Origin of the sequence: Comamonas thiooxydans, from assembly GCF_002157685.2 — a bacterium.
Classification (GTDB): Bacteria; Pseudomonadota; Gammaproteobacteria; order Burkholderiales; family Burkholderiaceae_C; genus Comamonas; species Comamonas testosteroni_H.
The window spans coordinates 5,738,349-5,793,232 of the sequence record NZ_AP026738.1 but is presented as its reverse complement, the minus strand read 5'-3'; the positions used below and the strand labels follow the sequence as shown (position 1 = coordinate 5,793,232).

Sequence of the window (54,884 nt, the reverse complement as noted above, 5' to 3'; positions counted from 1 at the left end):
GGAATCAGCTTGCCGGTCTCGATATGCGGCAGGGCCGTCGGGGGCGCGGCAAAGTAGGAGGTGACGCGTTCGCCCAGCAGATCCTGCAGGGCCGGTGCACCGCCCTTGTAGGGCACATGAACCATCTCCACGCCGGCGCGCTGGTTGAACAGCTCGCCCGCCAGGTGCGAGGCCGAGCCCGCGCCGGTGGAGGCATAGTCCACGCTGCCGGGGCTCTTCTTGGCCTTGGCCACGAACTCGGCCAGGCTCTTCACGCCGGCGCCCTTGTGTACCACCAGCACATTGGGGAAGTTCACGCCGCCCGAGATGGGCGCCAGGTCGGTGAAGGGGTTGTAGCCCACCTTCATGATGTGGGGTGCAATCGTCAACGGGCCGATGGAGCCGAACAGCAGCACCGAGCCGTCGGTCGGTGCCTTGGCCACGAACTGGTGGGCGATATTGCCGCCCGCTCCGCCCTTGTTGTCTACCACCACGGTCTGGCCGATGTTCTCGCCCAGCTTCTTGGCAATCATGCGCGCTGCCGCGTCGGCGGCTCCACCAGCGGCAAAGCCCACGACCAGCGTCACGGGCTTGTTGGGCAGCCAGTCGGGTGCGGCTTGTGCCGCCGAGCCCAGGCTCAGCAGGGAGGCGGCCACGGCCGTGGCGCGCAGGAAATGGCGTTTGTTCATCATGGGATGTCTCCTTGGTCGGAAAGGAATGCCGGTATCCCGGCTGTTTTTATGAAAGCAGGCACGGCGGGCGTGCCTGTCATGGGGCTTCGCTCAATCAGCGCCCAGGCCGATGGGGCTGGGCTCGCGCTTTTCGGTGTTGTGGCGCAGCAGCGCAGCCGTGCGGAACACGCCGTGGGCAAACTTGCCGTAGGGCAGGGTGGCAAACAGTGCAATCACGGCGCCCAGGTGCAGGCACAGCAGCAGCGCCAGCGCCGGCGTGGCGCGGCCCAGCCATAGCGCGAGGCCGCTTGCGGCCACAAGGAACAGCAGGGCGATGAAGCCGAGGTCCATGGGCTTTTGCCTGGCGTCGCCATGCAGCGGGTGACGGGCGCGGTTCAGCATCCACAGGCCGGCCGTGCCGATCATCAGGCTCACGCCGCCCAGGGCGCCCAGAATCTTGGGCAGGCTGGGCAGCTCGTAGGGGGCAGGCAGATCGAAGACATAGTGATAGACCGTGGCCAGGCCAGTGGCTGCAAAGCACAGCATGAAGCCGTAGAAGGTCAGGTGGTGGAAGCGGCGGCGCTTCAGGGTGTACTCGTCGTCCTCGTTGTGACAGCCGTCACCGTGGCCACCGTCCAGGTATTTCAGGCGCAGCACGTCATGCGTGGCTTCGGCAGCGGCGGGGCCGCTGACATCCACATTGCTGGTGGCAGGCTTCACATCCTTCCAGAAGCGGCGCACGCCCATGGACAGCGCAAACACCACGAACAGGAAGACCGGCGCAAAGATGCCGACCAGCAGGTTGTGCGGGAACAGGTTGTAGAAGTTATTGCCCAGATTGCCGTTCCACAGCTGGCCAATGCCGCCTTGCGCGGCGACGGCCAGCGCCAGGAACAGGAAGAGGCCGGCGACCAGTGCCAGGGACAGGGTCAGGCCGTTCTTCTGGTACAGCTTGCCCATGGCGGGCGGCCAGGCATAGTCGGCATAGGTCTGGCCACGCACTTCGGCCATGGCCTTGGGGATGTTGATGCCGAATTCATGCGGCGGTGCGTACTGGCAGGCGTGCAGGCAGGCGCCACAGTTGTGGCAGAGATTGGCCAGGTAATGCACATCGGCCTTGCCGAACTCCAGACGGCGCGTCATGGCCGGGAACACGGCGCAGAAGCCTTCGCAGTAGCGGCAGGCATTGCAGATCTGCATCACGCGCGCCACTTCGCTTTCGGCAGCGGTTTCCGTTGGGGCGGGGAGGATGGGAATCACCTTGCCGGTGGCCAGGGTCTGGGCTTCCTTGCCCAGTTCTTGCAGGGATTGGATGCTCATGATTCAGACCTCGTCCTTTACGGCGCCATGGATAGCGGGTTTGCCGGCAGCCGCGAGAGCAGCATTGCGTCCGGCAATGCGGCCAAAGGCCGTGCCTATCGACATGCCCACGCCAGCCGTGTAGCCCTTGCCCAGCACATTGCCGGCCATCATTTCGCCGGCCACGAACAGGTTCTGGCTGGGTTGATCCTTGAAGCGCACGGCGGAGGTGTCGTCCACCTTCAGGCCCAGATAGGTGAAAGTCACGCCGGGGCGCAGCGCATAGCCGTAGTAAGGCCCGGTATCGAGCGGGCACGCCCAGTGCGTCTTGGCTGGAGCCAGGTTTTCGGTGTGGCAGTCGTCCAGCGCGGTATGGTCGAAATGGCCGACCTTGCAGCTGCTGTTGTAGGTGTCGAGCGTGGTCATGAAGGTGTCCACGTCCAGACCCAGCTTCTGCGCCAGCTCGGGCAGGGAGTCGGCCTTCACGCCGGGGAACACCGGCGGCATGAAGCGGCCTATGGCCTTGCTGTCGATGATGGAGTAGGCAATCTGGCCGGGCTGCTGGGCCACCAGACGGCCCCAGATCGCATAGCGCTTGGGCCAGAAGTCCTCGCCCTCGTCATAAAAGCGCCTGGCATCGCGGTTCACCACCACGCCCAGCGAGACGCAGTCGATACGCGTGCAGATGCCGCCGTCGTACAGCGGAGCGCGGGCATCGATGGCCACCATGTGCGCCTGCGTGGGATCGCCCAGGCCGTCGGCCTGCTGCTCTTGCAGCATATGTTTGAGCAGCACGCCCTGGTTGAAGGCGGTGCCGCGGATGATGAAGTTGTCGGCCGGCCATTCGCCGCGCTCGTTCTGGCCCCAGGCCTCGCGCAGCCATTCGCGGTTGGACTCGAAGCCGCCCGCCGCCAGCACGCAGCTTTTGGCCGTGATGCGCTGGCTCCCATCCTTGGTCCTGACCCATGCTGCCTGGAACCGGCCGTTCTCGATGTCGAGCTTGTCCACCGGCGACTCGTAGCGGATTTCCACGCCCAGCTTTTCGGCGCTGCGGAAATAGGCGTTCACCAGCGCCTTGCCGCCGCCCATGAAGAAGGCATTGGTGCGCGCCACATGCAGTGCGCCCGACAGCGGCGGCTGGAAGTGCACGCCATGCCTGCGCATCCAGTTGCGGCAGGTCGAGGAGGCGCGGATCACCATGCGCGCCAGATGCTCGTTGGTGATGCCGCCTGTGACCTTGAGCAAGTCCTGCCAGTACTCTTCTTCGGGATAGGCCTCGGTCAGCACATCCTGCGGTGCATCGTGCATGCAGCGCAGATTGCGGGTGTGGCCGGAGTTGCCGCCGCGCCATTCGCGCGGTGCAGATTCAAGCAGCAGCACGCGGGCACCTGCTTCGCGCGCCATCAGCGCGGCGCACAGGGCGGCATTGCCACCACCGATGACGAGTACATCGGTGTCAAAGGCTTCAGTTTTCATGATGGGCTGCCACGGGGCGGTGCCTGCAGCGGTTCAACGTGGGGAAGTGTCCTTTGTCATTTCCGCTGCCGGAGCGCGGTTGACAGGGTCAGATTGGAGTTGAACGCCACTGTAGTGAGCACCGCCTCACCCGTGCAGCGGGGTGAGGGGATGGGGGTATCACCAATCGTGATGGATTGGTTGTGCCGCAGGCCCAAGGCGGCGCGGTGCGGCCTTGCGCCTCGGCTTGCAACCCCGGAGGAAGGCGCCAGGGCCGCTGCGCTGCAGCCCCGGCCGGCCTCAATGCACGGTGACGAGCGCGTTGAAGAGCAGCACCATGACCAGACCCACCACGGCCACGATGGACTGTACGACCGAGATGGTCTTGGTGGCTTCGCCCATGGTCATGCCGAAGGACTCCTTGACCATCCAGAAACCGGCGTGGTTGGCATAGTTGAAGAACAGCGAGCCGCAGCCGATGGACAGGGCCAGCAGGGGCAGGTTCAGGCTGGGGTCGGCCCCCGCTAGCGGCGCCAGCAGGCCGGCAGCGCCCACGATGCCCACAGTGGCCGAGCCCGTGGAGACGGACAGCAGCATGGCGATCAGCCAGCCCAGGATCAGCGGCGGGAAGGCGAACTGCTGGGTCAGATGGACGATGGCATCACCGACCTTGGCGCTGGTCAACATCTGCTGGAAGGCGCCGCCGCCGGCAATGATCATGATGATGGAGGCAATCGGCTTGAGGCTCTTGCCCAGCGCGTCGCGCAGCTTTTCGGTATCGCCGCCACGGGCCATCACCAGGGCCACGATGGCGAACAGCACGCCCAGCAGCATGGCGATCAGGGGATTGCCCAGGAAGCTGGCCACATGCATGGCCGCCGCATCCTTGGGCAGCAGCATCTCGGCGACGGCGTGAATCAGCATCAGAATGGCGGGCAGCAGGGCCGCCAGCACGCCCAGGGCGATGCCGGGCTGCTGGCCGGCAGTGGCTTTCTCGGTGATGGTGAACTGGTCCAGCAAGGTCTGGTCGGGCTTGGTGCTCATGCGCGGGGCGATGAAGGCGCCATACAGCGGGCCGCCGAGAACCATGGCCGGAATCGCCGCCAGAAAGCCGTACAGCATGGTCGGGCCGACCGTGGTCTTGAGGGTGGCGATGGCGGTCAGGGGGCCGGGATGGGGCGGAACCATGCCGTGCATGGCCGCCAGTGCCGAGATCACGGGCACGCCGACGTAGACATAGGCCGAGCCCTTGAAGCGGGCCTGGCCTTCCAGCTTGCGCGCCACGCTGAAGATCAGCGGCAGCATGACCACCAGGCCGACCTCGAAGAACATCGGGATGCCGACGATGAAGGCCACCAGGGTCATGGCCCAGGGGATCATGCGATCGGAGGAGTGCCTGAGAATCGCTTCGGCGATCTGCTCGGTGATGCCTGCATCGGCCAGGATCTTGCCCAGCATGGCTCCCAGCGCGATCACGACACCCACGGCCCCCAGGGTCTTGCCTGCGCCGTTGGTCAGCTCCTTGGCGATGTGGTCCGGCGCCATGCCGGTGGCAAAGCCGACGCCGACCGAGACGATGAGCAGGGCCAGCAGCGGGTGCAGCTTGATGCGTGAAACGATCAATGCGACCAGCACCAGCACGCTGACCAGGGCGGTCAGCAGCAACTGAATATCGAGAGATGTCATAAATGAACCTTGGTTTTGGCTGGCTGTCCTGAAGCGCACTTCACATCCAGCACGAGGCAAGGCTCATATTAAAAAAGCGCACTCGCACGCGCTGTAGGCTGGCGCCGTCGGCGTGGTGCAAGTTGGATGTCGGGATGCGGCCCAGGGGGCGCAACAGCAATGTTGTAATGAAGATCTAGGTTTGCCATGAGGTATGAGCTTCACATGGCAACAAAGTTGCTGTGGAAATTACGTAAACCCGCTCCCATGCCCTGCCCGGAAGCGGCGGGCTCAGTCCGTCAGCGACGCTCCCCGCCAGACTCCGGAGTGCACCAGCTGCCGCGCGCAGTCCGTCAACACCACGCGTGCCGCCAGGGCGGCAGGTGACAGCTCGTCGTCCGACAGGCTGCACAGGGCGGCCTTGCGCCGCACCGAGTCATCGGCGATTTGCGACCACTGAAAGCGCTCGGCCGCATCACGGTACATACCCACGGCCGACCAGGGCTGGACTGTGGCGCCCATGCCGGCGTCGACCGCTTCCATCAGCAGGGTCAGCGAGTCGATCTCCATGGCCATCTGCGACTGGAAGCCGGCACTGGTGAACGAGGCCATGATGGAGCTGCGCAGGCCGTGGCTGCCCGAGGGCAGGATCAGCGGCACCTGCTGCAGCTGCTCCAGGCTGATGGGCACTTCATGCTGAATCTGCGGCGCCACCGGCTGCAGGCGCGACTGGATCAGGAATAGCTGCTCTTCCAGCAGCGGCATCACGCTCCATCGCCGGGCGCTCTGAGTATCGAAAAGGATAGCCAGATCCAGCTGTCTGGCATTGAGAAGACTCGTCAGATGCCCCGAGAGGGCTGACACCATGTGCAGCCTCACCTCGGGGTAGCGCTCGCGCATGGCGCGCATCAGCGGCAGGCCCAGCACATTGGCAATCGTGGGGGACAGGCCCATGCTGACGGCGCCCGACAGCCGCGCCTGCTGGGCCGCGTGAATGGCCTGCTGGGCATGGCGCAGGGTCAGCTGGGCCTGGTGGAAAAAGGCCTGACCGGCCTCGGTAGGGATGACTCCGCGCGGTGTGCGCTGCAGCAGCCGTGTCGAGAGTTCGGACTCCAGGCGGCTGATCTGCTGGCTCAGCGCCGACTGCACCATGTCCAGATCCAGCGCTGCCCGGCTCATGGAGCCCAGTTCAACAATTCGTACAAAGTAGCGCAGCTGGCGCAGTTCCATGGCAAATCCTCACGCCCGCAGCAGTTGACGGGCGCTGGGATAATCGCATACCTATGAGCAACAAGCAGCGTGTCGTGGTGGGTTTGTCGGGCGGTGTGGATTCCGCCGTCACCGCCTATCTTCTCAAAAAGCAGGGCCACGAGGTCGTCGGCATCTTCATGAAGAACTGGGAAGATGACGACGACAGCGAGTACTGCTCGTCGAATATCGACTTTGTCGATGCGGCGGCCGTGGCCGACGTGATCGGCATCGAGATCGAGCATGTGAACTTTGCCGCGGACTACAAGGACCGCGTGTTTGCCGAGTTCCTGCGCGAGTACCAGGCCGGTCGTACGCCCAATCCGGACGTGCTGTGCAATGCGGAGATCAAGTTCAAGGCCTTTCTGGACCACGCCATGCGCCTGGGAGCCGAAAAGATAGCCACCGGCCACTATGCACGCGTGCGCCAGAACCCCTCCACCCAGCTGTTCGAGCTGCTCAAGGGCCTGGATAACAGCAAGGATCAGAGCTATTTCCTGCACCGGCTGAACCAGGCCCAGCTGTCCAAGGCGATGTTTCCCGTGGGCGAGCTGCACAAGACCGAGGTGCGCCGCATTGCCGAAGAGATCGGCCTGCCCAATGCCAGGAAGAAGGACTCGACGGGCATCTGCTTCATTGGCGAGCGCCCGTTCCGAGACTTCCTGAACCGCTACATCAGCAAGGAGCCGGGACTGATCCTCGACGACCGCAACCGCAAGCTGGGCAAGCATGTGGGTCTGTCCTTCTACACGCTGGGACAGCGTTCGGGTCTGGGCATTGGCGGCGTGAAGGAAAAGGGCGCCGCCCGTGGTGCGGGCGACCATGCGCCCTGGTTTGTGGCGCGCAAGGAGATGGACAAGAACATTCTGCGCGTGGTGCAGGGCCATGACCATCCGCTGCTTCAGTCGCATGCCTTGCTGGCCGATCAGGTCAGCTGGGTGGCCGGCCATGCCCCGGCCGAGGGCAAGGCCTACGGTTCCAAGACCCGCTACCGTCAGCCCGATTCGCCTGCGCTGATTTCCCAGGCCACGGACGCCGGCTTCCGTCTGGACTTTCCAGAAGCGCAGTGGGCTGTCACCCCTGGTCAGTCCGCCGTGCTCTATGACGGCGATGTCTGCCTGGGCGGCGGCATCATTGCGCAGGTCGACCCTGCGGCCGCTCGGTAATCGCTAGTAATCGCGGTTTTCATCAAACCACTGCTGGGCCTGCCCATCCGTCAGCTTCAGTGACAGTGCCGCAGGCAGTTGTGCCAGTTGCTGCACGGCCAGCCCCAGGTCTTCACGCTCGCTGGTTTCGATGCCCTTGACCGTGTTGAAGCGGGCGGCAAAGGCCGTCAGTGCAGCTTGCACATGACCAAGGCTGCTGGCTGTGCCGATTTCCTGCTCTGCCAGCTCATAAGCTGCATGGGCAATCCTGGCGCGGGCTGCGGGCCAGCCCGCAAATGGCCGCCCATATTCCTTGGCCCACCATTCGGGCTTGCGCAACTGGCTGACGGATGTGTAGTCAGCCCAGGGTCGTGCCTTGGCACGGTCCTTGAGTTGCTGGCGCAGGCGTTTCCCGGCCGCTTCTTCCACGTTGTAGGCGATGAAGAAGTCCAGCTCCGGCCAGGTTTGCAGCGCAGGCAGTCCCGACAGATAGCGCATAAAACGCAGTGATAGCGCCTTGAGCTGCGTACATGTAGAAAGCTGGGCCAAATCGCTGTGGTTACCCCATAGGGAAAGCGATTCCAGCTTCGAAAACTGCAGCAGATTTTGCAGCGAAATGGGTTGCTTTCCCGCTCCATTGCTCAGCTCCAGCGTGGTGACCTGTTTCAGGCTGCCCATGTCGGGCAGCTGGAAGGCTTCGTCGGCCGGGTTCCTGCTGGTGGCCGGGCTCAAACTCAGGCTTTCAGGCAGGCCTGCGGTGACGGTGATTTGCTCCAGATTGCCATGCAGATGAAGGCGCATGCCCTGCTGCGGCAGCTTCAGGTGGATGTGGCCCTGATTGCCCGCTTGCAGATGAATGCTCAGCTCGCGAATCTGTGACTGGCTGGCGTCGATATGTACATCTTGCTGCAGCTGTGGGTACCAGCTGAAGTTTTCGATTGCACGCAGCTGCGCCCATGTGAAGAAGCCGCTGTCATTGCCCGTGTAGTAGAAGCTGCGTGGCCAGGGCGAGCCGGCGGGCGTGGCAAAGGGGTCAAAGCAGGACCAGAGCACGCAGGCGTCGACAGGCAGCCACAGGTCGGCGGTTTTCAACAGATTCCTGGGGCCAAGGGTCAGGCTGCCCTGACCGGGGCTGGTTTTGAGCCTGTGCGGCGTGTCAGGCGTCAGCTGGAGGGTGAAGGCGCCGTCTTCATACGGTGTTCCGTCGATAAGCAGGGGCATGCGAAAGCTTAGCGCAGTTACCAGATGCTCTGGGGAGACGGCACGGAGCTCTGTACTTCGGTGTGACGCTGCACCTTGCCGAACAGGGGCAGGCTGGCTCGCAGCTCGGTGCGGCCGGGGCTGGACTGTATGACCAGAGTGCCTTGCAGGCGCTCCAGTCGCGCCAGCATGCTGCGCATGCCCACGCCCATGCTGTTGATCTGTGTGCTATCCAAATCAAAGCCTGTGCCGTTGTCCTCGATCTGCAGCAGCAACTCCCTGGAATCGGGAATCTCCAGCCGAACCTGGACCTGGCTGGCGCGGCTGTGTTTGATGACATTGGTCAATGCCTCTTCCAGCACGCGGGTCAGCGTCAGGCACTGAATGGGGCTGGGCGCGTGAGTCCAGTATTCGGGCAGACACCACTTCACCTGAATGTCCAGTTCCTCGAACAGCCGTGCAAAGCGGTGGCGCAGCGGAGCAAGCCACTGCATGGGTGTCTCGGGAACCTGGATGGCGGTGCTGGTGCCGGTATCAATCATCTGACGCAGGTCGTCACGCATGAGCTTGAGCATGGACAACACCTGGGCATTGGGCAAAGGGGCGCTGCTCTGCTCGACCAGCGCAATGGAACGCACCAGAGAGCCGCCCAGACCGTCGTGCAGATCCTGGGAAATGCGCAGACGTTCCTGCAGGCGGGAGTGGCTCAGAGCCAGATGGTGCTCCCTCTCCAGGGTCTGGCTCAGGTCGTCGCAGGCCTGTGTGACGGTGAGACTGAGTTCGTGGTTGAAGTGCTCGATGCGGCGCATATTCCACACGACCTGCCGCCCCAGCAACCACGCGATCACCAGCATGCTCAGCAAGGTGGTGTAGGGGGTCAGCGTCAGATTGTGATCCAGGGTCTTGGTCAGCAGCAGCAGGTCGTGCACGCCGATGGCCAGGTAGAGCACGAAGCAGAGGCTGAAAGCGATGTGGGCTGGCGTGCGTGTCTGCAGCGCGCGCAGTGGAAACAGCAGGCAGACCAGAGCGCAAAGACAGAACATCAACAGCCAGATGGCCTGGCTCAGCGCCATCTGTGCATCGGGCACAGACAGGGCGAATACAGCGCAGAGGCCGCATATGCCAGCCAGCGTACGTTCAAGGCGTATGAGGCGTAATTCCGCAAAGCGCAGCGTAAAAATGCAGAAAGTGTAGGTAAATGCAATGAAAACCAGCAAATTGCCCTTGGCAAAGGCCGGCGTGCTGCTGAAGGGCCAGGGATCAGTCATGACCATAAAGCAGAGCATCAGTGCCCAGCACATCAGATTGAGCGCGTACCAGCCATAGAGTTTTTGATTGCGGTTGTGGAGCCAGGCAAACGAAAACAGCAGACACAGCACCAGGCTGACCGTGATGCAGACCATATAAATGGTGCGCAGGTTCCAGGTGGCCTGCGCCGTCCATTGCTTGAGCTCGGCTGGATGGCCTATGCGCAGCCGCCCCAGGCCTGGCGTCTGGCTGCTGAGCCCGTGGACGCGCACCCAGATGCTGTTGCCCTGCTCCTTGAGCAGCGCCTTGGGCAGCAGCCAGTAGCGTGGCATGTTCCAGCTGCGGCTCAGCGGCTCCACCAGCGATTGATCGCGCCAGATCAGTTCTGAATTCACGAAAACCTCGCCCGCCATCACGATATTGACGACGGCCAGCGCCACGGGCTGATCGCGCCCACAGGGGCTCTCCCAATCGATGCGGTACCAGGCTGCACCGTCATAGCCGGGCCAGCGTTGACTCCAGTCATCCAGCCCCGGCACATCCACCCATTGCAGCAAGGCTGCGTCAGGTGGAGGCCCCTCGGGCAGCGCCTTGGCCGATTGGCGGGCCACAATGCGCGGTTCGCAGAGCAGATCCTGAGGCCTGAGCTCCTGTGCCCATGCCACGCCGCAACTCCAGCCCATGACGAGCGCAAATATCAGGCGGAGCATGAGAGCCGACCGCTTGAACATTCAGCTCAGCAAACCGCGTGCCCGGGCCTCGCTGACCGCCTTGGTGCGCGAAGGCACGGCCAGCTTGCGGTAGATGTTCTTCACATGGCATTCCACGGTGTAGCGCGAGAGAAAGAGCGACTCTGCGATCTCCCGGTTGGTCATGCCGTCTGCGACCAGCTTGAGGATCTGGATTTCGCGGGCGCTGAGTATGGCTTCGGGCGGCATCTCCTTGTGCGCTTCCGTGGGCTGGGAAGGCTGTAACTCGGCAATGATGCGCCGTGCAATGAAAGGGTCGATGGGGGCGCCACCGCGCAGCACACTGCGTATGGACAGGGTGACCTCCAGGTCGTCGCGCTCCTTGAGCACATAGCCGTTGGCCCCGGCACGCAGCGCCGACAGAATGGCATCCTCGGTGCTCCAGGCGGAGATGACCAGAATTCCCATGCCGGGGTCGGCGGCGCGCAACTGGCTGATCAGCTCTATGCCGCTGCCGTCGGGCAAGCCCAGATCCACCAGTGCCATGGCGACCGGATGCTCCGCCAGCCGGGCGCGTGCCTGCCCCAGGGTTGCAGCAAAGATGAGAGCATCATCCGCATATCCGAGGCCATGCAAAATGCTTTCCAGCCGATTGCGGATCAACGGCTCATCCTCCACCACGATCAAGGGGCTGGGGAGAATGGACTCTGTAGGGAGGGAAAAAGTCTCTGCCATATTGTGTGAGGTGCCGCTGGTTTTCGTATCCCACTGTTACCGAGATCAAGTCGCTTGGCTATCACTGAAAACTGGTAATTTGAGGTGCCTGTGGAGTCTGTCCCAAAACGGAAGCGAGCTCCGTGGCCTGCAATTCCCATGACGTCAGAAGCAATACGCCGATAGCGGCTCCAAGAGGCAGTTGGCTAAACTTCCCTGCATTGATCACGCCTGGCTTTGCAATGCCGGGCGTTTGTCCGTTCAAGGTGCAACGGACAGAGAACTCAGGAATATTTTCCATGGATGCCATGCTCGGTGCCGATTTCTGGATCGGCTTGTTCAAGATCGTCTGGATCAACATCATTCTCTCGGGTGACAACGCGGTGGTCATCGCTCTGGCCGCACGTGGCCTGCCCCCGGAGCAGCAGAAAAAAGCGGTGCTGCTCGGCTCCGGTGCCGCCGTGGTGTTGCGTATTGCCTTGACAGTGGTGGCAGCCAAGCTGATGCAGCTGCCATTCGTCGAGGTGATCGGTGGCCTGCTGCTGCTGTGGATTGGCGTGGGCCTGCTCAAGGGCGAAGATGAAGAAGAGGATTCCGGCAGCGTGGCCAGACAGGGCATGATGGCTGCCGTTCGCACCATTTTGCTCGCCGATCTGGTCATGAGTCTGGACAATGTGATCGCCGTGGCTGCTGCAGCGGGCGGCGATATGCTGCTGCTGATTCTGGGCCTGGCCATCAGCATTCCGCTGGTCATCTTTGGCTCCACGCTGATGATCAAACTGATGGAGCGTTTTCCGGTCATCGTCACTTTGGGCGCGGCACTGATTGGCTGGGTGGCCGGCGAAACCATCACCAGCGACCATATGCTCGAAGGTTTTGTACGGGTCAATCCCTGGGTGCATTACGCAGCGGCCGCCTGCGGCGCCGTGCTGGTGATTGCAATGGGCAAGTGGATGCAGCTCAAGGCTTCCGCTCAGGGCCGCACTGCCTGAGCCTGGGGTTCTGAAGGCAAAAATGCCCGCATTCAAGGCGGGCATTTTGTGTTGCGTGCGCCGCAGCAGCCGAACTATAGGAATGAGTAAAAGCAGCGGAAGGGAATCTTGCGCTCTGCCCAGAAGTCCGCAGTATCGCGGAACACGTCCAGCAACTGCTCGCGCACTTCCTTGTCGAACTTGGGGGTGGTCGGAATCTGGTCTAGCACCACCACAAAACCGGGTTGCGGGCCGGACTTGTTGATCGGGTCGGTCATGCAGTCATACAGCGCATCCCAGTTCTTGCCAAAGTGCGCCGGCAGGTAGAACTGGGTGGACAGCAGCTCGAAAACATCGGCCTTGGTCTGGGCATGGGCCAGATTGGCATAGAGGAAATGGGAGCCCAGCGCCTCTGCTGCTGCCTGAAGATCAGGAATGCGATAGGCGCGGATGGATTGCACGATGTTCGGGCGAACATTGCGCAACGGTGTTTCCGAGGGCTTACGAAGTGGCGTGTCCATCTCCGTGATTCTTTCTAAAAACATCAAAACTGGTGGCAGAGTCGGTACTGACAGCGCTGCAGGCTGTCTGCGCAAACCGCCGCTGCGGAATTCAAGAGGTCAAAAGCCGCTTTGTGGCGGGCCTGGAGGGCGTCTTTTAACTTCATTGGACGATTTGCTGAAAGCTGTTGTAGTGGTCGCCCGTGTAGAAACAGGCATCGGGCACCTGGGGCTGCAAGCCGCCACAGACTATGCGCCGCGCACCCCGGTTTTTCGCACCTGGCGTGCGCACGGTGTATTCGCGGTAATAGCCTCTGGTCTGGCGAGGAAGTATGCGCTCACGGTTGCCGAATACCGTGCCGTCCTTGTCGCTGGAGAACGGACCACCCTGGAGGATACGACCATAGGTGGTGCGGCCTTCGCGCGGCAGTTCGGCCAGGCTCACGGTCTCAAAGCCGGGAACGGTGGCATCGACTTCGGGCGCTTTGCGCGCCAAAGCCGCAGGGGATGCCAGCGCAAAAGCGGCACCCAGCATCAACGCTAAACCCGTCTGATATACCTTGGCTGCAGCGGCCTTGAGCATTCACTAAACCTTTCAGAATCTCAGGTAATGCCTGAAATTTCGACCCGTAAGTGTGACGGATAGGCCTCGAAAATGCAAGTTGCGCCTATTTTTTGTGCAGCCTGCCGAGCGGTTTTCGACGACAAAAAAGCCCTGGCGGCATGGCCGGGCAGGGCTTGGGCAGGGGCGTGGCAGCGTTTACTCGCCGTGGGCAGCGATTTCAGCCTCCACCTCGCGGTGCTTGGCTGCAATCGTGGCCGAAGGCGCTTTGTCCAGCAGGCTGACCACTATGATTGCGATAGCGGACAACGCAAATCCAGGAACGATCTCATAGAGCTTGAACCACTGGTAATGCTGCCAGACCAGAACCGTGACCGCCCCCACGACCATGCCGGCCAGGGCGCCGTTGCGCGTCATGCGGGCCCAGAGCAGCGATATCAGCACCAGCGGGCCGAAGGCGGCGCCGAAGCCGGCCCAGGCATTGCTGACCATGCCCAGCACCTTGGCCTGGGGATCCTGCGCAATCAGGATGGCGATCACGGCAATGGCAAACACCATGGCACGGCCGAACCAGACCAGCTGCTTCTGGCTGGCGTTTTTGTACAAAAAGGTCTTGTAGATATCTTGCGTGAGGGCGCTGGAGCAGACCAGCAGCTGGCAGGACAGGGTGCTCATCACGGCGGCCAGTACGGCGGCCAGCAGCACGCCGCTGATCCAGGGGTTGAACAGCAGCTTGGCGACTTCCAGGAACACCAGCTCGTGGTTGCCATTGACGTTCACCGCGATATCGGGGCGGCTGGCAAAGAAGGCAATGCCGAAGAAGCCCACGGCCACGGCGCCGCCCAGGCACAGCATCATCCAGCTCATGCCGATGCGGCGTGCGTTGGGAATGGTCTTGATCGACTCGGCCGCCATGAAGCGCACCAGAATGTGAGGCTGGCCGAAGTAGCCCAGACCCCAGGCCAGCAAGGAGATGATGGCAATCGCCCCTTGGCCCTGGAACATGTCGAAGGCGCCGCTGCGGGCGGTTTCGATGATGGCACTGCTGGCACCCACGCCGCCGTCGGCATAGATGACCATCAGCGGCGCGAGGATCAGCGCGGTGATCATCAGCGAGGCCTGGATGGTGTCGGTCCAGCTCACGGCCAGAAAGCCGCCGATGAACACATAGGCCATGGTGGCCACGGCGCCCACCCACAGGGCGCTCTGGTAGTCCATGCCGAACATGGACTCGAACAAGCGGGCGCCGGCGACCACGCCGGAGGCGCAGTAGACGGTGAAGAACACGAGGATCACCAGTGCCGTGACGATGCGCAGCAGGCTGCTGCCATCCTCGAAACGGTTGGTGAAGTAGTCGGGCAGGGTCAGGGCATTGCCCACCTTCTCGGTGTAGACGCGCAGGCGTGCCGCGACGAAGCGCCAGTTGAGCCAGGCACCGACGCACAGGCCGATGGCAATCCACGAGGCCGACAGGCCGGTGGCAAACACCGCGCCGGGCAAGCCCATGAGCAGCCAGCCGCTCATGTCCGATGCCCCGGCCGACAGGGCCGTGACCACCGAGCCCAGACTGCGCCCGCCCAGAATGTAGTCGGACAGATTGGAAGTGGCTTTATAGCCTGCCCAGCCTATGAGCAGCATGCCCAGCAGGTAGATGGCAAAAGTGACTATGGTTGGCGTGTTGGCAGTCAATATCGGCTCCGGGTCGGCGCAGCGCGCTATCGGCATGTGAGTCTCATGCCGCGCGAAAACAAATCCGCCAGCGGCCTCCTGGTGGGAGACCTGCTGGCGGGTGTCGGTGCGCAATTGGACCAGTTATTCGACAGCCCAGTCGGGCATGTGGCTGAAAACGGCGCTACTGGCTGTCCTGCGCCGCATTCAGCGGCGCTGCCGGCGGCAGCGGTGTGCCGATATCGCTCCAGCTTGAAGGCGCCGGGGTTCTGGCCGGGGCAGGCGCCGGCATCATCTCGCCGGGCGCTAGCCCGGGACTGCTGTCCAGGTCAGGCGGCTGGGCGCTGCTGTCGGCAGGTGCCGGTGGGACTGCGGTCGAGGGCGGTGCGGCGGGCGTGCTCTCGATGATGTCAACCTCGCTGCCGTTGCTTCTGTTGGGCGCCGGGCTGGTCGGGGCTGCTGGTGCTGCATGGTCCTCGTCTGCCGGCCCGCTCCATTCCTGCAGCCTGTCGCGCAGACGGCCCACCAGATCGCTCCACCAGTGGCTGGTGTTGGGCTCGGTGAACCGGGCCTTGGCATTGAGTAGCGGGCTGCGCATGGCGCGCGACATGAAGTCGCCCACCATGGGCAGGGCGCTGCGCGAACCCTGACCCCATTGGTCGCTTTTGAGCGTGATGCGCGCATCGTTGAAGCCTGCCCAGGCGCCGGCCACGATCTGTGGGTGCATGAGGATGAACCAGCCGTCGGCATTGCCCTGGGTGGTGCCGGTCTTGCCGGCCACATCGGCGCGAATGCCGTATTGCTTGCGAATCGCACGGCCCGTGCCCTTGTCGATCACGGCGCGCATCATTTCCAGCAGACCGTAGTTCTCTTCCTCGTCCCAGACCTGATCGGGCTTGGGTGGGGTGAATTCGGCCAGCAACTCGCCGTCGGCATTCTCGATACGGGTGACCAGCTGGGGCGGGATGTAGCGACCGGAGTTGGCGATGCTGCCGTAGGCGTTGACCATTTCCAGCAGCGTGACGGGGCTAGAGCCCAGCGCCAGCGAAGGCACAGGCTCCAGCGGGCTCTGGCGCACGCCCAGACCGCGGGCCAGCTTGATGACGCGGTCCATGCCCACTTCCTGGCCCAGCTCGGCCGTGATGGTGTTCTTGGAATAGGCCAGGGCATCACTGAGCTTCATGGGCACGCCCGTGGGCTCGACGGCGTCGCTGGGACGCCATACCTCGCCGCCGGGTAGCTGGATTTCCACGGCTTCGTCCTTGCGCGTGTCGTCAGACCTGGCGCCGCGCTGCAGGGCTGCGCCATAGACAAAAGGCTTGAAGGTGGAGCCGGGCTGGCGGCGCGCCTGGGCCACATGGTCAAACGCATCCTGGGCGTAGTCGCGGCTGCCCACCCAGGCCAGCACGGCCGAGGTACGCGGGTCTATGGCCAGAAAGCCGGCCTGCACGCGGGTCTTGTCCTCGCGCAGCTGCCTCATGAAGGTCTTGTCGGCCAGCAGCTTCTTGAGCGCTTCTTCCTCGCTGATGTCGGAAGGCCTGCCGCTTCTGGCGAGCTTGCGGAAGGCCTCCGTCTCGCGCACCAGCTGCAGCACCAGGGCATTCTCGGCGCTCCAGCCGTCGCGGTGGCTCCAGTTGTTGTTGGCAATGCCTTGCAGCGTATGCATCTGGCGGTTCACGGCCTGCTGCGCCCAGTTCTGCAGACGCGAATCCAGGGTGGTACGCACCACCAGGCCGTCGGTATAGATGTTGTAGTCGTTCTTGTCGGCCCAGGCGATCAGCCATTTGCGCAGCTGCTGGGAAAAATGCGGTGCCATGCCCGTAGGCTCTTCCTGGCGCTCGAAGTCCAGACGCATGGGGCGCTTCTTGAGGCGTTCGAACTCATCGTCCTTGAGCTCGCCGCGCTTGACCATCTGGCTCAGCACGGTGTTGCGCCGGGCAATCGCGCGGTCGGGGTTGATCACCGGGTTGTAATAGGCATTGCCCTTGAGCATGCCCACCAGCGTGGCGCTTTCCAGCACCGTGAGCCTGGCCGCAGGTTTGTCGAAATAGGTGCGCGCCGCCATCTCTATGCCATAGGCGTTGTAGAGAAAGGGCACGGTGTTCAGATAGGTTTCGAGAATCTCGTCCTTGGTGTAGAGCGCTTCGATCTTGAAGGCCGTGATCGCCTCCTTGAGCTTGCGGTTCACATTGCGGGCACGACCGATTTCCGTGGGATAGAGATTGCGCGCCAGCTGCTGGGTGATGGTGGAGCCGCCCTGGGGATTGCCTCCCAGCGTATGGATGGCCGAACCCACGGTGCGCGTGAAGTCCATGCCATGGTGTTCGTAGAAGCGGTGGTCTTCGGTGGCCACGAGGGCCTTGACCACGGCGGGCGAAATCTGCTCCAGCGGCACCCACTGGCGGTTGCTGCGCTTGAACTCGCCGATCAGCTTGCCGTCGGCGCTCAGGATTTGCGCAGGCTGCTCGAGCTTGGCCTTGCGGATGTCGCTGATGCTGGGCGTGAATGGAATCAGCAGCAGCACATAGACGACAAACAGTGCCGGCAAGGCCGCGGCAAACCACAGCCATTCACGCCGCGTCGGCCAGCGACGCCACCAGGGCAGGGCCGCAATGCGCTGGCCCGCTGTGCTGGCGCGAGCGCGCGACCACAGAGCCGTGGCCTGAGCGACCCATTTTTCTTTCAATTCGTTCAAGGACAAACGCACGTTGCAAGGCAGCCCGCCAAGGGCCGCAAGAAGGCAAGACTGCGAAGAATGCCCAAAAAACAGGCGCTCTGCTTGCGGGGATCGGTTTTTCTATGGTCGCAGCCCCGGTATTGTCTCCGTGGCGTGGCTGCGCAGGCTTGTTTCCAATGGTGAGATGTTTTGCGGACTGCCTTAAGCTTGGGGCTTTACTTTGGCGGGAGATCAGCATGGCAAACAGTGTTTATGACTTTGAAGCCACCGATATCCAGGGGCGCAGCACTCCTCTGTCGCAGTACCAGGGCAAGGTATTGCTGATCGTGAACACCGCCAGTGCCTGCGGCTTCACACCCCAGTACAAGGGTCTGCAGACCTTGCACGAGCAGTATGCGGACCAGGGCCTGGTGGTGCTGGGTTTTCCCTGCAACCAGTTCGGTGCCCAGGAAAAAGGCTCGGATGACGAGATTGCGAGCTTTTGCGAGCTGAACTTCGGCGTCAGCTTCCCGCTCATGCACAAGATCGAGGTCAACGGCGACGGTGCACATCCGCTGTACCGCTGGCTCACGTCCGAAGCACCGGGCGTGCTGGGCACCAAGTCCATCAAATGGAATTTCACCAAATTCCTCGTGGGCCGTGACGGGCAGGTGATACGCCGCTACGCGCCCCAGGACAAGCCCGAGAAGCTGGCGGACGATATCCAGGCGGCTCTGGGTTGATGCTTTCGTTATCGTTTCGATAGCTGACAGCGCTCACGCAGAAAGTGCTGGAGGCGGCTTTGATGCTCAGTCTTCCGACAAGGTCCTGAAGGACTGGGCCAGATGCTCGAGCAGTGCGCGCACGGCGGGCAGCTGACCGCGACGCGAGGCGTAGACGGCGTGGATGATTTCGGGGCGCGGCTCCCAGCCCGGCAGCACCTGCACCAGCGTGCCGCTGCGCAGGTCCTCGCGCACGAACATGCTGGGCAGCTGCACTACCCCGGCACCCAGCAGAGCCGCATCGCGCAGGGCCAGCATGGACTGCGTCACCAGCCTTGGCTGGTGCCTGACCTCGGCGCGCACGGCGCCGGGTCCGTGCAGCACCCAGCGGTGGGTTTCCTGCACGCCGCCCATGTCCAGGCTGGGCCAGGCCGACAGATCCATGGGCCCGCCGGGCTGGCCCAGGCGCTGCACCAGCTCGGGTGCGGCCACCAGGCATTGCCGGCGCTCGGCCAGCGTGCGCAACACCAGATCGCTGTCCTGCAGCGGCGGCGGGCGCACGCGCAGGGCCAGATCCAGCCCCTCGCCAATCACGTCCACGCGCCGGTTGGTCTCGTCCACCTGCAGCTCCACGCGCGGGTACTGGCGCATGAACTCGCCCAGCATGCGGCCCACGCGTGAGGCCAGCAAGGCCACGGGGCAGCTCATGCGCACCTTGCCGCAGGGCTCGGAATGCACCAGCGCCACGGACTCTTCGGCGGCCTCTGCCTCGGTCAGCATGGCGCGGCAGTGCTGGTAGTAGCGCTTGCCCACCTCGGTCACTGCAAAGCTGCGCGTGGAGCGCAGCAGCAACTGCGCGCCCAGGCGTTCCTCGAGCAGGGCCACGCGGCGGCTGAGCTTGGACTTGGGCAGGCCCAGGGCGCGGCCTGCAGGCGCGAATCCACCATGCTCGACCACTTGGGCGAAGTAGTAGAGCTCGTTGAGATCTGGCAGCTTCATCGTTTTAAAAATAGAACTCTGAGACTGAATATTGTGGACTACTCAAGTCATCGTTCTAAATTCATACTTTCTCCATGTTCAACGCCTGCGGCATCCATAGGGACTGCAGGCCAGCCGCAAGGAGAAATGTCATGCTCAAGAAAATCCTGGGTGTCTACGAAGCTCCCCGTCCCCACTGGGTGGGCAACGGTTTTCCCGTGCGCTCGCTGTTCAGCTATGGCGACCACGGCAAGGCCCTGAGCCCCTTTCTGCTGCTGGATCACGCCGGCCCCCAGAACTTCACGCCCACCACGGCACGGCGCGGCGTGGGCACGCATCCGCACCGCGGCTTCGAGACCGTGACCATCGTCTACGAGGGTGAAGTGGCCCACCGCGACTCCACGGGCGCCGGCGGCACCATCGGCCCGGGCGACGTGCAGTGGATGACGGCGGCCTCGGGCATCCTGCACGAGGAGTACCACTCCGAAGCCTTTGCCAAGAGCGGCGGCCCGCTGGAGATGGTGCAGCTGTGGGTCAACCTGCCGGCCAGGGACAAGATGTCCGCCCCCGGCTACCAGACCCTGCTGAATGCCGACATCCCGCAGGTCGCGTTGCCGGACGGCGCGGGTCATCTGCGCGTCATTGCCGGTGACTATCTTGGCAGCAAGGGGGCCGCCTATCGCGGCCCGGCGAGAACCTTCACGCCCATCGATGTCTGGGATGTGAGGCTGAACGCCGGAGCCGCCACCGAGCTGAAGGCCCGGGCCGGCCGCACGCTGGCGCTGGTAGTGCTGCACGGCACGCTGCTGGTCAACGGACAGGAGATTGCCCGCGCCGGACAACTGGTGCATATGGATCGCGCTGCGGACAGCGTGCATCTGGAAGCCAACAGCGACGTCACGCTGCTGTGGCTGTCCGGCGAACCGATTGACGAGCCCGTGGTCGGCTACGGCCCCTTCGTCATGAACAGCGACGAGGAAATCCAGCAGGCGCTGGAGGACTTCCGCAGCGGCCAGTTCGGCCGCATTCCGGCGGCCGAGCGCCATGCGCCCACGGCTGTGCCGAACCACTGAGCCCTCAGTGCCACCGTATCCCCGGCCCTGCAGCGATGCGGCCGGGGAGCGAAACCTCCCCCTTCGCTCCCAACTCCAAGGAGACTTCCATGAGCATCCAGACCGCAGCCATCCCCGCCAATTTCAACGGTGCCAAGCCCGTGATCGATCCGGACAACGTGGCCATGCTGCTGATCGACCACCAAAGCGGCCTGTTCCAGACCGTGCAGGACATGCCGTTCACCACGCTGCGCCGTCTGGCCAGCACGCTGGCCAAGATCGCTTCGCTGGCCAAGATCCCCGTGATCACCACAGCCTCCGTGCCTCAGGGCCCCAACGGTCCGCTGATTCCCGAAATCCACCAGAACGCGCCTCACGCCACCTACGTGGCGCGCAAGGGCGAGATCAATGCCTGGGACAACGAAGACTTCGTCAAGGCCGTCAAGGCCACGGGCAAGAAGCAGCTCATCATTGCCGGCACCATCACCAGCGTCTGCATGGCCTTTCCCTCCATCGCTGCCGTGGCCGATGGTTACCAGGTGTTTGCTGTCATCGATGCGTCGGGCACCTACTCCAAGATGGCCGAGGAAATCACTCTGGCCCGCATGCTGCAGGCCGGTGTGGTGCCCATAGACACCGCGGCCGTGGCCTCGGAACTGCAAAAGACCTGGAACCGCGAAGACGCGGCCGAATGGGCACAGGCCTATACCGGCATCTTCCCCAACTACCAGCTGCTGATCGAAAGCTACGCCAAGGCGCAGGAAGTGGTGCAGAACCACGAAGTGCTGGATTCCCAGCGCGTTTGATTTCCCTCACCCCCTCCATTACCTCTGAAGGAGATCGTAATGAGCAACAAGCCCTATATCCGCCTCGACAAGGACAATGCCGCCGTGCTGCTGGTGGATCACCAGACCGGTCTGCTGTCCCTGGTGCGTGACATTGACCCCGACAAATTCAAGAACAATGTGCTGGCCCTGGCCGACATGGCCGAATACTTCAAGCTGCCCACGATTTTGACCACCAGCTTCGAGACCGGCCCCAACGGCCCGCTGGTGCCCGAGCTCAAGACAAAATTCCCCACGGCTCCCTATATCGCCCGTCCCGGCCAGATCAATGCCTGGGACAACGAGGACTTCGTCAAGGCCGTCAAGGCCACGGGCAAGAAGCAGCTCATCGTCGCGGGCGTGGTGACCGAGGTCTGCGTGGCCTTCCCCGTGCTGTCGGCCCTGGCTGAAGGCTTCGAGGTGTTCGTGATTGCCGATGCCTCGGGCACCTTCAACAGCATGACCCAGCAGGCTGCCTGGAGCCGCATGGAACAGGCCGGCGCCCAGCTCATGACCTGGTTCGGCGCGGCCTGCGAGCTGCATCGCGACTGGCGCAATGACATCGAAGGTCTGGGGACGCTGTTCTCCAACCACATCCCCGACTACCGCAACCTGATCAACAGCTACACCACGCTGACGGCCAGCAAGTAAGCGCAGCGGCTTCAGACCCAAGCCCGCAGGCTTTTTGCAGCCTGTGGGCTTTCTGCTGTCGGTCTATTGAAATTGATAGCTTCTTGTGCTTGATAGGTAAGCGTTCAAGCCTGTTTTTTCTTCAAGTCCGGCAGGCAGCTTGCGCCGTTCTGATCGGCGTCAGGCACGGGCTCGGCCTGAGCAAAGTTCTTGCTGTATGCGATGCCCCAGTTGCGCATGGCGATCAGCACCGGCTGCAGGCTGCGGCCCAGCTCGGTCAGCGCGTAGTCCACGCGCGGCGGCACTTCGGCATACACCGTGCGCTCGACAATGCCGGCCTCTTCCAGCTCGCGCAGCTGCAGCGTCAGCATGCGCTGGGTGATGCCGGGGATGGCACGGCTCAGCTCGCCAAAGCGCTTTTTGCCATGCAGCAGCTGGAACAGGATGATGGGCTTCCAGGTGCCGCCCATGACCGACAGCGTCACCTCCACGGCGCAGCCGCTCTTGCTGTTCAATCGTTTCATGGTCACCTCGCTGCAGTTCTGGACGCCAAGATCGTAGCGCCTGCCGGCATTCATGCATTGCTTACATTTTTAATACTACCCAACAAATATGTTGGTACTGGTGGCTGGAGTGCATTGGCGGCACCATGCAGAGCATCTGTTTCACCTCTTGAGGAACACTCCATGAAAGTCATGCAACTGGCCGCCCCCGGCGGTTTTGAAAACCTGAAGCTTGTCGATCTGCCTGCACCTGCGGCGCCTGCCGCCGGCGAGATCCAGGTGCGTATTCACGCCAGCTCGCTCAACTACCACGACCTGGGCGTGGTGCGCCGTCCCGGCGCGGCAGCCGACGGCCGCATTCCCATGGCTGACGGCGCAGGCCAGGTCACGGCCGTGGGTGCAGGCGTGACGGAATTTGCCGTGGGCGATGCCGTGGTTTCCACCTTCTTCCCGCAATGGCTGTCGGGCCGCCATGTGCCCTCCGACTTCCAGCTCGTGCCCGGCGACGGCGTGGACGGTTTTGCACGCGAATTCGTGAACCTGCCCGCCACCAGCTTTACGCATGCTCCCAAGGGCTGGAGCCATGCCGAGGCCGCCACGCTGACCACGGCCGGCCTCACGGCCTGGCGCGCGCTGGTGGTGGACGGGCATCTCAAGGCCGGCGATACCGTGCTGGTGCTGGGCACGGGCGGCGTCTCCATCTTTGCACTGCAGATGGCCAAGAGCATGGGCGCCACCGTCATCGCCACCACCTCCAGCGCGGCCAAGGCCGAGCAGCTCAAGGCATTGGGGGCCGATCTGGTGATCAACTACAAGGAGCAGCCTGAATGGGGCGACGCCGTGCTGGCCGCCACCGGCGGTCGCGGTGCCGACATCGTGGTCGAGGTCGGCGGCCCCGGCACCTTGCCCCAGTCGATTCGCGCCTGCGCCGTGGGCGGCCATATCGCGCTGATCGGCGTGCTGACCGGCTTTGCGGGTGCCGTGCCCACGGTGGAGATGATGCGCAAGCAGCAAACCCTCAAGGGCCTGATCGTCGGCAGCCGCGAGCAGCAGCAGGACATGGTGCGCGCGCTGGAGATCTTTGGCTGGAAGCCCGTGATCGACAGCCGCTATCCGCTGGAGCAGATGGTGGCGGCCTTCGAGCACCAGGCCGCCGGCAGGCATTTCGGCAAGATCTGCCTCGAATATTGATCGCTGATGGCGCTTTGTGCGCCTGGGCTTGAGGCTGATTGGGCATGTGGTTCTTGTTGGGCCGCATGCCCTTCCTGTTTTGATAGCTGCTTGGTTTGCCTTGCGCTAAGGTCGGTTTGGCTTGAGTTTTTTTCCGGGGACATGCCTTGTCGGCGGACAGAAGGCGGGTCTCGCCCCGCTAGCCGACCTACTTTCTTCTGCAAGAAAGTAGGCAAAGAGCCGGCCCCTGCTGCCCACGTCCCCTTCGCTGCGCTCCGGGGCAACCTGCGCCGTCAAGCTCTTGGAGCTGTGCGGCAAAACTCACTTCGAGCTTCGCTCTCCGTTCAGACAGGTTGCCGCAAATTTGATGACGATGCAGTTGCACTCTGCGGTGCAACTGCCAGCCCCAAGAACTTGCCGTCGCAGGCGTGGGCAAAAGGGGCGATACCGAATGCGGACAGCCAGATGGTTTTTTGTATTTTTGATAGCTGCTGCCGCAATACAGGTAAGTGCTAAAGGCCAATTTCGTCATAACTCTCGCAGGCCGTCTGCTCCCGCATTCCCCCGTGTGTCAGCGCCTGTGGCACGTTGTTCGGGCTGCAGGCAACGCTGCCGCAGGACAGCGTTGCATCGTGCGCTGGCTTGCCGCCGCTTGTCTGAGCGAAGCGGCATGCCGCGCAGCGAGTTGGGCGGCTCCGCAGACTGAATGGCGTGACGCAGGTTTGCCCGGAGCGAAGTGAAGCGTAGCGTAGGGACGCGGACAGTCGGGTCGCCTTTTCTTTGGGTACTTATCTTTTGGCGAAGCAAAAGAAAGTACCTCGGCTGACGGGCCGAGACCCGTCCTCTTTTGCTGGCGACACAGCAAACGGTGAAACCGTCAGCCAAAAAAATTGATAGCTGCAACCGGCCATCACACAAGCGTCATAGCCCAAAAACACTTCAAGTCTCAGTATCCAGCACCACACGCGCCGTCAACGCCGTCCTTCCAGGCGCAGACTCAATCCCCAGCAGTCCGCCGACCCGCGCAATGCGCACCGCCATGGAGCGCATGCCAACGCCCAGGCCCGATGCATCCACGGCCTGCACATCGAAGCCCACGCCGTCGTCCTCGATCTCCAGCAGCAGCTCCTGCGCCTGTGGCTGCACCAGGGACAGGCGCACATGACGCGCCTGGCTGTGCTTGATGACATTGGTCAGCGCCTCTTCGATCAGCCGGGTCAGCGCCAGGTATTGCAGCGCGTTGGGCGGCTGGCTCCAGCTTTGCGGAAACTGCCAGTCGCAGCGCACACCAAGGGCCTCGAACAGGTCGTTGAAGCGGCGGCGCAAGGGGGCCAGCCATTCCTGTGGCGTGGCGGGTACGCGCACCTGGGCCGAGGCATTGCTGTCTATGCTCTGGCGCAGATCGTTGCGGATGAGCTTGAGCATGGACAACACCTGGGGCCGGGTCAGGGCATCGCTGCCCTGCTCGACGGAAGCAATCATGTGGACCAGCTCGCCGCCCAGGCCGTCGTGCAGATCGTGGGTCAGGCGCAGGCGCTCCTGCAGGCGCGCGTTGGAGAGCTTCTGGGCCTCCAGCTCGGCGCGCAAATGCTCGGATTTTTTCTGCTCGGTGATGTCGAAGGTGAAGCCGATCAGCGCCGTGGGCTGGCCCTGTTCGTCGCACAGCACATGCACCACTTCCTTGACCCAGACAAAGCGGTTGTCGCTGGTCAGCGCACGGTACTCGGCCTCGTGGTCCACACCCGCCAGGCACAGCTCCACGCAGCGCGAGACGGTTTGCTCGCGCTCGTCGGGGTGGATGCGTTCGGCCCAGTCGTTCACGGTCTCCCAGCTCTCGGGGCTCCAGCCCAGCAGATCGGCGATCTGCGGGCCGATATAGCTGTATTTCTTCGTGGTCCAGTCAATCTTGAACGGAATCGCCAGGGTGGATTCCAGCAGCGTCTGGTAGAGGCCGTTATCCGTGTCGGGCTCAAGGGTGCGCAGGCGGGGGCGGGCTTCAAGCATGGGGCGCTCCTGTCAGATCGAGAAGAGGGTGGGTGGTGGGCAGCTCGTTCCAGAACCAGTAGAAATAGCCGCCTTCGGTCTGCAGCAGGGTCTGGGTTTTGACGCTGGAGCGCTCTATCCCGCGCCAGCAGGCCAGGGCCGAGTTGCGGTTGCCGTGCAGATCCAGGCAGGTCTGGCCGGGCAGGCTGGGCCGGGGCGGCACATACAAGGCCATGCCGCGCGGCAGCCAGAGGTCGGCGAGACAGATTTTCTGCTGCTGTGGCCAGTACTTTCCCACCGAAATCACCAGCGGCAGGTGAGGGTCGATGGAGGTGAAGACATGCGGGAAATCGTGATGCTCGAGATCGGTGCAGACCTTGCCCAGCAGGCGGTAGCCGGTTCCCTCATAGGGCGAGCGGTGCCCGGCAAACATGCCGTACTCATAGTCGACCAGCGAAAGATGGGGCTGGGGGCTGGTAATGCGAACTCCCTGGCCCGGCTCTATCAGCGTCATGCCGAACGCCGCTGCAGTTTGATGCGTGACTGCAATGGCTTCGTACTCGACCTGATCGGCCTGGAACTCCAGCCGGGTCTGATTGCCGTACTTGGGGTCGGGGCGGGTGGTGGTCGCAGAAAGGACGCGGTATGCGTTGCCGATGACGGCCGCCGGGTCACTGGTGGCAGGCTCCAGCAGCTGCAAGCCTGTGGGCGGTTCTGCGCAATAGTGCGGGAACCCGTGGATATTGCAGAAAAACGGTGTCTGCGACAGATCGACCGACGTCGGCGCATCTTCCTTGATGAACAGCACGGGATCAAAAAACTCTTGCGCCATTGCCTGTCACTTCACGGTGATTGATAGCAGAGATCGCTGCCCTATGCGGCGGTACGGCACCTGCAGTCATGGGTTGTTTGATATGTCAGTCAGTGATGCAGTCTAAATCAAGGCGGTTACAAATACCCGGGTGCGCAGGTGCTGCGGGCCAGGGCGCCTGAGGGTGTCAGTGACCGCCACGGCAAAGTGCGCATTATTTGATAGCTGTCAGCGCTTGATACATAAGCGATACAGCCATAAAACCTTCTACTTCACGAGCACCGACTCGCCAATCGCGAAGAACTGCCCGCCGGCCACATAGTGCAGGGTGCGCAGCTCGGCGGGGGCGGAGCCGAACTCCCAGTGTCCGTTGCGGAACACGCGCTCGTCGGCCCAGGCCGCCACGACTTCGGCGATGAACAGGTCATAGCTCTGCTGGTTGTGCGGCTCGGGGATCAGCCTGCAGACCAGCCAGGCGGCGCAGCCTGCCACCAGCGGGACCTCGAAGCCCGGTGCATCGAACAGTTGCACGCCATGCTTGGCGAGTTTGTGGGTCTCGGTCGCGGCGCTGTCCGTGCCTATGCCCACCGTCAGGGCGGCCTGGGGTACGGTGGGCAGCTGCAGGGCGAAGAGGCCGCTGCCCTCGACCAGGACGCGCGTGCGCGTGGCCTTGTCGAGCACCACGCTGATCTTGGGCGGAGCGAAATCGAGTGCGCAGGCCCAGGCAGCGCTCATGGCGTTGCGCTCGCCCGCATGCTGGGCCGAGACGATGACCGTGGGGCCGTGATTGAGCAGGCGGTAGGACTTGTCCAGGGGAACCGGGGTGAAATGGTCTGGCAGCATGGTGGGCTGAATATGGGTGACAGAAGAGGGCGGCAAGCTCCCGTTACGATGGCTTGCTGATTTCCCATCTTCGCCCGAAACAGGGCTTTTCCAGGAGACAACCATGTTTAGCCACATCATGCTGGGTGTAAATGATCTGGAGTCCAGCAAGCGCTTTTACGACGCGCTGCTGGGTCAGCTGGGCATTGCGCCCGGCGTTGCCAACAAGAACCGATTCTTCTACCGCAGCCCCACGGGCGTGTTTGCCATCTCCACGCCCATCAACGGCGAGTCGGCCAGCTCGGGCAATGGCGCGACCACGGGCTTTCTGGCCCAGTCCACCGATCAGGTGAACGCGGCCCATGCGGCAGGCCTGGCAGCCGGTGGTGTGTCGATCGAGGACGCGCCGGGCTGGCGCGGCGACTCCATGTATCTGGCCTATCTGCGCGACCCCGACGGCAACAAGATCTGTCTGGCCTATCGCCCCGCCAAGGCCTGATCCAGGCTGACTGAACCAGGGCCGCGCAAGCGGCCTTTTTTTGTCTTCAGAAGTGGGACTCAAAAACAGGAGCTGTCTGCGCTTTCCGGGTAAGGCCTTGAGCCCCGATTGGCAACAGGGAGCGCGGCCATGCCCGACCTGCAAGCGGTGATGCTGCGCCGGCTGCCGGTGCAAAACCGGTGCAGGCGGCACAATGGCTGCTTTGCAGCGCGGGCGGATGTCCGGGGCATGCACCACATTCAGTATTTTTTTCATGACCAACACCACCACTCCTGCCGAAGACCATCTGTGCGACGCCTGTGCCGGCATTCAGCGCAACTGGCGCAAAGCCCCCGGCCATGCCGAACTGATGCAGCGCGGCAACCGTAAGGAGGAGCGCGGCTCGACCACGGCGACGGTGACCCGTTATGTCTGCGAGCGCTGCGGCACGGTGTGGGACTACGAGAACAACAAGCAGGACCAGCGCAAGGGCTGGTCCGTGGTCGGCCGAATCTAACCCTCTGAGGCGGGCGCTACGCGCTTTCCTCCGGATGAGGCGACAGCCTCGCTACGGGGCGGGGCCGTCCAGGCCCTTGCTGGCTGTCTCTTTCCCGAGTCAGCATCAGGTTTTGAAGTTTCGGCGTCTTCGGGCGCCGTTTGTTTTTTGAAGGAGGCTGCGTGCAATCAGCAAGCAACGAGTGGTTTGACGAGGCGTATTACCAGCGCTTTTACTTTGACAAAAAGACCAGCGTGATCGACCCCGAGCACGCGCGGCGGCTGGGTGCGTTTGTCTGCTCGTATCTTGCGTATCTGCGCGTGCCCGTGCAGCGGGTGCTCGATGTGGGCTGCGGCATCGGTCTGTGGCGCGAGGCGGTGCAGATGCACTTCCCGGGCGTGCAGTATCAGGGCGTGGAGTTCAGCCCCTATCTGTGCGAGCGCTATGGCTGGGAGCAGGGCTCGGTGGTGGATTGGCAGCCCAAAGACGGCCGGCCTTTCGATCTGGTGATCTGCCAGGGCGTGCTGCCCTATCTGAGTCCGGCCGATCTGAAGAAGGCGCTGGCCAACCTGGGGCGGCTGTCGCGCGGCGGGCTCTACATCGAGGCCGTTGCGCGCGAGGACTACGAGCGCGACATCATCGACGAGGAACTGACCGACCCGCGCCTGTACCGCCACCGTGCCGAGCTGTATCGCCGCGGCCTGCAGCCTCACTTCAAGGAGCTGGGCGGCGGCGTGTGGCTGAGTCGTCAGGCCGATATGCCGCTGTTCGAGCTGGAGTGCCTGGGGGGCTGAGGCCTGGCGTTCTTGGTGATTTCGGGGCCTGCACCTATATTGCGGGGCTTGCGAACTCACAAGGATATGCAGATGCCTCATCGCTGGATCAAACGCTGCGCAGTCTGGACCGCTGCCATGGCTGGCGCAGCCCTGCTGCTGGCCTGCTCGGATTCCAAGACCGAGGGCGCCGCGCCCCCGGAACAGGCACCGGCCGCTGCGCCGGCCCCCGCGCCTGCGCAGCCCGCTGCCGAAGCCAGGCGTGTGATCGACCAGCTGTTCAGCACCGAGACCATAGGCATGAATCTGGCCTATGCGCAAAAGATTGCCGGCCCGGCCATGCGCTCGGAGTTTCACCGCCACCAGTTCCGTGCCGACGGCTGCGATATCACCCTGGTCAGCGACGAGGCCGACAAGGTGATCGAGTCTGTCGAGGTCGATATCGCTCCCAGCTGCAATCTCTCGCTCAAGAGCGTGCTCAATGTGTCCGAGGGCCAGCCCGATATCAAGCTCGGCGATCTGACCTTTGGCGGCTTCGAGCCTCTGCTGGACAGCCGCTACTACGCCGACTGCCTGACGCTGTGCGGCAATGCCGCCGACCCCGTGGTCTATCTGGAGGCCAAGGGCTCGCGCCTGACCAACTTCATCAATTACTCGGTGCAGGCCCCGATGGTGGACGGCAAGGTGCTGGATGCGACGGCCGCCTGGCGCGATGCCATGGTCAAGGCCGAGTCCGACGACTATGTGCTGGACACGCGCTTCAACTGCGAGCCGAACCGCTTCAGGAACGTGATCTCTGCCGGACTCAGGAATGCCAGACCCACGGTATTCAGCTTCGGCCGCGGGCCGACCTTCGAGCAGGGCGACTGCGACTAAGCGGCGCTCCTGCCGCATCAGCACTGGAATTGGCAAAGGCGGGACAATCCGGGCATCTGTCTGAACCTGCTGGTGTCCGTCTTGCCCGCTTCCACGCCTTTGTCCCTTGCCGCTCTGACCTCGCAGAAAACCCTTGCCCCCACGCTGCCCCCACATGCCGTCTCGCGCTTGCGCCAGGCGCGGCTGGCGCGCAGCACGCGGCCGTTTCTGGCGCGCGGCGGCCCCAAGGGCGAGCGCTGCGAGGGCTGCCGTTTGCGCCCCTCCCACTGCATGTGCGCGCTGCGGCCCGAGCTGGCCACGCGCGCGGCCTTCTGCCTGCTGATGCATGATGCCGAGCCGCTCAAGCCCAGCAACACGGGCTGGCTGATTGCCGACGTGGTGCAGGACACCCATGCCTTTGGCTGGTCTCGCACCGAGGTGGACCCGCAGCTGGAGGCCTTGCTGGCCGATCCGCAATGGCAGCCCTATGTGGTGTTTCCCGGCGAATATGCCGAGCCTGCAGAGCGGGTGCTGGAGACGCTGGAGGGTGGCGACAGCCGTGCGCTGCAGCCCGGCAGGCGTCCGCTGTTCATATTGCTGGACGCGACCTGGTCCGAGGCGCGCAAGATGTTCCGCAAAAGCCCGTATCTCGATGGCTTTCCCGTGCTCAGTCTGCACCCGGATCTGATCTCTCGCTACCAATTGCGCAGGTCCAAGCGCGACGACCATTTCTGTACCAGCGAGGTGGCGGCCCTGTGTCTGGAGCTGGTGGGCGATGCCGGCGATGTGCTGGCCGGCCAGGTACTGGAGAGCTATCTGGGCGTGTTCACCGAGCGCTATCTGCGGGCCAAGCACCAGCAGCCGGTCGATGAGGCCAGCAGCGTCCACCAGCGCCTGCGTGAACTGATGGGGGCCGTCACCGCCAAACGCGAGGCATGAGGCGACGCGCAGGCATAAGCATTCCACTCAAAGCGATAAGCGAGCAACGACAATCGGCTCAGGGCCTCATGACTGCATGAGGTGTGTGCCGGATCGGGTGGTTGATGAGCGCCGATGACCAGGGGTCTCGGCGCTTTTGTTTTTCGGGAGTGGGTGATGGGCATGTCCTTGAAATGGGTTGGGCTGGCAGCAGCGCTGGTATGTGCGGTTTCGGCCATGGCTGCGGGCAAGGCCGAAGCGGCGAGTTCCAATATCGGCTCCGGTATCGATACGGCAGTGGATCTGTCCGCATCGCCCACGCTGCAGCGCTGGCAGGCCGGCGGCACCGTGGTGCTGGGGGTACGGGAGGCGGCAGTTCCCATGTCCTATGCGATTGGTGCCAACGAGAAGTTCGTCGGCTATCACATGGACCTCTGCGAGCGCGTGGTGCATGCGATCGCGCCCAGGGCCCAGATCAAATACATGGTGCTGACGCCGCAGAACACCATGCCGCTGATCAACAACGGCACGGCCGATTTCAATTGCGCCAGCATGACCAACAATCTCACGCGCCAGAAGCAGGTGGCGTTTGGCCTGACCACCTATGTGAGCGAGGTGCGCATGGCCGTGCGTGCCGACTCGGGCATCACCTCCTTCAAGCAGCTGCAGGGGCGCAATGTGGGCGCCATCACGGGAACGACGGCGGTGCAGATTCTGCGCAAGTACGCCAGCGACAACGAACTGAACTTCAAGACGCTGATGAGCAAGGACCAGTTCGAGAGTTTTCTGATGCTGGAGTCGGGTCGCGTCGATGCCTTTGTGCTGGACGACAACATGCTGGCCGGCGTGATCGGCCAGAGCAAGAGTCCCAAGGGCTACAGGATCGTGGGCGAGGTGATCGGTGCCGAGCCGATTGCCATCCAGTTCAGCAAGAACGACCCGCAGATCAAGAAGGCCGTGGACGGCGCCATTTTGCAGATGATCCGCTCGGGCGAGCTGCACAAGCTCTACAACAAATGGTTCATGCAGCCGATTCCGCCCAAGAACGTGAACCTGAACCTGCCCATGGGCGAGGTGCTCAAGAAACAGCTGGCCGTGCCCAACGACACGCCGCTGGAGCAGTTCGTATTGCCCCAATAAAGCAGCAGGCCCACATCAGCCGATAGACTGCAAGGCAAACCTCAAGGGGAATGATTGCCGTGCTGGAGTACCTGGTCTATCCGCTGATTGCGCTGCTGTTCGTGGCGGTCTTCACGCGCGAGGTGATTGCGCCCGCCTCGCGCAATCTCTGCGACCGGCGCTGGCTGATCTATAGCAGCGCCCTGGGCGCACTGACGCTGGTCTGCACGCTGGCGCTGGGCTGGTTGCTGGAAGACCGGATTCGCCAGCATGCGCTGCTGGATGTGGGCGCGCGCTGGAACCCGCTGCTGGTGGGACTGCTGAGCTTTTTCATCACCAGCTTTGTCTTTTACTGGTGGCACCGCGCCACCCATGCCTCCGATCTGCTGTGGCGCGTGTTTCACCAGCTGCATCACAGCGCGCGGCGCATCGAGGTGCTGACCTCGTTCTATGCCCACCCGCTGGACTCCTGCGCGGCCATGCTGCTGAGCGTGATTTCCAGCTATTGGGTGCTGGGTGCCAGCCCGGCGGCGGCGGCCGTGGCCCTGGGGCTGACGGCGGCCTTCGACCTATTCACCCATGCCGATCTGCGCACGCCGCGCTGGCTCGGCTATGTGCTGCAGCGCCCGGAAATGCATACCGTGCACCATCAGCATGGCCACCATGCGCAGAACTACGGTCTGCCGCTGTGGGACATGCTGTTCGGCACCTGGACCAACCCCGCCGAGCGCGCGCAGAAGCTGGGCTTTGATGACGACAAGTCCGAGCGCGTGGCCGAGATGCTGCTGTGGCGCGATGTGCACCAGAGTGCGCCCGCCTGCGGGCGCCGCAAGTCATCCTGAAGCTTCGAAATTGATAGCTGATGGTGCCGATGGGTGGAGCGCGGCCTGCTGTTTTTGTTCTTAATTGTTAACACGGCTTGGCAAGACCCTGCCAGAGCCCGGCAAGCTCCGCTCCCTGCTTGGGCCGGTGGCAAAAATCTGTTCAAATGGGCACGGTCTGTTCACCTGTCAACAGACGCCAAGCCGTCTGGCTGTGGGCATTCATAACAATCTGCCGTCTCACCGTCAGTGAGCTGAAGCAGACAAATCGCCTGCCAGGTTCCGGCACCCCCGAGCGCGTTTTCATGCGCTCAGTGACCCCCGGGTCGCTGCAAAGAGCTGTTACTGCCTCTTTGCTCAAACTCTGAATACTGCTTCAGCCATGTCTTGTGCATGGCTGTGATTGTTTGTCTGCAAGCCCGGCCCGTGCCCGGGCGAAAGGAAAGGTGTCCGGTTTTGGTGGAGTCGGCGTTCAAGCTGCGCTACAACCCAGCGCTCGATGGATTGAGAGGCATAGCCATTGTGCTGGTGCTGCTCTCGCATGCACATGCCCCGATGTTCGATGGCGCCTTCTTCGGCGTCGATCTGTTCTTCGTGCTCAGCGGCTTTTTGATCACCTCGCTGCTGCTGATGGAATACCAGCAGCATGGCAAGCTCGACTACTGGCGCTTTTACCGCCGCCGCTTCTTCCGGCTCATGCCTGCGCTGGCGCTGTTTCTGGTTGCGTACTGCGTGTTCGCCCCCTTTATCTGGCCAGACCTCACGGACATCTATTCGGACGCCCTGGTCTCCATTCTCTATCTGGCCGATTACGGCATTGCCTTCTTCGACAGTCCGGACACGCTGCTGCATATGTGGTCGCTGTCGGTGGAGGAGCATTTCTATCTGATCTGGCCGCCGCTGCTGGTTCTGCTGCTGCGCAAGGCCACGCCGGGCCGGGTCTGGGCGCCGCTTGCGGCGCTGTGGCTGCTGAGCACGCTGTGGCGCATCTTCTGGGTGGTGCAGGGCCAGCAGTTCTACGAAATCTTTTTCCGCTTCGATACGCGGGCCTCGGGTCTGCTGGCCGGCGCCTTGCTGGCGGCGCTGATGATGGAGCGCCCCCAATGGGTCGAGCGTCTGCAGTCGTTGCGCGCCTACACCATGTGGTTTGTGCTGGCCGTGCCGCTGATCATGGAGCTGGAGTGGGACAACCAGCACGCCATGGTCTGGGGCATCACGGTGGTGGAGTGTGCCGCCCTGGTGGTGCTACTGGCCGTGCAAAAGCCCGCGGGCCTGGTCTATGAAATGCTGACGGCGCCACTGCTCATCAAGCTGGGCCAGCTGTCCTATGGCATCTACCTCTGGCATTACCCGGTGGTGCGCTATCTGCGTGCCGATTACTCCTGGCCCGTGACCGTGGTCGCAGGCCTGCTGATCTCTACCGCGCTGTCGGCGCTGTCGTTCTACACGCTGGAGCGCTGGGCCATGCGCCACCGCGATCTGGGGGCGAGCAAGAGGCCCGAGCGCCAGCCTCAGGCACGCCAGGAACCCGCGCTGCGCGAGGCTACGCGCAGCTCGTGATTGCCCTAGAAGCCTGAGCCGGGCTGGGCCAGGTACTCGGCCTCCTCGGCGGTGCTGGCGCGGCCCAGAATGTGGTTGCGGTGCGGGAAGCGGCAAAAGCGCTCTATCACCACCTGATGGCGATGGGCGTAGTCCAGCGTTCCGGCCAGATACTCGCGCAGTTCGGCGTCCGTGGCACTCTGCAGCAAAGCCTCGAAGGCGGCCACGCTGCGTTGCTGCATGGCCGGGTCTTCGGCATGTTCCAGCGGCAGATACATAAAGACGCGGGCCACCTCGGGCAGCAGTCGGTCGCTGCCGGCGTCCATTGCCTGCAGCGCCAGTGCCAGGGCCTGCGCGTCACCTGCAAAGCTCTTGGGAGTGTTGCGGTGGATATTGCGCGTGAACTGGTCCAGCAGGATCACCAGTGCCAGCTGCTGCCACGGACCCTGTGTGCTCCAGTGCTGCAGTGCACCGCCCAGAGCGGCCTCCACGGCAGTGCCGAAGCGCTGGCGCAGCTCCTCGTCGAAGGCCGCCGATTTGGTGAACCACTGCGCCTTGTGCTTCAGGGCATCGGCATTGCCGGGCCTGGGGCTGCCGAACCACTGGGTCAGAATCTGGTCGGGCAGGCTGGTGTCCTGGGCGGCGGCGGTCAGCGCCTCATGGCTGAGGGAAGAGGGATATGCAGTCATGCAAATCATTGTGCATGCACTGCCACTAGCGTTGACAGTCAACCCTGGATGGCGTCGGACGTTAGATAACAGTCTTTTACCTGCAGATTGCGTCAGATAGGGAACTGCGAACACCCATCGAGACTCTGTGGAATAGCAGGCTCGGAGACAATGGATTGCTCAAAAACCATAGCTGATAGCGTTGGTTTATCAAGCGTTTGCACGGGTTTTGAATCAGGTTTTACGGAGTTCGGTGGTCGTGATGAATCGGCGCGCATGGTTGGCGGTGACAGTGTTGGGATTGGGAATGGCTGCCACGGGCTGCTCGGGCAAGTCCGTGCCCAGCAGCGTGAGCGTGAGCCAGCAGAAGCTGCAGGAGATGCTGGCCAGGCGTTTCCCCAGACAGTTCCCCGTGGCAGGGCTGTTGCAGCTGGACCTGAAGGCGCCGCAGCTGAGCATGGTGCCCGAGCGCAATATGCTCAACGCCGTGATCCCGGCCGAGCTCAGCGGCAAGGTGCTCAAGGAGCAGTACAGCGGCCTGCTCAATGTCGATTTCGCGCTGCGCTATGAGCCCACCGACCGCACCTTGCGCGCCTACCAGATCAAGGTCAACCAGCTCAGCATGGACGGGCTGTCGCCCGCGCTCAGCGATATGCTGGGCACTTATGCCACGGCCTTGGCCGAGCAGGCCATGGGCCAGGTGGTGCTCTATCAGCTGCAGGACCAGGATCTAGCCCTGGTCGATGCGCTGGCGATGGAGCCCGGTGCCATCACCGTCACCGCCCAGGGGCTGACCGTGGCCCTGGTGCAGAAAGCCAGCGCGGGCAGCAAGCGCTGAGCTGCCAGGCGACAAAAAAGCCCGCAGGCGTCTGCCTGGCGGGCTTTTTTGCGGGACCGTGTGGCGCTCAGCGGGGCTTGGCGACGGGCTCCAGGCCGGTTTCGCGGATCGTCTTGGCGGCGGCGGGCGAGGTGTAGTACTTGAGCAGTTGCTCCAGCCCCTGCGGGTTGGTGGAGGTACTGGCCGTGCCGGCCGAGAAGATGGTGTAGTGCTGCACCGAATCGGGCAGGGTTCCGACATAGCTGATGCCCTCGATGGGCAGCAGCTCGCTGACCTGCTGCAGGCCGATTTCGGCCTCGCCTCGCGCCACGATGGTGCCCACGCGCTCGGTCACGATCTTCCTGCTCTTGGGCATGACCTGATCGTGAATGCCGAGCTTCTTGAGCATCTGGGTTTCGTAGTAGGTGCCGCTGGCGCTGGCCGAATAGGCAATGCTCCTGGCGTTGAGCAGCACCTGGCGCAGCTTGTCCTCGCTGCTGATGTCGGGGATGGGGGCACCTTTCTTCACGGCCACGCCCACGGCAGAGCGCACCAGGTCGATCTGGGTGCCGTTGCGCACCAGGCCCTTGGCGGCCAGATCGTCGAGCGCACCACGCGCCAGGATCACCACGTCAGCCTTCTCGCCCTTGCTCAGGCGGTTGGGAATGGAGGTGGGCGAGGCACCCATGGACGAGCCATAGGCCGATTCCACCACCAGGCCGGTCTGGGCCGTGAACTGCGGCGCCAGCAGCTTGTGCGCAGCGGTGAAGCCGCCCGAGGTCATCAGGCGCACGGGCTCCTTGGGCGTACTGCTTGGCTGCTGGGCGCAGCCTGCGGCCAGGGCCACGGCGCTGATCAGAAGGGCTCGGCGGACGGTGAAAAGGGGAAGCGGCTTCATCAATGTCTCTCTGTATTGGGCCGGTCTGGATAGGCCTGGAACCCTTATTGAATCAACGCAGACAGCTACGGTTGTCATAGCTTCTGCGGCTGACCGGATTGTGAAAAGCTGCGGTCTTTGCGTCCAATACCGTTTGCGTCTGGACTTGATACGAAAATCGTCCTATGGATTTGCGCCGTCTGACCTGTTTTCTGGCTGTGGCCGAGGAGCTGAATTTCAGCCGTGCGGCCCAGCGCTTGCATATGAGCCAGCCCCCGCTGAGCCAGCAGATCCGTCTGCTGGAGCAGGAGATGGGGGCGCAGTTGTTCGAACGCTCGCGCCGCGCCGTGGCGCTGACGCCGGCAGGCCTGTTGCTGCAGGACAAGGCACGGCAGATCGTGGAGCTGCACCAGCAGGCCGGCGAGCTGGTGCGCATGGCGGCCCATGGTCTGGCGGGGCGGTTGCGCATCGCCTTCACGGCATCGGTGCCGTTGTTTGACGAGTTCTCCACCATGTTGCGCGACTTTCGCAGCCGCCACCCGCAGGTGGAGCTGGATCTGCAGCATATGACCACGGGCGAGCAGATCGCGGCGCTGACGGCCGGGCAGATCGACATCGGCTTCATGCGCCCCTCGCCGACGTTTCGCATCCCCGTGCCGATCCGGGAGCAGACGCTGTGGCGCGACGAGCTGAAGCTGGCCCTGCCGGTGGCACATGCCAAGGCGGCTGCGGGTGAAGCACTGGCACTGAGCAGCCTGGCCGATCAGCCATTTGTGCTGCACCCGGCCGTGCTCGGCGGCGGTCTGCACGAACATATTCTGGCGCTGTGCAGCGAGGCCGGCTTTGTGCCGCGCATTACCCAGCCGGCACGCGAGACCTCGACCATGATGGCGCTGGTGGCCGCAGGCCTGGGTCTGTCCATCGTGCCCAGCGTCTATGAGCGCATCTGCCCGCCCGGCGTGGTGCTGCAACCGCTGGCCGATGCCGCGCGCCACTCGCGCATTGCGCTGGTCAGCATGCAGCAGGCGCCATCACCCTGCGTGCAGATGTTCTGGCAGTTGCTGCGCTAGGGCGGCGTTCGCCGATATCAGTCCGCGCGAATATCGGCGGCTCGGATGACGTCGCCGAGTTCCCGGGTTTCGGCCTGGATGAAGCTGCCGAACTGTGCCGGTGTTCCACCCAGGGGCGTGGCACCCATATCGGCCAGCGTCTGGGTCACCGCAGGCGTGGTCAGTGCCTTGTTGAGTGCGGCGCTCAGCGTCTGGATCACGGCCTCGGGCGTTCCCTTGGGGGCTACCAGACCCCACCATACGGTGGCCTGTACATCCACACCCAGGGAGCGTGCGGAAGGCACCTGGGGCAGCAGGCGCGAGCCATTCTTGTTGAGCACAGCCAGTGCGCGCAGGTTGCCGCTGTTCACATGGCCCGCGACTTCCAGTGGATTGATCGCCATGAAGTCCAGACGCCCGCCCAGCAGGTCCGTCACGGCGGTGGATCCTCCCTTGTAGGGAATATGGACGCCCTTGAACTGTCCTGCCTTTTCCAGCAAGGCGCTTGCCATATGGCCCGAACTGCCAACGCCTGCCGTGCCATAGGACAGAGCGCCGGGCTTGGCCTTGCCCGCTGCGATCAGTTCGGCCAGGCTTTTGTACGGTGACTTGGCGTTGACCACGACCACCAGTGGCGCCTCGCCGATGCGCCCTACCGGAATCAGGTCGGTCGCGGGGTCGAAGCTGAGCTTGGAGTACAGCGCCTTGTTGGTGGTCAACGTGTTCGAGGCCGTCAGCAGCGTATAGCCATTGGGCGCGGAGCGTGCCACTGCCGCCATGCCGATATTCGTGCCGCCTCCGGGCTTGTTTTCCACCACGATGGACTGACCCAGAAACTCCGCCATGGGCGTGGTGACTAGCCTGGTCACGATGTCCACGCCTCCAGCCGGCGCATACGGCACGACGACCGTCACGGCGCGCTCTGGGAAACCTGCGGCGGAGGCCGCGCCGCCAGCCAGCAGCAGCCCTGCACCTAGCGCGGCGGCCAGGCCCAGGGCGCGCCGCCGGCTTGGCAAAGCGCAGGCAGGCGTCGTTGTGCTGGCGAAGAAGGAATCGGGCTTGCAAGCTAGCTGATGCATGTAATGTCTCCGTGGTTCACTTTTTGTCAAACACCCAATATCACCGGCTCAGGCACTGGCTTCGATGAGGGAATCTGCGTACCCGCATCTGGCCATCCCAGCCATCGGCAGCGCTGCCTGCAAGGCAGCATGACAACCGTTAGGATGCTCGGGCGCTCTGTGTCGTGGCTTGCCAGGCCACGCCGCCAGCCCCTTGCGGGGCCGCAGAGATTGCCAACACGCTCCGAAGGAAACCCATGACGCAACCCCAAGTCCTCGCCGATTTTTCCGTGACCCGCAAATGGCCCGCGCAGCACCCCGAGCGCATCCAGCTGTACTCGCTGCCCACGCCCAATGGCGTGAAGGTGTCGATTGCGCTGGAGGAAATGCAACTGCCCTACGAGGCGCATCTGGTCAGCTTTCAGACCAATGACCAGCTCACGCCGGAGTTTGTCGGCACTTTCCCCAACAACAAGATTCCCGCCATCATCGACCCGCAAGGTCCGGGCGGAAAGCCGCTGGCACTGTTCGAGTCGGCCGCCATCCTGATCTACCTGGCCGAGAAGAGCAGCAGCCCGCTGCTGCCCGCCGACCCCGCTGCGCGCTACGAGACGCTGCAGTGGCTGATGTTCCAGATGGGCGGCGTGGGACCCATGTTCGGCCAGGTCGGCTTCTTCCACAAGTTCGCGGGCAAGGACTTCGAGGACAAGCGTCCGCGCGACCGCTATATCAACGAGTCCAAACGCCTGCTGGGCGTGCTGGAGCAGCGCATGCAGGGCCGCGAGTGGATCATGGGCGCGCAGATCACCATTGCCGACATTGCCATCTGGCCCTGGGTGCGCAATATGGTCGACGAGAACGGCTACAACGCGGCAGAGCTGGTGGGCTGGAGCGGGTTCCCCGAGCTGCAGCGCGTGCTCAAGGCCTTCGTGGCCCGCCCGGCGACGCAAAAAGGCCTGAACATTCCGCCGCGCGGCTGAGCGCCGACTCGGGCAGTTGCAGGCTGGCCGTTGTTGCAAAAGCGGCAAGTACTGTCCCAGCGGTGATGTCTTTCAAACCCGTGGGCTGGCCTTATCTTCGAGACTTCAGGCCCTGCAGCTGGCAGCGGCCTCTCAAGAGGAGAACTCCATGACCACGAATCGCCCACCCATTCTGGAAAGCGCCCCCCTGGGGCCGCGCTGGCCCTGCCTGGACCCTTTCCTGTTCTGTGCTCACCACGATGACAGCTATCCGGCCAGCAACGGAAAGATGGGCGTGCAGGCCGTGGAGTTCGAGGGGCGCGAGATGGGCAGCGACTTCAGCGCCCGCAACGGCTTCTCCATGTACCACGGCGAGCCGATCCCGGGCTTCCCGGGCCATCCGCATCGCGGTTTCGAGACCGTGACCCTGGTGCGCAAGGGCCGCATCGACCATGCGGACTCGCTGGGCGCGGCCGCGCGCTTCGGTGGCGGCGATGTGCAGTGGCTCACGGCCGGCAAGGGCATCCAGCACTCGGAGATGTTCCCGCTGCTGAACAGCGACAAGCCCAATCCGTTGGAACTGTTCCAGATCTGGCTGAACCTGCCCGCCAGGAACAAGATGGTGGAGCCTCACTTCACCATGTTCTGGAACGAGCAGATTCCGCGCCTGAGCTTCAGCGATGCGGCGGGCCGCAAAACGAGCGTGACCGTAGTAGCTGGTGCCCTGGACGGGGCGAACGAGGCCTTGCCGCCTCCGCCCGAATCCTGGGCTTCCCAGGTCGGCAGCGATGTGGCCATCTGGACGCTGGAGCTGGAGCCCGGAGCTCGCTGGACCCTGCCCAGGGCAGCAGGTGATCAAACTCACCGCATGCTCTACTTTTTCGTAGGCAAGAGCATGACTGTGGGTGGCGAAGCCGTGGACGGACATCTGGCCATGCATGTCGACGCTCAGCGTGAGCTGGAGCTGGTCAACACCGGCGATGTCAGTGCAGAACTGGTGCTGCTGCAGGGCAAGCCGATTGGCGAGAAGGTGGCGCAATACGGCCCCTTTGTGATGAACACGCAGGAGGAGATCATGCAGGCCATGCAGGACTACCGCCGCACCCAGTTCGGCGGCTGGCCCTGGAAGGACAGTGACCCGGTGCATGGCGCCGAGAACCGCCGCTTTGCGCGCTACCCGGGGGCCGACGTCGACGAGCAGCCTCCCGTGCTGGCTGCCACCTGAAATTTCGCTGCTGGAGGCGGTTGCTCAAACGCTGCGACAATGTGCGCCTGACCGCCATGACCCATGCTGGCCGTGGCGGCTTTGTTTTGGAGCCGCTCAAACCGCTGCCTGCGATGGGCCGAATGGTGCGAGTCGCTCGCGGAATCTCCAAACTGTCATGAACATCACCAAAGACACTGCCGTCACCATCAACTACAAGATTCACGAGCTGCTCGCGGGCGGCGTGGCCGTCAAACTGCTGGACAAGGGCGATGTGGCCTATCTGCACGGCGGCTATGACAATATCTTCGCCAAGGTCGAAGCCGCTCTGGACGGCAAGCAGAAAGGCGATGTCGTGACCGTGGACCTGGCTGTGGCGGACGCCTTCGGCGAGCGCGACGAAAGCCTCAAGCGCACCATTCCCAAGGGTGAATTTCCCGCGGGTGTGAAGGTGGGCGGCCAGCTGCGCGGCACCAACGACCAGGGCCTGCCCCAGATCTACAACGTGGTGAAGATCAAGGGCCCCGTGGTCCTGTTGGATGGCAACCACCCTCTGGCCGGTTTCGCGCTGCGCTTCAGCGCGGTGGTCAACGAAGTGCGTGCGGCCTCCGAAGAAGAAATTGCCCACAAGCATGTGCACGGCGGTCACGGCCATCACCACTAAAAACATAGCTGCCAGCGCATGCTGATAAAGGATTTCAGTATTATTTGAAGCTGAAGTCCTTTGCCTGAAAGCGCAAGCAGCTATCAAAACAAAAGGCCCCCGAACTTCTGTTCCGGGGGCCTTTTGTCTGCTTGGAGCCGATCGCTCAGGCGGTCAGGCGATCCAGCGCTTCGCGGTACTTGGCCGCGGTCCTGTCGATCACTTCCTTGGGCAGGCGGGGCGCGGGAGCCTTCTTGTCCCAGGCCTTGCCGTTGACCTGCGCCTGCTCCAGCCAGTCGCGCACGAACTGCTTGTCGTAGCTGGGAGGGTTCTCGCCCTTGGCCAGCGCGTCCTCGTAGCCTTCCACAGGCCAGTAGCGCGAGCTGTCGGGGGTCAGCACCTCGTCCATCAGCACCAGGGTGCCGTCTTCGGTCAGACCGAACTCGAACTTGGTGTCGGCAATGATCATGCCCTTGGTCAGCGCGATCTCGGCCGCTTCCTTGTAGATGCGGATGGCGGTGTCGCGGATCTGGGCAGCGAGCTGCTCGCCCACCATTTCCACGGTGCGCTCGTAGGTGATGTTCTCGTCGTGGTCACCCATTTCGGCCTTGGCCGCGGGGGTGTAGATGGGCTCGGGCAGCTTGGCCGCGTTGGTCAGGCCGGCGGGCAGCTTCACGCCGCAGACCGACTGCGATTCCTGGTATTCCTTCCAGCCGCTGCCGGCCAGATAGCCGCGCACCACGGCCTCGATCAGCACGGGCTTGAGGCGCTTGACCAGCATGGAGCGGCCTTCGACCTGCTTGACTTCCTCGGGCTTGACCACGGACTCGGGCGCTTCGCCGGTCAGATGGTTGGGGCAGATATGGCCCAGCTTGTCGAACCAGAACAGCGCCATCTGCGTCAGCAGCACGCCCTTGCCGGGAATGGGCTCGCCCATGATCACGTCAAAGGCGGACAGGCGGTCGGAGGCCACCATCAGGATGCGGTCGTCGCCCACGGCGTAGTTGTCGCGGACCTTGCCACGTGCGAGCAGGGGCAGCGAGGCAATGTTGGAGGTATGCAGGGCGGAGGGCTGGGTGGTCATGGTCGAGATAGGGCTGTCAGGCAATTCAGGCGTGCAGTCGGTCGGCAGGCGCCTGAAAGCCCGGGGGCTGCCAGCGTCGCAGGCCCGAGAGGCGGCTGCGTAAAAACGCGATTTTAATGGCGCAGGCAGGGGTTTGGACGGTCACGGTCTTTGCCAGTGCGCGCCTGCTGCGATCGAGGCCCTGGGGCATGCCGACGTATCCCTTGCATGCGGGCCAAAGCCACTCATTGTGGCGTCAAAACCGCCTGTCATCAAACCGTCAAACAAGGCCCCTGGCGAGCCTGCGCTATCACGGTCATTTCGTTGCCTTTGGCGTGGGGCGGGCGCATAGTGGGTTCACAGCAAAGACGAATGCGCATTCCGAACTGCCAGGCTGCGGCACAGCCATCAGGCGCTGTGAAACCGCAGTGATTTCACCGAGAGCTAAGGAGTGTTTTGTTATGAATTTGACGATTAGCGGGCATCACCTGGAGGTCACTCCCTCGCTGCGCAGCTATGTCATGGCCAAGCTGGAACGCATTCTCAGGCACTTCGATCAGGTCGTGGACGTGAAGGTACTGCTCACAGTCCACAAGCAAAAGGAAAAAGACAAACGACAGCGCGCCGGTTGCACGGTGCGCGTGAAAGGGCAAGACTTGTTCGTGGAGACGCAGCATTTCGACCTCTATGCCGCCGTGGACGCCCTGGCCGACAAACTCGACCGTGTGGTGATGCGCTACAAGACTCGTCAGCAAGGCCTGCGTGCCACAGCCAAGCGACTGGACTCCGGGGGCTTGCAACTGGCGCAGGTGTCAGCTTGATGAAAGCGAGGCGCAAACCTAGCTTTTGCGCCGGTTTGTTGCAGGGCTGTCGCCTTGTTACAACGCTAAAAGCGCCGCCCTACGGGGCGGTTTTTGATGGTGATCAGGGTTTCCCCACGGTTTTCAGCGCTGCGGTGCATAATTGTTGATCACACCATGAATCGCCTAGCTTCTATCCTTCCCGCCGCTCAAGTGCTTGTGAGCGTTGATGTCACCAGCAAGAAACGCGCTTTCGAGGAAGCGGGTTTGCTCTTTGAGAGCTTGCATGGTCTGTCTCGTGCCCTGATCACCGATAGCCTGTTCGCACGCGAACGCCTGGGCTCTACCGGTCTGGGGCATGGAGTTGCCATTCCCCATGGCCGCATCAAGGGCCTGACGGCTCCCATGGCGGCCGTGTTCCAGCTGGCCAACCCCATCGGCTTCGATGCGCCCGATGAGCAGCCGGTCGGCCTGCTGATCTTTTTGCTGGTGCCCGAGGCGGCGACGCAAAAGCACCTGGAAATCCTCTCCGAGATCGCCGAGCTGCTCAGTGACAGCCAGTTGCGCGAGCGTCTGAAGTCGTCCACCGATGCACAGCAGCTGCACGGCATGATCGACAGCTGGCAGTCCTCAATCACCTCCCAGGCCTGAGTCCTGGCCCTTCTTTTTGACTGACAGGGCCTTGCCATGAGACCCAGCGCCATCAGTGCCGACGTATTGTTCGAGGCATTTCGCAACTCCAGCCTGCGCTGGCAGTGGATAGCGGGGCTGGGCGCCTCCGAGCGCCGCTTCGACGAGATGGCCGTGCGCTCGGCGCGTTCGGGTGCCGACCTGGTGGGCTACCTCAATTACATCCACCCCTACCGTCTGCAGGTGCTGGGTGAGCGTGAAATCGCCTATCTGACCAATGCCACCTCGCAGGACTGCCTGCGCCGCATTGCCCGCATCGTCACGCTGGAGCCGCCGGTGCTGGTGCTGGCCGACGGTCAGGATGCTCCCGACGAGCTGATCTCCATGTGCGAGCGCGCGCATATCCCGCTGTTCTCCACCAAGGAGCAGTCGGCCTTTGTCATCGACGTGCTGCGTGCCTATCTGTCCAAGCATTTCGCCGACCGCATCACCATGCACGGCGTGTTCATGGATATTTTGGGCATGGGGGTGCTGATCACGGGCGAATCGGGCCTGGGCAAGAGCGAGCTGGGGCTGGAGCTGGTCACGCGCGGCAATGGTCTGGTGGCCGACGATGCGGTGGACCTGTATCGCATCAACCAGACCACGGTCGAAGGCAAATGCCCCGAGCTGCTGCAGAACCTGCTTGAGGTGCGTGGCATCGGCCTGCTCGATATTCGCGCCATCTTTGGCGAGACGGCGGTGCGCCGCAAGATGCGGCTCAAGCTCATCGTGCATCTGGTGCGCAAGGAGACCATGGAGCGCGAATACGAGCGCCTGCCCGCCGAGCCGCTGACCCAGGATGTGCTGGGCGTGCCCGTGCGCAAGGTGGTGATTCAGGTGGTGGCGGGTCGAAACATCGCCGTGCTGGTGGAGGCCGCAGTGCGCAATGCCATTTTGCAGCTGCGCGGCATCGACACCTACCAGGAATTCGTGATGCGCCACCGCCGCGCCATGGAAAGCGGCGAGTCGTTCTAGACCAGCTGTAGCCTGCCTGGCTGGGACGTCGGAAAGATCTGCTGCAGCTGCGCTGCGTTCAAGCCGTACATGCGCGCAAACAGGCCGCCAAGCAGGGAACGGTATTCGTTGAGCACGGGGTAGTCGCGGTTCTGGAACAGCGCTTTTTCGGTGACTTCGATCTGCTCGCCCAGCACCTTGCCGCCAGCCTGGGCCGACAGGCCGCCGCCGAGAAACCAGTAGGCCGTGCCATGGCCGTGGTCCGTGCCCTTGTTGCCGTTTTCGCGGAAGGTGCGGCCGAACTCGCTGATCACTGCCACCACGGTATGGCGCCAGGTTTCGGCTCCCATGGCCTCGGCGAAAGTCGCCAGGCCCTGGCTCAGGTCGCCGAGCCGGTTGGCCAGATTGCCGCTGGCGGCGCCCTGGTTGACATGGGTGTCCCAGCCTCCGATATCGACAAAGCCCAGGTCGAATTGCTCGCGCATCAGATGCGCCATGCGCTGTGCGACCAAGCTGAAGCCCTTGGCACTGATGGCATTGCGCCCGGCCTGGTCCATTTCCTCCTGCATGCTGCGTTGCACGGCACGCTGTACCGAAAAGCCTTCGCGCACCGGCGTCTCCAGTGCCGAGCCCTGGTACATGGAGGCAATGATCTGGCTGCGCTGCTCGTCCACGGCCGTCTTGCGCACGGAGGCCAGCGCCATGTTCGCCACCTGGGCGCTGCCGCGCAGGCATAGGGGCAGCTGGGCGGTGAAGGCCATGGGGCTGAGGCTGAGCCGGCTCTGGCTGTCGGCCTGCAGCACACGGGTCAGCCGGTTCAGAAAGCCGCTCTGATAGCTTTTCCCGCCTTCCTGGGGCTGGCCCAGCTCGATCGAGTCCTGGGTTTCGAAATGGCTGCGCGAGAGGTCGTTGCTGCCCGCGAACGGCACAAAACAGGCCTGGCCCTGTTCGTACAGCGGCAGCAGACTGCTTTGCAGCGCGGGATGCAGTCCCCATTGAGGGTTCAGGGCCAGGGCCCCGTCGGCCGATCCCGGGCGCGCTATGGCGATGCTGGGCCTGGCCTGATAGTAGAAGTCGCTATGGGTTGGCACCAGCAGGCTGTTGCTGTCGTAGGCGCCGCGCAGGAAGACCAGCAGAAAACGGGGCGAGCCGCTTTGCAAGGGCGCGGCCAGACCTTGGCCCAGCTGGCAGAACAGCGGCAGGGCAGGGCCGAGGCTGAGAAATTGACGTCTTTGCATGGCTGCCCTCCTTAGCGGTACATCATTTCGGGGGCGGAGAGGAAAAAGCTGTTCCAGTCCGCCGGGTTCCTGGCCTGGGCCAGTGCGGCGCGTGTGGCGGCACCCAATGCCGGCACGCGAGCCTGGACGCTGCTGCGCTTGTCCAGGTCGGGATAGGGCGGTTTCTCCAGTGGCTGCTGCGGGCTGTTGCGGAACAGCAGCGCGCCGCGGCTGCCAATCTGCCTTGCCACCTCGAAGCGGGCATTCATCTGGCCGGAGCTGGACCAGTCCGATTGCGTCACGGGGTAGCCGTCGGGCGTTTCGTGGCCGTACAACGGCTGGCCCAGCTGGTTGAGCCAGTTCTGTACCGGGGACACGTCGCTGGCCACGCGCTGGTCATAGGCCAGGCGCGTGGCGCCCAGCACATAGTGGACCGGGTCCTTGAAGCCCTGGCCGAACTGCTGAGCCTGCGGGTCGCTCAGCAGGGCCGCCAGCGTGGCGGCAATATCGCCATGGCTGCGTTCGAAAGCCTGGGCCGTGCGCTCGACCACGGCCTGGGGCGGCTTGTCGCCGAGAAAATAGACGCAGAGCTTGCGTGCTATGAAGCGCGCAGTGACGGGCGAGGCCACGATGCGATCTACCGCCTCGTTGACCTGGGCCAGTCCGCTTTTTTCCAGCGGCCTGCCGAGCAAGACCTGGGGCGTGTAGTCGTGGCGATTGGGGTTGAATTCGAAGAAGCCATGGCGCAGATAGTCGCCCTGGCGTTCGGGGCGCAGCCTGGGTGGCGGGGCATCGGCTTCCCGGGTGGAGAAGCCCACACCGGTCAGCACATGGGCCATGGCCTGCACATCGGCCTGGGTGTAGCCGCTGCCCACGCCCATGGTGTGCAGCTCCAGCAGTTCGCGAGCGTAGTTTTCATTGATGCGCCCGGCGGCATTGCTGGCATTGTCCAGATACAGCAGCATGGCCGGATGGCGCATGCTGGCCGTCAGCAGCTCGCGGAATTTGCCCAGCGCATGGGGGCGAATGGCCTGTTCCTCGTAGTCGCCCACCCACATGCGCACATCGCCCTTGCGGGTGCTGACGTTGAAGTGATTCATCCAGAACCAGGTCATTTGCTCCTGCAGCTGGTGGGGCGAGTAAAGCGCGCGCCAGATCTGGCGTTTCTGGGCTTCGGCACCGAGCTGATTGAGCTGGCGCTGCAGCTCGCTGCGCAGTTTGGCGGCCTCCTCGGGATCCTGGCTGTTGCGAATGGCCAGGCGCTGGTCGGCAATTTCGCGCTGGATCTGCGTCATGGGCTTCTGGCTGATGCCCAGGGCGTCGATGTGCTGCTGCACCTCGGCAGGCATGGGCGCGGTGGAGGGGCTGAGCTGGGCGGCCAGCCAGCGCTTCAGGCCTTGCTGCTGCAGCCGGGCGGCATCATGGTCGGTGGCACCCCAGGTGACCCGGTCCAGCCATTGCTGGCTTTGCAGCGCGCTGGGCTTGTCGGGCAGGGCGCTGCTGTTCAGCGTCTGCAGTACCTCGGCGCTGGGGCGGCCCGATGAGGGGGGCAGCGGTGCACAGGCGGTCAAGGCGAGGGCGGCCAGACAGAGCAGGCCCTGGACAGGTGAAAACGGTAGCAGCCGCATGAACCGGGTCTCCTCAAGCGCGGGAATGACTGCAGCATACGCAGTCCGGCTCGCGTTTGGTTCGAGGCTTGATGGAGCTATGTAAAGAAGTCCTCACCAAATGTAAAAAGGGCAAGACATCTGCATGTCCTGCCCCTGGGTTCGCCGTCGCGTTTTGCGTTCTTACTTGGCGGCGCGTGTGGCGCATTCGGCGCACTGACCGTAGAGCGCCATGGAGTGATCCTGGATCACCCAGCCCTTTTCCTTGGCGATCAGGTTCTGGCGCTTTTCGATTTCGGCGTCATAGAACTCTTCAACCTTGCCGCAGCTGGTGCAGACGAAGTGGTCGTGGTGCTGACCTTCGTTGAGCTCGTAGACGGCCTTGCCGCTTTCGAAGTTGCTGCGGATCAGGATGCCGGCCTGCTCGAACTGGGTCAGCACGCGGTAAACCGTGGCCAGACCGATGTCCGAGCGCTCGTCCAGCAGCACGCGGAAAACATCTTCCGCCGTCATGTGGCGCTGGGCTCCCTTCTGGAAGATTTCCAGGATTTTCAGACGCGGCAAAGTGGCTTTGAGGCCCGTGCTTTTGAGTTCATCAATATTTTTCATGTCGGCTCTCTTGGTGGACTACGGGCACATGGAAGGCTGGACTCACTTGTTTAAGGAGAAGCTTTACACGCAGATAAAGGGAATCTCCAAGTGTCTCCGGGGCCTGCCGCTACAATGAACCCGATCATATCCCTATGCCATTACCCATGCATGTTCAAGCCCGTAGCCGCGCAGGTCTGGCCCTGACGTTGGCAATCGCAGCGGCACTGGCCGGCTGCAATAGTATCGATGGCGCCGCGCACCGTGTTGCCAACGCCGTCACTCCTTACAAGATCGATGTGGTGCAGGGCAATTTCGTGTCCAAGGAACAGGTCGAGGCCTTGCAGCCCGGCATGAGCCGTCAGCAGATTCGCGACATCCTGGGCACACCGCTCGTGACCAGCGTGTTCCACGGCGATCGCTGGGAATACGTGTTCACCATCAATCGCCCTGGTGTGGAGTCGCAGATCCGCAAGCTCACCGTCTTCTTCAATGGCGACGCCTTTGCGCGCGCCGAAGGTGACGAGATGCCTTCCGAGGCCGATTTCGTGGCCAGCCTCAAAGGCATGAAGGGCACGCCCAAGGTTCCGCAGCTGGAAGCCAGCGAAGCCCAGCTGGCCAAATACCCCGCACGCAATAACACCGAAGCCGAGCAGGCTGCGGCCAATCTGCCGCCCGCCGCCACCAGCTATCCTTCGCTGGAATCGCGTTAAGCATCAGAACAGGTTGTTCCCCGCTTGCAGAAAGCGGTGGATGCTCTCTTTTTATGACGGCGTGGATGCGATCCTGCCGTCTTTCATTTGATCGAGTGATAGCGCCATGACCGCATCCACCACCCATTCCTCCACCCCTCAGCGCGTTGCTGTGGCGGGTGCCTCCGGCCGCATGGGCCATATGCTGATCGAAGCGATTCTGAACAGCAGCGACTGCGTGCTGGCTGCGGCACTGGACCGCGCCGACAGCCCTGCCATCGGCACCGATCCTTCTGCATTCCTGGGTAAGCCAAGCGGGTTGAAGATCGAAAGCGATGTGCGCGAAGCCCTGTCGAAGGCCGACTGCCTGATCGACTTCACGCGCCCCGAAGGCACGATGGAGCACCTGGCCGTTGCAGCCGATCTGGGCGTTGGCGTGGTCATCGGCACCACAGGCTTCTCGGATGAGCAAAAGACGCAGATCGCCGAGTTTGCCCAAAAGACTTCCATCGTTTTTGCCCCCAATATGAGCGTGGGCGTGAACGTGACCTTCAAGCTGCTGGAGATGGCGGCCAAGGCCTTGCAGCAAGGCGGCTACGACATCGAGATCGTCGAGGCTCACCATAAGCACAAGGTCGACGCACCTTCTGGAACGGCCCTGAAGATGGGCGAAGTGATTGCCGAAGCCCAGGGCACCAAGCTGGCCGACCGTGCCGTGTATGAGCGCTTCGGCCACACCGGAGAGCGCAAGGCCGACACCATTGGCTTTGCCACCGTGCGCGGCGGCGATATCGTGGGCGATCACACCGTGCTGTTTGCCGGTACCGGCGAGCGCATCGAGATCTCGCACAAGTCCAGCAGCCGTGCAGGCTATGCCAACGGCAGCCTGCGCGCCGTGGCCTATCTGGCCGACAAAAAGACTGGCCAGTACGATATGTACGATGTGCTGAATCTGCGCTGACCGCGCAATTTGCAAAGGGGCCGTGACGGCCCCTTGCTGTTTCTGGGAGCGAGGTGAGCGATGTCTGCAGGAATGTGGCAATGGCTGGCAGAGGGCGATGCGGTCACATGGGCGACGGCGGCCTTGATGCTGCTGATGTCCGTGCTCAGCTGGGTGGTCATCCTCTACAAGCTCTGGTTTATGGCCGTAGCGCGCCGAAGCGTGCCGCAGGCCGTGGCTGCGTTCTGGCAGATGCCCGATCTGGTCCAGGCTATGGCGCAGGTCAAGGCGCTGGATAGACCGGGGCTGGTACAGGCCATGGCCGATGCCGTGGCGCAGGGCGGAATGGCTGCGCAAGGCTCTCTGGCGCAACGCGCGGCGCAGGGGCAGCGGTTGTTGCGCAGCCTGCGTGAGGCTCTGGGCCAGGCATCGACCCAATTGCAATGGGGTCAGACCCTGCTCGCCACCATTGGTGCAACGGCACCGTTTGTGGGCCTGTTGGGGACGGTCTGGGGCATTCACCATGCACTGGGAACGCTGGCGGGCAGCGGTCAGGTCGATATCGCTCAGCTTGCCGGGCCTGTGGGCGAAGCCCTGGTCATGACGGCCGCCGGTCTGGCTGTCGCTTTGCCTGCCGTGCTGGCCTATAACCTGCTCGGGCGCTCGGCCAGCCAGCTAGAGGCTGTGCTGGAGGGGTTTGCCCATGATCTGCATGCCCAGTTCGGAGTGGATGCTTCATAAAGGATGGCGTCATGGCATTCGGTCGCATGAGCCGCCGTCAGGGGGCGGAAACCCCGATCAACACCATCAATGTCACGCCGCTGGTGGATGTGATGCTGGTGCTGGTGGTGATCTTCATTCTGGCTGCTCCCATGCTGGCTGCCACCTTGCGCGTGCAACTGCCCAAGGCGCAAACAGCAGTGCAGCAGACTTCCGTGAGCAAGAGCGATGCCTTGATGGTGGAGGTCAGCCCTGCCGGCGAAATCTGGATTCAGGGGGCCGTGGCGGACGATGCGGCAGTGCAGCAACAACTTGAAGAGCTGGGGCGGCGCAATCCTCAGGCCGAGGTGCAGTTGCGTGCCGACACCAGCGTGCCCTATGGTCGCGTGGTACAGGTCATGGGCTGGGCCCACGCAGCAGGCCTGACGCGCATCGGCTTTGTCGCGGAGCCTGAATCGAAGGCTGGCATTAACTGACGGCCCGAGGCGTAAAAACGCTTACTTTTTGCAAATCACCGGTCAGCACTTTTTGCTTTGGCTCAAGGGCAAAGCTCATAGAACCTACCCTTGTTGCTATCTCTTTCAAATCCGGGAGAAGCTGCCTCCACAATGCTCAAAGCCCCTGTCCTTTGCTGGCGTAACAAGCCCCGATGGGCAGAACAAGGTTCTGGCGTTACGATGTTTTCGCCTGCCTTTATGGCACCCCTACAGATTTCGCCGCAGCGGTTGCGGCATTTGGTGACTAGGAGGATTTGCATGCAAGTACAGGTTCATGCCGACGATTCCATCCAGGGTGGAGAGTCTCTGGCTCAATGGGCGCAGGAGGAGATCAATGCCAAGCTGGCCCGCCTGAAGGAGTATGTGGTGCGTGTGGAGGTCTTCCTCACGGGCGTTGATGCCCTCAAGACCACGGGCGGCCCAGGCAAACGCTGTGTGCTCGAGACCCGGGCCACAGGTCGCCCCCCCATTGCAGTGAATGCGGAAGCCGAAAAGGTCAAGGAGGCCTTCAGCGCAGCGATCGAAAAGCTCAAACGCGCGGTGGAGACCGATCTTGGCAAGCTCAAGGACAAAAATCTGCGTGAAAGCGTACGCGGCGTGGATGACCCCAGTGACGAGAATGCCGCAGTGGCTTGAGTATGAAGCGTTTTAGGCTTTCAGCCCTTTGAATACAGGCGTGGAAAGCTATTAAAACCATATCAATCAAAAAGGGCATGTTCATGGCGAACATGCCCTTTTGCATTGTCGATAAAGAGTGTGCTTATGCGGCGGTCAATGCGCCGGCCTGGGTCAGCTTGTCGGCGACCAGCAGCTTGTTCATTTCGGTCCGGCTCATGATGCCCAGTTCTTCCGCCACCACGGCAATCTGCTTGCCGTTGGCAATGGCGGTCTTGGCAATTTTGGCGGCCTTTTCGTAGCCGATCAGAGGGTTCAGCGCCGTCACCAGCGTCACCGACTCGGCAATGCGGGAATCCAGCAGCGCTTCATTGGCCACAATGCCTTCCACGCAGTTGACTTGCAGCGTCTTGCAGGCGCTGCTCAGGTGGCTCAGGCTTTTGTGCAGAGCCCAGGCCATCAGCGGCTCGAAGGCGTTGAGCTGCAACTGGCCGGCTTCCACGGCCATGGTGATGGCGGCATCGTTGCCTATCACTTCAAAGCAGACCTGGTTCATGACCTCGGGAATCACGGGATTCACCTTGCCGGGCATGATGGACGAGCCGGCCTGGCGCGCCGGCAGCTTGATGTCTGCCACACCCGCCTGAGGGCCGGAAGAGAGCAGGCGCAGGTCGTTGCTGATCTTGGACAGCTTGACGGCAATACGCTTCAAGATGCCGGAAATGTCGGCAAAGGCGCCGGTGTCGCCGGTGGCGGCGATCAGGTCTGCCGCCCTGACCACGGGCACGCCCGAGATTTCCGCCAGTGCCTTGATCACGGCATCGGTGTAACCCACGGGAGCATTGATGCCGGTGCCGATGGCAGTGCCACCCATGTTCACTTCGGTCATCAGATAGGCAGACTCGCGCAGACGCTTTTCATCGTCGGCGATCATGGCTGCAAAAGCGGAAAACTCCTGACCCAAAGTCATGGGCACGGCATCTTGTAATTGTGTGCGGCCGATTTTCAGGATATGGGCGAATTCGCCGGCCTTGGCTTCGAAAGCAGAGCGCAACGCGGCCAGGGCGATTAGCAGCTTCTGGATGCCAGCGTAGGTGGCAAGCTTGACGGCTGTGGGGTAGGAGTCGTTGGTGGACTGCGAAGCATTGACATGATCATTGGGGTGGATCACGTCGTACGTGCCTTTGGGTAATCCCAGGTGCTCGAGTGCACGGTTGGCGATCACCTCATTGGCGTTCATATTCGTGGAGGTGCCAGCGCCGCCCTGGATCACATCGACCACAAACTGCTCATGCAGCTGGCCGGAAATCAGATCATCGCAGGCTTGGGAGATGGCGGTGGCTTGTTTGAGATTGATGGCGCCAAACTGCAGATTGGCCTGGGCCGCTGCCTTTTTGACAAAGGCAAACGCGCGGATCAGCTCGGGCATGTGCGCGACCGAGTGACCGGTGATGGGGAAGTTCTCCACTGCGCGTGCGGAATGAACACCCCAATACGCGTCGGGAGGGATGGTTTTGATGCCAATGAAGTCATGTTCTTGACGCATTGATCGGCTTTCTTTGCAAAGTTGAGTTGGGCAGGACGTGGCAACGCCCCGGACGAAAAGCGGCGGTCGCATTCTCGTGGCCAGGGCGTTGGCTCGATTATGAAAGCTTGGCGTGCATGAGTCCAAACGTTTCATGCATAACGTCTGGGCTGCCTTCTCTTGAAGAGAGTGCGTTGCCTCTAAAAGCTTTCAAAATCCATCAAAACTTGCAAAGATGCTTTTATTTTTCTTTTTGAAAGATTCAATTCGCACCAAATTGGTGCGAATTGAATAAGCGTCGGCAGGATTATCTGGAGGCGCGCAGGCTGACGCCAGCCAGTGAGGGAGAGTGCAACGACTTCAGAGGCGAAGCCACAGGCTTGCCAAAACGGCGTGGCTGGCCGTTGACGAGTTCCGCATCGGTGGCCGCCTCTGCCTCCCACTGTTTCTGGGCCTGTTGCATCTCTTCGGTGGTGCGGGCCACAAAGTTCCACCACAGCAAGATGGCTTCATCCATGGGTTCGCCCCCGATGATGATGAGGCGGCTGCCGGGCGTGCATTCCAGCTGCACTTCCTGCGTGCCCACGGGCAGATAGATCAGCTCCTGCGAGGGCAGCACCTGGCCTTCAACCTTCACCTCGCCTGACAGGCTCATCACCGCATGCTCGAAGTCGGTGCGCAGCGGCATGGTGGCGCACGCTTGGCCGGCCGTGCCGCAGGCCAGAAGGTCCACGCCCATCAGCGGGGAGTGGACTTCTGCGGGGGCCGTCAGACCCAGGGCTTCACCGGCCAGCACGGTCACTGCAAAGTCGCCGATCTCGGTCCTGGGCAGGTCGGGGTAATGCTGGAAGCGGGGCGCGATATGGCGATGGCTGTCGGGCAAGGCAATCCACAACTGGGCTGCATGCACGCCCAGTGTCTGGGCCTCTTCGGAGTGGGCAATGCCGTGGCCGGCCGTCATCAGATTGACCTGGCCGGGGCGGATGATCTGCTCGCTGCCCAGGCTGTCGCGATGCAGTACCTCACCCTCGATCATCCAGGTGAAAGTCTGCAGGCCGATGTGAGGATGGGGCCCGACCTGCATGCCGGGTGGAGGGGGGACGGCCGGGCCGGCGTGGTCGAGGAAGCACCAGGCCCCTACTTTGCGCAGCGCGGCCTGAGGAATGGCTCGGTGGATGGGGATGCCGCCGACATCGGCTATGCGGGTGGGCAGACGTTGTAAGTTCTTTGATTCACTCATGACAAATCCTGACGGCGAGGGGATTCGAGTGTCAGGGATATGCGGTATTCGCGCAATCAGACGGCAGAATGCAGCAACGCCTTGCACGCAGTTACATCACTGTGAGGATTCAGCCAATAGGCTGACACGGGCTCCGCCAGGAGTCGGCTAAGTTAAAGGCGTAGGCCGCTAGCAGTGGCTTTCACGTGGCGCAATTCGTGCGCAGCGACCTAACAACTGCAGGAGGAATAAACATGAACGAACACAGCACTCAAGGCAACCAGATCTCGGCAGTCGAGATCCAGCTGTATCCCGAGCACTTTGCCGCTCGCGTCA

General features: G+C 62.9%; 56 protein-coding genes (2 of these 56 cut by a window edge). 29 read left to right on the top strand and 27 right to left on the bottom strand.

Going from position 1 to position 54,884, the window contains the following annotated elements; all coding sequences use genetic code 11:
• From CTR2_RS26985 to CTR2_RS26965, 5 genes are all read right to left on the bottom strand, one after another.
• Positions 1-671: the 5' portion of a Bug family tripartite tricarboxylate transporter substrate binding protein gene (locus tag CTR2_RS26985; protein ID WP_087085654.1), read on the bottom strand. Its footprint begins 313 nt before the window's first position; 671 of the gene's 984 nt are visible here — the first part of the coding sequence; the start codon lies at positions 669-671; its stop codon lies off the left edge, out of view.
• A 90-nt stretch (positions 672-761) separates the two neighbouring features.
• Positions 762-1,970 (bottom strand): tricarballylate utilization 4Fe-4S protein TcuB, encoded by a 1,209-nt coding sequence (gene tcuB, locus CTR2_RS26980; protein ID WP_176391761.1) that lies wholly within the window; start codon positions 1,968-1,970, stop codon positions 762-764.
• A 3-nt stretch (positions 1,971-1,973) separates the two neighbouring features.
• Positions 1,974-3,425, bottom strand: coding sequence for an FAD-dependent tricarballylate dehydrogenase TcuA (gene tcuA, locus CTR2_RS26975; RefSeq protein ID WP_087085655.1), 1,452 nt, complete (start codon positions 3,423-3,425; stop codon positions 1,974-1,976).
• Positions 3,426-3,704: 279 nt separating this feature from the next.
• Entirely contained in the window at positions 3,705-5,090 is a 1,386-nt protein-coding gene (locus CTR2_RS26970; protein WP_087085656.1) for a GntP family permease, read from the bottom strand.
• Between the two features lie 270 nt (positions 5,091-5,360).
• Complete coding sequence (locus CTR2_RS26965) at positions 5,361-6,299, bottom strand: LysR family transcriptional regulator (protein ID WP_012840297.1); 939 nt, start codon at positions 6,297-6,299, stop codon at positions 5,361-5,363.
• 53 nt (positions 6,300-6,352) lie between these two features.
• Between CTR2_RS26965 and mnmA the strand changes: the two genes are divergently transcribed.
• On the top strand, positions 6,353-7,483 hold the full coding sequence (gene mnmA / locus CTR2_RS26960; RefSeq protein ID WP_003072342.1) for a tRNA 2-thiouridine(34) synthase MnmA: 1,131 nt from the start codon (positions 6,353-6,355) through the stop codon (positions 7,481-7,483).
• A gap of 3 nt (positions 7,484-7,486) precedes the next feature.
• Here the strand turns inward: mnmA and CTR2_RS26955 are convergent, their stop codons facing one another.
• From CTR2_RS26955 to CTR2_RS26940, 4 genes are all read right to left on the bottom strand, one after another.
• Entirely contained in the window at positions 7,487-8,683 is a 1,197-nt protein-coding gene (locus tag CTR2_RS26955; protein ID WP_087085657.1) for a leucine-rich repeat domain-containing protein, read from the bottom strand.
• A gap of 17 nt (positions 8,684-8,700) precedes the next feature.
• Entirely contained in the window at positions 8,701-10,620 is a 1,920-nt protein-coding gene (locus tag CTR2_RS26950) for a sensor histidine kinase (protein WP_254913489.1), read from the bottom strand.
• 21 nt (positions 10,621-10,641) lie between these two features.
• Complete coding sequence (locus CTR2_RS26945) at positions 10,642-11,334, bottom strand: LuxR C-terminal-related transcriptional regulator (protein ID WP_034347946.1); 693 nt, start codon at positions 11,332-11,334, stop codon at positions 10,642-10,644.
• Positions 11,335-11,395: 61 nt separating this feature from the next.
• A complete protein-coding gene (locus tag CTR2_RS26940) occupies positions 11,396-11,614 on the bottom strand; it encodes a hypothetical protein (RefSeq protein ID WP_140401091.1) in 219 nt (72 codons plus the stop codon).
• Between CTR2_RS26940 and CTR2_RS26935 the strand changes: the two genes are divergently transcribed.
• Positions 11,613-12,305, top strand: a complete 693-nt coding sequence (locus CTR2_RS26935; protein ID WP_087085659.1) for a TerC family protein — start codon at positions 11,613-11,615, stop codon at positions 12,303-12,305. The genes CTR2_RS26940 and CTR2_RS26935 overlap by 2 nt on opposite strands.
• A 74-nt stretch (positions 12,306-12,379) precedes the next feature.
• Here CTR2_RS26935 and CTR2_RS26930 read toward each other — a convergent pair whose 3' ends face one another.
• From CTR2_RS26930 to CTR2_RS26915, 4 genes are all read right to left on the bottom strand, one after another.
• The gene (locus tag CTR2_RS26930; protein ID WP_003072350.1) at positions 12,380-12,805 is read right to left on the bottom strand and encodes a barstar family protein; all 426 of its coding nucleotides are present in this window, start codon (positions 12,803-12,805) and stop codon (positions 12,380-12,382) included.
• Positions 12,806-12,947: 142 nt separating this feature from the next.
• Complete coding sequence (locus tag CTR2_RS26925; RefSeq protein ID WP_087085660.1) at positions 12,948-13,367, bottom strand: guanyl-specific ribonuclease; 420 nt, start codon at positions 13,365-13,367, stop codon at positions 12,948-12,950.
• Between the two features lie 177 nt (positions 13,368-13,544).
• Positions 13,545-15,071 carry a sodium/proline symporter PutP gene (gene putP / locus CTR2_RS26920; protein ID WP_087085661.1) on the bottom strand — a complete coding sequence of 509 codons (1,527 nt, stop codon included), beginning with the start codon at positions 15,069-15,071 and terminating at the stop codon, positions 13,545-13,547.
• A gap of 127 nt (positions 15,072-15,198) precedes the next feature.
• On the bottom strand, positions 15,199-17,721 hold the full coding sequence (locus CTR2_RS26915; RefSeq protein WP_409021356.1) for a penicillin-binding protein 1A: 2,523 nt from the start codon (positions 17,719-17,721) through the stop codon (positions 15,199-15,201).
• Positions 17,722-17,927: 206 nt separating this feature from the next.
• Between CTR2_RS26915 and CTR2_RS26910 the strand changes: the two genes are divergently transcribed.
• Complete coding sequence (locus CTR2_RS26910) at positions 17,928-18,413, top strand: glutathione peroxidase (protein WP_087085663.1); 486 nt, start codon at positions 17,928-17,930, stop codon at positions 18,411-18,413.
• Between the two features lie 66 nt (positions 18,414-18,479).
• Here the strand turns inward: CTR2_RS26910 and CTR2_RS26905 are convergent, their stop codons facing one another.
• On the bottom strand, positions 18,480-19,391 hold the full coding sequence (locus tag CTR2_RS26905; protein WP_087085664.1) for a LysR family transcriptional regulator: 912 nt from the start codon (positions 19,389-19,391) through the stop codon (positions 18,480-18,482).
• Between the two features lie 131 nt (positions 19,392-19,522).
• Between CTR2_RS26905 and CTR2_RS26900 the strand changes: the two genes are divergently transcribed.
• The 3 genes from CTR2_RS26900 to ycaC all read left to right on the top strand — a co-directional run bounded on the left by CTR2_RS26900 (position 19,523) and on the right by ycaC (position 21,897).
• Positions 19,523-20,443: a pirin family protein gene (locus tag CTR2_RS26900; RefSeq protein ID WP_087085665.1), complete on the top strand. Its 921-nt coding sequence runs from the start codon at positions 19,523-19,525 to the stop codon at positions 20,441-20,443.
• Between the two features lie 89 nt (positions 20,444-20,532).
• Positions 20,533-21,228 carry an isochorismatase family protein gene (locus CTR2_RS26895; protein WP_003066964.1) on the top strand — a complete coding sequence of 232 codons (696 nt, stop codon included), beginning with the start codon at positions 20,533-20,535 and terminating at the stop codon, positions 21,226-21,228.
• A gap of 39 nt (positions 21,229-21,267) precedes the next feature.
• A complete protein-coding gene (ycaC, locus tag CTR2_RS26890; protein WP_087085666.1) occupies positions 21,268-21,897 on the top strand; it encodes an isochorismate family cysteine hydrolase YcaC in 630 nt (209 codons plus the stop codon).
• Between the two features lie 104 nt (positions 21,898-22,001).
• Here ycaC and CTR2_RS26885 read toward each other — a convergent pair whose 3' ends face one another.
• Positions 22,002-22,400, bottom strand: a complete 399-nt coding sequence (locus CTR2_RS26885; RefSeq protein WP_176391762.1) for a winged helix-turn-helix transcriptional regulator — start codon at positions 22,398-22,400, stop codon at positions 22,002-22,004.
• 162 nt (positions 22,401-22,562) lie between these two features.
• Here CTR2_RS26885 and CTR2_RS26880 point away from each other — a divergent pair, with 162 nt between their 5' ends.
• Positions 22,563-23,570 carry a zinc-dependent alcohol dehydrogenase family protein gene (locus CTR2_RS26880; protein ID WP_087085667.1) on the top strand — a complete coding sequence of 336 codons (1,008 nt, stop codon included), beginning with the start codon at positions 22,563-22,565 and terminating at the stop codon, positions 23,568-23,570.
• Between the two features lie 918 nt (positions 23,571-24,488).
• On the opposite strand, the gene CTR2_RS26875 is transcribed toward CTR2_RS26880, so the two are convergent.
• From CTR2_RS26875 to CTR2_RS26865, 3 genes are all read right to left on the bottom strand, one after another.
• The gene (locus tag CTR2_RS26875) at positions 24,489-25,553 is read right to left on the bottom strand and encodes a sensor histidine kinase (protein ID WP_087085668.1); all 1,065 of its coding nucleotides are present in this window, start codon (positions 25,551-25,553) and stop codon (positions 24,489-24,491) included.
• Positions 25,546-26,364, bottom strand: a complete 819-nt coding sequence (locus tag CTR2_RS26870; protein WP_087085669.1) for a hypothetical protein — start codon at positions 26,362-26,364, stop codon at positions 25,546-25,548. The genes CTR2_RS26875 and CTR2_RS26870 overlap by 8 nt, the downstream gene beginning before the upstream one ends.
• 246 nt (positions 26,365-26,610) lie before the next feature.
• Positions 26,611-27,186, bottom strand: coding sequence for a flavin reductase family protein (locus CTR2_RS26865; RefSeq protein WP_087085670.1), 576 nt, complete (start codon positions 27,184-27,186; stop codon positions 26,611-26,613).
• Positions 27,187-27,289: 103 nt separating this feature from the next.
• On the opposite strand from CTR2_RS26865, the gene CTR2_RS26860 reads away from it, so the two are divergent.
• The 8 genes from CTR2_RS26860 to CTR2_RS26825 all read left to right on the top strand — a co-directional run bounded on the left by CTR2_RS26860 (position 27,290) and on the right by CTR2_RS26825 (position 34,185).
• Positions 27,290-27,664 (top strand): VOC family protein, encoded by a 375-nt coding sequence (locus CTR2_RS26860; RefSeq protein WP_003072386.1) that lies wholly within the window; start codon positions 27,290-27,292, stop codon positions 27,662-27,664.
• A 253-nt stretch (positions 27,665-27,917) separates the two neighbouring features.
• The gene (locus tag CTR2_RS26855; RefSeq protein WP_019042688.1) at positions 27,918-28,160 is read left to right on the top strand and encodes a hypothetical protein; all 243 of its coding nucleotides are present in this window, start codon (positions 27,918-27,920) and stop codon (positions 28,158-28,160) included.
• 161 nt (positions 28,161-28,321) lie between these two features.
• The gene (locus CTR2_RS26850; RefSeq protein WP_087085793.1) at positions 28,322-28,933 is read left to right on the top strand and encodes a class I SAM-dependent methyltransferase; all 612 of its coding nucleotides are present in this window, start codon (positions 28,322-28,324) and stop codon (positions 28,931-28,933) included.
• Positions 28,934-29,005: 72 nt separating this feature from the next.
• Positions 29,006-29,788: a hypothetical protein gene (locus tag CTR2_RS26845; protein ID WP_087085794.1), complete on the top strand. Its 783-nt coding sequence runs from the start codon at positions 29,006-29,008 to the stop codon at positions 29,786-29,788.
• 81 nt (positions 29,789-29,869) lie between these two features.
• Positions 29,870-30,706, top strand: coding sequence for a tRNA-uridine aminocarboxypropyltransferase (locus CTR2_RS26840; protein WP_087085795.1), 837 nt, complete (start codon positions 29,870-29,872; stop codon positions 30,704-30,706).
• A 156-nt stretch (positions 30,707-30,862) separates the two neighbouring features.
• Positions 30,863-31,825, top strand: a complete 963-nt coding sequence (locus tag CTR2_RS26835) for a transporter substrate-binding domain-containing protein (protein WP_087085796.1) — start codon at positions 30,863-30,865, stop codon at positions 31,823-31,825.
• Positions 31,826-31,875: 50 nt separating this feature from the next.
• Complete coding sequence (locus CTR2_RS26830; RefSeq protein WP_087085671.1) at positions 31,876-32,646, top strand: sterol desaturase family protein; 771 nt, start codon at positions 31,876-31,878, stop codon at positions 32,644-32,646.
• Positions 32,647-33,081: 435 nt separating this feature from the next.
• Entirely contained in the window at positions 33,082-34,185 is a 1,104-nt protein-coding gene (locus CTR2_RS26825; protein WP_087085672.1) for an acyltransferase family protein, read from the top strand.
• A gap of 5 nt (positions 34,186-34,190) precedes the next feature.
• Here CTR2_RS26825 and CTR2_RS26820 read toward each other — a convergent pair whose 3' ends face one another.
• Positions 34,191-34,853: a DUF924 family protein gene (locus tag CTR2_RS26820; RefSeq protein WP_087085673.1), complete on the bottom strand. Its 663-nt coding sequence runs from the start codon at positions 34,851-34,853 to the stop codon at positions 34,191-34,193.
• Between the two features lie 241 nt (positions 34,854-35,094).
• On the opposite strand from CTR2_RS26820, the gene CTR2_RS26815 reads away from it, so the two are divergent.
• The gene (locus CTR2_RS26815) at positions 35,095-35,670 is read left to right on the top strand and encodes a DUF1439 domain-containing protein (RefSeq protein WP_254913490.1); all 576 of its coding nucleotides are present in this window, start codon (positions 35,095-35,097) and stop codon (positions 35,668-35,670) included.
• Between the two features lie 67 nt (positions 35,671-35,737).
• Here the strand turns inward: CTR2_RS26815 and CTR2_RS26810 are convergent, their stop codons facing one another.
• Entirely contained in the window at positions 35,738-36,547 is an 810-nt protein-coding gene (locus CTR2_RS26810) for a substrate-binding domain-containing protein (RefSeq protein ID WP_087085675.1), read from the bottom strand.
• A 164-nt stretch (positions 36,548-36,711) separates the two neighbouring features.
• Between CTR2_RS26810 and CTR2_RS26805 the strand changes: the two genes are divergently transcribed.
• Positions 36,712-37,596, top strand: a complete 885-nt coding sequence (locus CTR2_RS26805; protein ID WP_087085676.1) for a LysR family transcriptional regulator — start codon at positions 36,712-36,714, stop codon at positions 37,594-37,596.
• A gap of 17 nt (positions 37,597-37,613) precedes the next feature.
• On the opposite strand, the gene CTR2_RS26800 is transcribed toward CTR2_RS26805, so the two are convergent.
• Positions 37,614-38,654, bottom strand: coding sequence for a Bug family tripartite tricarboxylate transporter substrate binding protein (locus CTR2_RS26800; protein ID WP_087085677.1), 1,041 nt, complete (start codon positions 38,652-38,654; stop codon positions 37,614-37,616).
• Positions 38,655-38,890: 236 nt separating this feature from the next.
• Here CTR2_RS26800 and CTR2_RS26795 point away from each other — a divergent pair, with 236 nt between their 5' ends.
• The 3 genes from CTR2_RS26795 (at position 38,891) to CTR2_RS26785 (ending at position 41,460) form a co-directional block, all read left to right on the top strand.
• On the top strand, positions 38,891-39,613 hold the full coding sequence (locus tag CTR2_RS26795; RefSeq protein ID WP_087085678.1) for a glutathione S-transferase N-terminal domain-containing protein: 723 nt from the start codon (positions 38,891-38,893) through the stop codon (positions 39,611-39,613).
• A gap of 148 nt (positions 39,614-39,761) precedes the next feature.
• Positions 39,762-40,817, top strand: a complete 1,056-nt coding sequence (locus tag CTR2_RS26790) for a pirin family protein (RefSeq protein ID WP_087085679.1) — start codon at positions 39,762-39,764, stop codon at positions 40,815-40,817.
• Positions 40,818-40,974: 157 nt separating this feature from the next.
• On the top strand, positions 40,975-41,460 hold the full coding sequence (locus CTR2_RS26785; RefSeq protein WP_003067008.1) for an FKBP-type peptidyl-prolyl cis-trans isomerase: 486 nt from the start codon (positions 40,975-40,977) through the stop codon (positions 41,458-41,460).
• A 145-nt stretch (positions 41,461-41,605) separates the two neighbouring features.
• Here CTR2_RS26785 and CTR2_RS26780 read toward each other — a convergent pair whose 3' ends face one another.
• On the bottom strand, positions 41,606-42,523 hold the full coding sequence (locus CTR2_RS26780) for a phosphoribosylaminoimidazolesuccinocarboxamide synthase (protein ID WP_003067010.1): 918 nt from the start codon (positions 42,521-42,523) through the stop codon (positions 41,606-41,608).
• 440 nt (positions 42,524-42,963) lie between these two features.
• On the opposite strand from CTR2_RS26780, the gene hpf reads away from it, so the two are divergent.
• From hpf to hprK, 3 genes are all read left to right on the top strand, one after another.
• The gene (hpf, locus tag CTR2_RS26775; RefSeq protein WP_087085680.1) at positions 42,964-43,323 is read left to right on the top strand and encodes a ribosome hibernation-promoting factor, HPF/YfiA family; all 360 of its coding nucleotides are present in this window, start codon (positions 42,964-42,966) and stop codon (positions 43,321-43,323) included.
• 156 nt (positions 43,324-43,479) lie between these two features.
• Positions 43,480-43,953 (top strand): PTS sugar transporter subunit IIA, encoded by a 474-nt coding sequence (locus CTR2_RS26770; protein WP_034347954.1) that lies wholly within the window; start codon positions 43,480-43,482, stop codon positions 43,951-43,953.
• A gap of 36 nt (positions 43,954-43,989) precedes the next feature.
• Complete coding sequence (gene hprK, locus CTR2_RS26765) at positions 43,990-44,949, top strand: HPr(Ser) kinase/phosphatase (protein ID WP_003060345.1); 960 nt, start codon at positions 43,990-43,992, stop codon at positions 44,947-44,949.
• Here the strand turns inward: hprK and CTR2_RS26760 are convergent.
• The 3 genes from CTR2_RS26760 to fur form a co-directional block, all read right to left on the bottom strand.
• A complete protein-coding gene (locus CTR2_RS26760; RefSeq protein ID WP_087085681.1) occupies positions 44,946-46,166 on the bottom strand; it encodes a DUF1501 domain-containing protein in 1,221 nt (406 codons plus the stop codon). The genes hprK and CTR2_RS26760 overlap by 4 nt on opposite strands.
• Positions 46,167-46,177: 11 nt before the next feature.
• A complete protein-coding gene (locus tag CTR2_RS26755) occupies positions 46,178-47,773 on the bottom strand; it encodes a DUF1800 domain-containing protein (protein ID WP_087085682.1) in 1,596 nt (531 codons plus the stop codon).
• Positions 47,774-47,935: 162 nt separating this feature from the next.
• Complete coding sequence (gene fur / locus CTR2_RS26750) at positions 47,936-48,361, bottom strand: ferric iron uptake transcriptional regulator (RefSeq protein WP_003060349.1); 426 nt, start codon at positions 48,359-48,361, stop codon at positions 47,936-47,938.
• A gap of 146 nt (positions 48,362-48,507) precedes the next feature.
• Between fur and CTR2_RS26745 the strand changes: the two genes are divergently transcribed.
• The 5 genes from CTR2_RS26745 to CTR2_RS26725 all read left to right on the top strand — a co-directional run bounded on the left by CTR2_RS26745 (position 48,508) and on the right by CTR2_RS26725 (position 51,825).
• The gene (locus tag CTR2_RS26745; protein WP_087085683.1) at positions 48,508-49,053 is read left to right on the top strand and encodes an outer membrane protein assembly factor BamE; all 546 of its coding nucleotides are present in this window, start codon (positions 48,508-48,510) and stop codon (positions 49,051-49,053) included.
• Between the two features lie 106 nt (positions 49,054-49,159).
• The gene (gene dapB, locus CTR2_RS26740) at positions 49,160-49,993 is read left to right on the top strand and encodes a 4-hydroxy-tetrahydrodipicolinate reductase (protein WP_087085684.1); all 834 of its coding nucleotides are present in this window, start codon (positions 49,160-49,162) and stop codon (positions 49,991-49,993) included.
• Positions 49,994-50,053: 60 nt separating this feature from the next.
• On the top strand, positions 50,054-50,713 hold the full coding sequence (locus CTR2_RS26735; RefSeq protein ID WP_176391763.1) for a MotA/TolQ/ExbB proton channel family protein: 660 nt from the start codon (positions 50,054-50,056) through the stop codon (positions 50,711-50,713).
• A gap of 11 nt (positions 50,714-50,724) precedes the next feature.
• Positions 50,725-51,168: an ExbD/TolR family protein gene (locus CTR2_RS26730; RefSeq protein WP_087085686.1), complete on the top strand. Its 444-nt coding sequence runs from the start codon at positions 50,725-50,727 to the stop codon at positions 51,166-51,168.
• 279 nt (positions 51,169-51,447) lie between these two features.
• On the top strand, positions 51,448-51,825 hold the full coding sequence (locus CTR2_RS26725) for an HPF/RaiA family ribosome-associated protein (RefSeq protein ID WP_003060358.1): 378 nt from the start codon (positions 51,448-51,450) through the stop codon (positions 51,823-51,825).
• A 124-nt stretch (positions 51,826-51,949) separates the two neighbouring features.
• On the opposite strand, the gene CTR2_RS26720 is transcribed toward CTR2_RS26725, so the two are convergent.
• Both CTR2_RS26720 and CTR2_RS26715 read right to left on the bottom strand, forming a co-directional pair.
• Positions 51,950-53,350, bottom strand: coding sequence for an aspartate ammonia-lyase (locus CTR2_RS26720; RefSeq protein WP_087085687.1), 1,401 nt, complete (start codon positions 53,348-53,350; stop codon positions 51,950-51,952).
• 286 nt (positions 53,351-53,636) lie between these two features.
• On the bottom strand, positions 53,637-54,569 hold the full coding sequence (locus CTR2_RS26715; protein WP_087085688.1) for a pirin family protein: 933 nt from the start codon (positions 54,567-54,569) through the stop codon (positions 53,637-53,639).
• Between the two features lie 233 nt (positions 54,570-54,802).
• On the opposite strand from CTR2_RS26715, the gene CTR2_RS26710 reads away from it, so the two are divergent.
• Positions 54,803-54,884, top strand: the beginning of a protein-coding gene (locus tag CTR2_RS26710) for a hypothetical protein (RefSeq protein ID WP_003072434.1). Its footprint extends 200 nt past the window's final position; only the first 82 of its 282 coding nucleotides appear in the window; it begins with the start codon at positions 54,803-54,805; its stop codon lies off the right edge, out of view.

Bases quoted from the DNA above. Each gene is read 5' to 3' on its own strand.
- mnmA (WP_003072342.1), top strand. From the start codon at position 6,353: ATGAGCAACAAGCAGCGTGTCGTGGTGGGTTTGTCGGGCGGTGTGGAT.
- fur (WP_003060349.1), bottom strand. From the start codon at position 48,361: ATGAAAAATATTGATGAACTCAAAAGCACGGGCCTCAAAGCCACTTTG.
- CTR2_RS26715 (WP_087085688.1), bottom strand. From the start codon at position 54,569: ATGAGTGAATCAAAGAACTTACAACGTCTGCCCACCCGCATAGCCGAT.
- CTR2_RS26935 (WP_087085659.1), top strand. From the start codon at position 11,613: ATGGATGCCATGCTCGGTGCCGATTTCTGGATCGGCTTGTTCAAGATC.
- CTR2_RS26785 (WP_003067008.1), top strand. From the start codon at position 40,975: ATGAACATCACCAAAGACACTGCCGTCACCATCAACTACAAGATTCAC.
- CTR2_RS26755 (WP_087085682.1), bottom strand. From the start codon at position 47,773: ATGCGGCTGCTACCGTTTTCACCTGTCCAGGGCCTGCTCTGTCTGGCC.
- CTR2_RS26870 (WP_087085669.1), bottom strand. From the start codon at position 26,364: ATGGCGCAAGAGTTTTTTGATCCCGTGCTGTTCATCAAGGAAGATGCG.
- CTR2_RS26910 (WP_087085663.1), top strand. From the start codon at position 17,928: ATGGCAAACAGTGTTTATGACTTTGAAGCCACCGATATCCAGGGGCGC.
- putP (WP_087085661.1), bottom strand. From the start codon at position 15,071: ATGCCGATAGCGCGCTGCGCCGACCCGGAGCCGATATTGACTGCCAAC.
- CTR2_RS26815 (WP_254913490.1), top strand. From the start codon at position 35,095: ATGAATCGGCGCGCATGGTTGGCGGTGACAGTGTTGGGATTGGGAATG.
- CTR2_RS26795 (WP_087085678.1), top strand. From the start codon at position 38,891: ATGACGCAACCCCAAGTCCTCGCCGATTTTTCCGTGACCCGCAAATGG.
- CTR2_RS26810 (WP_087085675.1), bottom strand. From the start codon at position 36,547: ATGAAGCCGCTTCCCCTTTTCACCGTCCGCCGAGCCCTTCTGATCAGC.
- CTR2_RS26805 (WP_087085676.1), top strand. From the start codon at position 36,712: ATGGATTTGCGCCGTCTGACCTGTTTTCTGGCTGTGGCCGAGGAGCTG.
- CTR2_RS26760 (WP_087085681.1), bottom strand. From the start codon at position 46,166: ATGCAAAGACGTCAATTTCTCAGCCTCGGCCCTGCCCTGCCGCTGTTC.
- CTR2_RS26720 (WP_087085687.1), bottom strand. From the start codon at position 53,350: ATGCGTCAAGAACATGACTTCATTGGCATCAAAACCATCCCTCCCGAC.
- CTR2_RS26725 (WP_003060358.1), top strand. From the start codon at position 51,448: ATGCAAGTACAGGTTCATGCCGACGATTCCATCCAGGGTGGAGAGTCT.
- CTR2_RS26835 (WP_087085796.1), top strand. From the start codon at position 30,863: ATGGGCATGTCCTTGAAATGGGTTGGGCTGGCAGCAGCGCTGGTATGT.
- CTR2_RS26770 (WP_034347954.1), top strand. From the start codon at position 43,480: ATGAATCGCCTAGCTTCTATCCTTCCCGCCGCTCAAGTGCTTGTGAGC.
- CTR2_RS26855 (WP_019042688.1), top strand. From the start codon at position 27,918: ATGACCAACACCACCACTCCTGCCGAAGACCATCTGTGCGACGCCTGT.
- CTR2_RS26970 (WP_087085656.1), bottom strand. From the start codon at position 5,090: ATGACATCTCTCGATATTCAGTTGCTGCTGACCGCCCTGGTCAGCGTG.
- CTR2_RS26790 (WP_087085679.1), top strand. From the start codon at position 39,762: ATGACCACGAATCGCCCACCCATTCTGGAAAGCGCCCCCCTGGGGCCG.
- CTR2_RS26880 (WP_087085667.1), top strand. From the start codon at position 22,563: ATGAAAGTCATGCAACTGGCCGCCCCCGGCGGTTTTGAAAACCTGAAG.
- CTR2_RS26820 (WP_087085673.1), bottom strand. From the start codon at position 34,853: ATGACTGCATATCCCTCTTCCCTCAGCCATGAGGCGCTGACCGCCGCC.
- tcuA (WP_087085655.1), bottom strand. From the start codon at position 3,425: ATGAAAACTGAAGCCTTTGACACCGATGTACTCGTCATCGGTGGTGGC.
- CTR2_RS26895 (WP_003066964.1), top strand. From the start codon at position 20,533: ATGAGCATCCAGACCGCAGCCATCCCCGCCAATTTCAACGGTGCCAAG.
- ycaC (WP_087085666.1), top strand. From the start codon at position 21,268: ATGAGCAACAAGCCCTATATCCGCCTCGACAAGGACAATGCCGCCGTG.
- CTR2_RS26950 (WP_254913489.1), bottom strand. From the start codon at position 10,620: ATGCTCCGCCTGATATTTGCGCTCGTCATGGGCTGGAGTTGCGGCGTG.
- CTR2_RS26780 (WP_003067010.1), bottom strand. From the start codon at position 42,523: ATGACCACCCAGCCCTCCGCCCTGCATACCTCCAACATTGCCTCGCTG.
- CTR2_RS26945 (WP_034347946.1), bottom strand. From the start codon at position 11,334: ATGGCAGAGACTTTTTCCCTCCCTACAGAGTCCATTCTCCCCAGCCCC.
- CTR2_RS26745 (WP_087085683.1), top strand. From the start codon at position 48,508: ATGCATGTTCAAGCCCGTAGCCGCGCAGGTCTGGCCCTGACGTTGGCA.
- CTR2_RS26930 (WP_003072350.1), bottom strand. From the start codon at position 12,805: ATGGACACGCCACTTCGTAAGCCCTCGGAAACACCGTTGCGCAATGTT.
- CTR2_RS26845 (WP_087085794.1), top strand. From the start codon at position 29,006: ATGCCTCATCGCTGGATCAAACGCTGCGCAGTCTGGACCGCTGCCATG.
- CTR2_RS26860 (WP_003072386.1), top strand. From the start codon at position 27,290: ATGTTTAGCCACATCATGCTGGGTGTAAATGATCTGGAGTCCAGCAAG.
- CTR2_RS26900 (WP_087085665.1), top strand. From the start codon at position 19,523: ATGCTCAAGAAAATCCTGGGTGTCTACGAAGCTCCCCGTCCCCACTGG.
- CTR2_RS26800 (WP_087085677.1), bottom strand. From the start codon at position 38,654: ATGCATCAGCTAGCTTGCAAGCCCGATTCCTTCTTCGCCAGCACAACG.
- hpf (WP_087085680.1), top strand. From the start codon at position 42,964: ATGAATTTGACGATTAGCGGGCATCACCTGGAGGTCACTCCCTCGCTG.
- CTR2_RS26730 (WP_087085686.1), top strand. From the start codon at position 50,725: ATGGCATTCGGTCGCATGAGCCGCCGTCAGGGGGCGGAAACCCCGATC.
- CTR2_RS26965 (WP_012840297.1), bottom strand. From the start codon at position 6,299: ATGGAACTGCGCCAGCTGCGCTACTTTGTACGAATTGTTGAACTGGGC.
- CTR2_RS26885 (WP_176391762.1), bottom strand. From the start codon at position 22,400: ATGAAACGATTGAACAGCAAGAGCGGCTGCGCCGTGGAGGTGACGCTG.
- CTR2_RS26830 (WP_087085671.1), top strand. From the start codon at position 31,876: ATGATTGCCGTGCTGGAGTACCTGGTCTATCCGCTGATTGCGCTGCTG.
- hprK (WP_003060345.1), top strand. From the start codon at position 43,990: ATGAGACCCAGCGCCATCAGTGCCGACGTATTGTTCGAGGCATTTCGC.
- CTR2_RS26905 (WP_087085664.1), bottom strand. From the start codon at position 19,391: ATGAAGCTGCCAGATCTCAACGAGCTCTACTACTTCGCCCAAGTGGTC.
- CTR2_RS26955 (WP_087085657.1), bottom strand. From the start codon at position 8,683: ATGCCCCTGCTTATCGACGGAACACCGTATGAAGACGGCGCCTTCACC.
- CTR2_RS26735 (WP_176391763.1), top strand. From the start codon at position 50,054: ATGTCTGCAGGAATGTGGCAATGGCTGGCAGAGGGCGATGCGGTCACA.
- tcuB (WP_176391761.1), bottom strand. From the start codon at position 1,970: ATGAGCATCCAATCCCTGCAAGAACTGGGCAAGGAAGCCCAGACCCTG.
- CTR2_RS26925 (WP_087085660.1), bottom strand. From the start codon at position 13,367: ATGCTCAAGGCCGCTGCAGCCAAGGTATATCAGACGGGTTTAGCGTTG.
- dapB (WP_087085684.1), top strand. From the start codon at position 49,160: ATGACCGCATCCACCACCCATTCCTCCACCCCTCAGCGCGTTGCTGTG.
- CTR2_RS26865 (WP_087085670.1), bottom strand. From the start codon at position 27,186: ATGCTGCCAGACCATTTCACCCCGGTTCCCCTGGACAAGTCCTACCGC.
- CTR2_RS26875 (WP_087085668.1), bottom strand. From the start codon at position 25,553: ATGCTTGAAGCCCGCCCCCGCCTGCGCACCCTTGAGCCCGACACGGAT.
- CTR2_RS26940 (WP_140401091.1), bottom strand. From the start codon at position 11,614: ATGGAAAATATTCCTGAGTTCTCTGTCCGTTGCACCTTGAACGGACAA.